The sequence below is a fragment of the Pseudomonas sp. TSO6 genome, assembly GCF_056098905.1.
This window is the reverse complement of the sequence record NZ_JBLZWV010000068.1, coordinates 1-57,466: the sequence shown is the minus strand read 5'-3', so window position 1 is coordinate 57,466 and position 57,466 is coordinate 1. Positions and strand designations below refer to the sequence as shown.

Sequence of the window (57,466 nt, the reverse complement as noted above, 5' to 3'; positions counted from 1 at the left end):
TCCCCAAGCAGCTTGAACATTGGGACATCGACCGCATCATTGGCGACTACGCTGATGCCGCCGAACGCATGAAGGCCGCCGGCCTGGATGGCATCGAGCTGCAAGCCTACGGCCACTTGATGGACCAGTTCTGGTCGCCCCTGACCAACGAACTGGAAGGGCCGTACGGCGGCTCGCTGCAAAACCGCCTGCGTTTCACCTTCGATGTGCTCACGGCCATTCGCAAACGTGTGGGCCCCGAATTTATTGTCGGCATCCGCTACACCGGGGACGAAGTGCTTGCCGGTGGCCTGCAAAAAGAGGAGGGCTTGCATATCTCTCAACTGTTGAAAGACAGTGGCATGATCGACTTCCTCAATGTGATCCGCGGCAATATCGCCACCGACGCCGGGCTGACCGACATCATCCCGATCCAGGGCATGCGCAATGCGCCACACCTGGACTTTGCCGGTGAAATCAGGGCGCTGACCGGCTTCCCTACCTTCCATGCAGCGAAGATTCCCGACGTGGCCACAGCGCGTCATGCCATTGCCTCGGGGTTGGTGGACATGGTCGGCATGACCCGCGCGCACATGACCGACCCGCACATCGTGCGCAAGATCATCGAAGGCCGTGAAGACGATATCCGCCCATGCGTGGGCGCCAACTATTGCCTGGACCGCATTTACAACGCTGGCGCTGCGTACTGCATTCACAACGCCGCGACCGGGCGTGAAACCACCATGCCCCACGAAATACCCAAGGCGGTGCACAAGCGCAAAGTGGTAATTGTGGGCGCCGGCCCTGGTGGCCTGGAGGCGGCACGTGTGGCAGGGGAGCGCGGCCACGAGGTGGTGGTGTACGAGCTGGCGGACAAACCCGGCGGGCAGATTCGCCTGACCGCGCAGTCCGAGCGGCGCAAAGAAATGATCAGCATCATCGATTGGCGCATGGCGCAATGCGAGCGCCTTGGCGTGACGTTCCACTTCAACACCTGGGCAGACACCGCGGTTGTGCTTGATGAAAATGCCGACGTGGTGATTGTGGCCACCGGGGGCATGCCGCACACCGAAGTGCTGGCACACGGCAACCAGTTTCTGGTTTCAAGCTGGGACATCATTTCTGGCGACGTGAAGCCTGGGCGCAATGTGCTGGTGTATGACGATGCGGGCGACCACGCCGGCCTGCAAGCTGCCGAATTCATAGCCCGCAGTGGTGCCAAGACCGAAATCATGACCCCCGACCGCTCGTTCGCGCCAGAAGTCATGGGCATGAACCTGGTGCCCTACATGCGCTCGTTACAGCAATTGGACACCACCTTCACCGTCACCTACCGGCTCAAGGCTGTTGAGAAACAAGGCGACCAGTTGCTGGCCACGATCGGCACCGATTACAGCGACCTGACCAAAACGCGCCTGGTGGACCAGGTGGTGGTCAACCACGGCACCCGGCCGCTGGACGAGCTGTATTTCGAACTCAAACCCTTGGCCAGCAACGAAGGCGCCGTGGAGTACATGGACCTGATTGTCGGCAAGCCGCAAACCGTTGTCAGCAACCCCGAAGGGCGCTTCCAGTTGTTCCGCATTGGTGATGCAGTGGCGTCGCGCAATACCCATGCGGCCATTTACGATGCCCTGCGGCTGGTCAAGGACCTGTAGCTACCGTGTGTTGCCCACAACAATAAAGACAGCCGTCACCCGATTTAGAAGCCTTTAGTTACTGCCCCGAAAGTTGGTCTGACTGAATTTGATGAACATCAAACTCTTCCCAGCGGAGGTTGTTGCATGCAAACGGGTTCTGATTCCATTGAGCTGCTCACTGCGTTAACCGAAAGCGACCTGCGCTTTCGCAGCGATGCCAAGGTCACTGAACATGCCATCGCGCCGGTCGACACGGCGTTACTCGATGCGTATGCCGCCATCGACCGCAAAGCCTTGCGCCATTACCGCCTGGAGCGCATTCGCGAGCAACTGCGCGCCCAGGATTACGCCGGCATTCTGTTGGCCGACCCGATCAATATTCGCTATGCCACCGACACCAATAACCTTGGTTTGTGGGTGATGCACTCGCCCAGCCGCTATGTATTCGTGGCCACCGACGGCCCGGTGGTGCTGTTCGAGTTCACCAGCAGCCGACACAACAGCGAGCATGTAGAAACCATCGATGAAATTCGCCCGGCGATTCCCTGGCTGTATTTTCTTGCCGGCCCCCGCGTGCAGGAAAAAGCCGAGCGCTGGGCACAGGAGGTGGCAGACCTGATGGCCCGCCACGGTGGCGGCAACCGCCGCTTGGCGGTGGACCGCTGCGACCCTTGGGGCGCGCAGCGCCTGACGCAACGGGGTATTGAACTGTTCGATGCGCAGCCCTTGATGGAGCAGGCACGCCTGATCAAATCGGCCGAAGAAGTGGCCAGCCACCGGGTGTCCATGGGCGTGTGCGACCTGGCCATTGCCCGCATGCGCACAAGCCTGGTGCCGGGGGTTACCGAAAACCAGCTGTGGAGCATCATGCACGGCACCAACGTCGCGCACGGCGGCGAGTGGGCCGAAAGCCGCTTGCTCAGCTCCGGGCCGCGCACCAATCCGTGGTTTCAGGACGCCACCGACAAGGTCATCAAGGCAGGTGAAATGGTCTGCTTCGACACCGACATGGTCGGCCCCGGCGGTTACCTTTCAGACATCTCGCGCAGCTTCATCTGCCCCGGCAAGCCGCCGACCCTGGCCCAACGCGACTTGCTCGACATCGCCTCGCAGCAGATCAACCACAACGTCGAATTGCTGCGCCCGGGCCTGTCCTTTCGCGAGTTTGCCGAACACTGCTGGCCGGTGCCCAAGCGCTTTGAGCACAACCGCTACATGATGATGCTGCACGGCGTCGGGCTGGTGGACGAGTACCCCAGCGTCGCCTACGCCGTGGATTTCGCCGAGTGGGGCTATGACGGCCTGTTCCAGGAAAACATGGTGGTGTCGGTGGAAAGTTACATTGGTGAGCAAGGCGGTGGGGAAGGGGTGAAGCTCGAGGAACAGGTGCTGATCAGCGCCAACGGGCCGATCAAACTCTCGCGCACGCCCTTAGTCGACGGCGATCGATAGCTGGAGCAAAACCATGAGCAGCATGACCGTGATTGAAACCGCACCGACCTTGGCGCCGCGGCCGGTGGCCAGCGCCGAACCGTTCTTGCGCCTGGAGGGCATTCATAAACAGTTTGGCCCTTACCCCGTGTTGCACGACGTGTGTTTTGAAATGAACAAGGGCGAGGTAGTGGCCATTATCGGCCCCAGCGGGTCGGGCAAAAGTACCTTGCTGCGCTGCATCAACCAACTGGAGCCGCCGACCAAGGGGCGGGTCAGCATGGATGGCGTGCACATCGAAGCGGGCAAGGCGTTGCCCCGTAGCGAGCTGCTCAAGTTGCGCCGGCGCATTGGCATGGTGTTCCAGTCGTTCAATCTGTTCCCGCACCTGACGGTGCTGCGCAACGTTAGCCTGGCGCAAATCCGCACCCTGGGCCGCAGCGCCAAAGACGCCGACGCCCGCTCCTTGCAACTGCTCGAACGCGTCGGGCTGGCTGACAAGGCCCAGCATTATCCGGCGCGCTGCTCCGGTGGCCAGCAGCAACGCATCGCTATCGCCCGCGCCCTGGCATTGGACCCTGAGCTGATGCTGTTCGATGAGCCGACCTCGGCGCTGGACCCCGAGCTGGGCCTGGAGGTGCTGGCGGTGATGAAAGAGCTGGCCGGCGAAGGCATGTCGATGATTGTGGTAACCCACGAGATGCACTTCGCCGAAACCGTGTCTGACCGGGTGGTGGTGATGGCTGACGGGCGCATCATCGAGCACGGGCCAAGCCAGCAGGTGATGCGCGAGCCCCAGCATGAACGGGTGGTGCAGTTTCTCCAGGCTGTGAGGAATCGCTGATGCAAGACATCCTGATGATGCTGTTGAACGGCGTACCCTGGACCATTGCCGTTACCGTGCTGGCATTCTGTGTGGGCGTAGTGTTGGGGTTTCCGATCTGTGCCCTGCGCATGTCCAGGGTCAAGGTGCTGAGTATGCTGGCTGCCATGCTGGTACTGACCCTGCGCTCGATCCCCCCGATTGTCTGGCTGTTTTTCATCTTCTTCGGCATCGGCGGCGGCTATGTCAGCCTGTCGCCGTTTACCGCAGCGGTGGTTGGTTTGGGGCTGATTACGGCGGCGCACATGTCCGAGGTATACCGTGGTGCGTTCGCGGCAATTCCCGCCGGCCAGTTCGAAGCCGCCTACGCGCTTAACCTGTCGGCGCCGCAACGGTTTTTCGATGTGGTGTTGCCGCAGTTGGTGCGTATCGCCATTCCCACCTCAGCCACCTACGCCATTGGCCTGCTGAAGGATTCGGCCGTGGCCTCGACCATTGGCGTGGGGGATATCAGCTTTCAGGCTTACCAGGTTTCACAGCAAACCTTTCAGGGCCTGAGCGTCTACAGCGCGGCGGCGGTGGTGTACCTGGTGCTCAGCGTGCCAGTGGCCCTGTGCTCACGTTGGCTGTCGGCCACGTTGAAACAGAGGATTGCCCGATGAGCGAACTGCTGACGATGTGGGCGCAATGGTTGCCGGAGTTGTGGAAGGGCTTTGTGCTGTCTATGCAGGTGACAGCGGTGAGCCTGGGCCTGGGCGTTGTGCTGGGGCTGTTGCTGGCACTGGGCGTTTCGGCGCCGAACCGCTGGTTGCGTTACCCCTCCCTGGTTGTGGTGGAACTGGGGCGTGGTGCACCGGCGCTGATCCTGCTGCAGTACTTCTACTTTGGCCTGCCCAGCGTCAACCTGACCCTGACCTCGTTCTGGGCCGCTGCGCTGGCCATGGCGTACTGCACGGCGGCCTACACCAGTGAAATTATTCGTGGTGGCATCGAGTCGGTGGCCGCAGGGCAAACCGAGGCCGCCGAAGTGATCGGCCTCAACCGGTTCGACGCGCTGCGCTTTGTGATTCTGCCTCAGGCCTTGCGGGTGGCGCTGCCATCGCTGCTGGGGTTCTCGATCATGATGTTCCAGGCCTCGTCGCTGTGTTTCACCATCGCCCTGCCAGAAATTGTCAGCCGGGCATCGTCCATTGGCTCCTCCACGTTCGAGTACATGCCGGTGCTGATACTGGCCGGTTTGATGTATGCCGCTGTCTGTGCCCCGGCGACCCTGGGTGTGGCAGCGCTGGAAAAAAGACTGGCACCCAGCCAGCCATAACAACAAATGCCACTCGCGCCGATTTCGGCTGCTGCTCTCTTATTGCAAAGGTGACGTCATGACTCGTTCATTCAAACGTTTTACCCGTTGGATGTTGTTGTGCTCGACCTTGGCCGGCGCCCCGTACGCCCTGGCCGAATGCACCCCCGCGAACCAGTTTGAAACCATCACCCCAGGTGTACTCACCGTGGCGGCGTACGTGTTCCCGCCCTACTCGATACCGGGGCCCAACAACCAGTTGAGCGGCGTGGATGGCGAGATCATCAAGCGCATCGCCGAGCGCGAATGCCTGAAAGTCAAAACCATGGTGGTGGACACTGCCGCCGTCGTGCAGGCGGTGGTGGCCAAGCGCGCCGATGTCGGCATTGGCGATTGGTACCGCACGGCAGAGCGCAGCAAGGCGTTGGGCTTGTCGGCACCGTTGTACCTGGACGTGATGGGCATTATTTCGGATGAGGGTTACACCAAGATCTCCGAACTGGATGGCAAGCGTATCGGCACCGTGCAGGGCTACCTGTGGGTGGACGATTTGAAGAAGGCTTTTGGCGATAACCTGGTGCTTTACCCAAACCCCGTGGCCATGGCCCAGGACTTGGCGTCCAGGCGCATCCAGGTTGGCGCGGATAGCTTCGCGGTGGCCGTTTCTTCGCAGCAAAAGGGCGGCTACCCCGGCAAGAGCATCAAGGTGTCCGAGCCCGATCAACGGGTCAAGGCCACGCTTGAGCCCGGGCAGAGCGCCTTCCCATACACCAAGGCCAACGCAGCCTTGGGCGAGGCGCTGGGCAAGAACATCCAGGCCTTGCACGCCTCGGGCGAAATCGCAGAAATCCTCGCCACGTTTGGCCTGGACCGCGAGGCTGCAAAAGTGGGTGAGCCAAGGATGATTCAGTAAAGGTCATCAAATCCTGCAGGAGCGGCTAACGCCGCCCCCTGCAGGTTCTCAGGCTGCGGCACACCGACAAACCGAGAGCACCGAAGCCACCATGGACGACGACAAACCCGAAAAGCGCCTGTCTCTGACCGAGGCCACCGCCTTTGCACACCGGCTCTGCCTGGCCCACGGCGCCAGCCACGCCGTGGCCTCGGCGCTTGCCGACGCCACGGTATCAGCCCAGGCCCATGGCCAACACGAACTCGGTTTCGGCCATTTGCCGGACTACCTCAGCGGCTTTGCAACCGGCCGAATCGCCCCGGCTGCCGAGCCCATCGTGACCCAGGTCGCGCCGGCCATGATCCGCTGCGACGCGGGCCGAGGGATCGCGCAACTGGGGTTTGATCGCGCTTTCCCAGCGCTGTGCAGCAATGCGCATCAACTGGGTATTGCCCTGTTTGCGCAGTTCAACGCTTTTACCTGTGGCGAGTTGGGTTATTACACCCGTCGCCTGGCGCGCGAGGGGCTGGTCGCGTTGGCGTTTACCAATGGCCCTCCGCTGCTCACCGTGGCGGGCCAGAGTCGGCCGCTGTATTCCACCAACCCCATCGCATTTGCCGCCGCCAGTGCAGCGGGGCGGTTATTGGCGATTGACCAAGCTAGCAGCGCCACGGCCTACGTGAACCTGTTGCGGGCGGCTGAGGCGGGGGAGGCGATACCGGCAAGCTGGGCGGTTGATGCACAAGGCAATGAAACGTGTAGTGCGCGGGAGGCATTGCGTGGGACGTTGCTGGCGTTTGGGGGCGGTCGGGGGGCTAACATTGCGTTGATGGTTGAGGTGCTTGCGGCGGGGGTGACGGGGGCCAATTGGTCGTTGGATGCAGCGGATTTCCGTGCTGGTAGCGAATCCCCTGGGGCTGGGATGCTGGTGCTTGGTATTGCCCCCAGGTTGCTGGATGAGTGCTTTGCTTTAAGGCTGGGCGAGCAGATGGCTCGGCTTGAGGCCTTGGGGGTTTACTTGCCGGGGAAGGGTAAAGAGCAAGCTTATGCTCGTGCGGTTCGTGAGGGGATTAGCTTGCCGTTAGCGGCGTACGATGCGTTTGAGGTGCAGGTGGGATAAAAAACCGAAATGGAGATCAACCATTGAGTGTTTGAAAGAACACTTTCCGCATTTTGATGATGTGGCCGCTACCTAGGTCGTGTGGTTGCGGCCACGTAACATGAGAGTTAGGCCTCAACGCATCATGCCGAGTTCGGCATCATCCAACAGGGCTTTGCCCAACGCACAGAGGTAATGCGCCGCCCAGATCAGTTTGGGCTTGTCTTCCATCAGGCCATCGATGGTCAGGTCCCGCGCGTAGCCCATCAGTTCCGAGGCCTGTTCGCGAGCGTTCTGGCAAGGGATGCCGGGTTCGATGCGGAACAGGGGGTGGGTCTGGTTTTCGCCTTGAAAGAAGATGGTTTTGCCGACTGTGCAGTTCGTGTCTTCGGTGGTCATTGATCAATCTCCCTGGTCTGGTGGTTGCCTGGGCTGGCCCTATCGCCGGCAAGCCGGGCTCCCACAGGTTTTTCGCTCGGTATGCGAATCAGTGCATCGGTTGCGGGTTCGCTGGCTGCTGTATTTGCACCAGCGCTGATTCGAGTAATCGGCGCAGCGCTTCGAGCTCGTGCATCGAGGCCATGATCAATACCGATGCGGGCGACCTGGGCTGCATCAGCATCGCCTGCTGGGCTACGGCTTCTGCACAGAGTGCGTAGTCCGAGGCCATCATGATCGTGTCTTCCAGGGAGTGGGGATGGTGAGGTGGGTCGGGGACTATCTTCAGCATGGCGTGGCTCCTGTCGTAGTGAAGCGACCACCCACCGCGGCTAAACAGTAAGGTGGCAGCTGTACGCGGGTTAGCCGACCGGGACGTCAGGCACCCGGCGCACCCGAAGGTGCCCCACGCACAGCCGCCATAAAGCATCAATGCCGATTGCTCGGAATTGCACGGCTGTGTTGTCTGACGATATCGGGCGGCTAAACCCGGTCGTTGAATGCCAACGACACGTCGAGACTAGAGACCGCATTTCCCGTGTGCAACGGAAAACAGGCGCTGGGAGTATCTTTGGGAAACGCCCTACAAGAAAGGGGTTAAATCCGATTTTTCGCCCGCAGCTCCCAAAATTCAGATACTAAGAAGATGCCCGAGGGCGTCTTCTTCTTTGGATTAGGTGGGCCGGGGTAATTTGAATTGGCTACGTAAGATTCTGATTTTAAATATATAACTTTCTATCGAATGCTTGCTTGGATACCACCTGGAGTACTCCCTTGCGCTGCGTCCTCCTTCACAATCGCGGATCGGGATTTTTGCGCTGGCTGGTATTGTGACGGTTACTGCGTGTACGGCGCCAAGTACATGTGTTCCGCGTCCTGTGTTAGTCGGCTCGGCGCTTAGTTTGGCTTAGATATAAATATTATCAGAGATCGTCAAGTAGTGTATTTCTGTTTTGGATATGTTAGAGGCGTTTTGCTGGATGTGCTCCTTTATCGAGATGTATTAATATGATCGGTAAGTCTAATTGTTTTGGATGTGGCGAGGGCGTTGATTGAGATGCGCGTGATGATTTATGTGAGTGATTGTGTTTAGTGTGTCCTTAACTGCTTTTGGGCTTTTAACTGAGGCTGGCTTGGTGTATATTGATCACTAATTTTAAATATTTGCTAGGCAGTTTTGCGGGGTGGTGAATGAAAAAACTTCTTATCACGGATGTTGACAATACCCTGTTCGATTGGCAGCGGCTCTGGTACGAATGTTTTTCCTCAATGAGCCAAAAAGCTATTGAGATCTCAGGGATTGATGCTGATCAGTTTTATAAGGAATGCAGTGCCCTTCATCAGTTGCATGGCACCAGCGAGTATTCCTTTGTTCTGACGGAGCTTCCGACATTCCAGAAAATGTACGGTGGCCACGTAAGAGAAGTGATGGAGCCTGCTATCGCAGAATTCAGAAAGGCTCGCGTTAGTAATCTTAAGCTTTATGATGGGGTCATCGACACTCTTGAAGAATTGAAGGGCTGCGGGGTTACCGTTGCGGCGTTTACTGAATCAAAAGCATATTATACTAATAGTAGATTTAGAAAGCTTGGGCTTGATGGGAAGATCGACTTTTTGTATTCTCCGAGGGATCATGATCTCCCGCGGGATAAAAAGTCTGAGTACAGTGAGTTGGAGAGGACGCAGCATCGGTTCACGCCGGAAGGCGAGTTCAAGCCAAACCCTCATATTTTGCTTAGCATTATTGAGGAGCTCGGGTTCGAGGTCGATGATGCTGTCTATATCGGTGATAATTTGCTAAAAGATGTGCATATGGCACAGCAAGCTAATGTTTTGGATGTTCATGCAAAGTATGGGGCTGCACAGCATCGAGCTGAGGAGTACGATCTACTCAAAAAAGTAACGCACTGGACTCCCGAGATGGTTGAGCGGGAAAGGCAGGCGTTGCGTCCAGGCGTAGTTATGCCAAATTACACTGCTGGGCAATCTTTCAAAGAAGTTGTGGCTGTTATGGAATGCGATAATGGATAAGCTTGAAGCCCAAACTGAAGTGTGGAAGAAAATTGTTGATGTTCAGCAGCATTTCAACGATTTAGAGCTTAGGATTCGAAATTTTGCTTTGATTGTTACCGGCGCTTTTTTGGGCTTGGGTGGTTATGCGATAAAAGACGGAGGCTTCGTCAATGTTGTGGGGCGAGATATATCGAGCGCAGCTCTGATAGTCGGTGCCTCTCTCCTGCCTCTGGTCGCATTTTACCTGATGGACCGGCTTTGGTATCACCGTTTGTTAGATGGTTCCGTGGCGGCGGGAATCAGCGCTGAAAGTGAGCTGAAGACTCTTGGGGTTGTAGTGGACCTAGGAGTGAAAATTTCTCAATCTAGCCCATTTACAGTTCCTCTTATTAATCGCAAGGTGCACTCGCGTCATAAGATGGATTGGTTTTATGGTTTGCTTGCCTTGGCTTTGGCTATTTTAACTATTACTTTGGCCGTTGGTGTCAAACCGGCTAATAGCTCTTCCTCAGCTGTGGGTGCAATCTCCGTTTCAGCCGAGGATAAAGAGGCGGGCCTCGCGGTCTGTAAATCGTACGCTCAAAACCTTCTTGCACAGGCTTCAGGGAAGCCTGGATCTTCCGCCACAGATCCACTAACGAATAAGCAGGCTGTGAAAATTGGCGATGAATGGCGCTTGGTGCCGACCTGCAAGGCACCTGCCCCCTAGCTGGAAACGGTATGTGGCCCAGGGTTAGGCCAGCGTTAGCTTGCTTAGCCTTGTGTGACCCCCTCCTCTCCTTATGGTGGGACGATGAATACCTCGCCGCTTATCCATCAGAAGCGGCTGATCCTCGCTCTCGGGCTCCCGTGTGCTGGTAAATCCTGTAGAATTCACCTCGCTGAAATCGGGGGGAATCGTGATCGAACAGCATAAATTACGGGTGGAGTACCAAGAGTTGGCCGGGAATATATCCCCTCTTCTTGAGCTGAAGTCTGCTGTAGCAATGGCCAGGGCGCTCACTCAGAACTTTCCCGCTGAAGAACAATTGGAAGTGGCTCGTGAATTCGGCCGCCAACTAGTAGCTGGCTGGTGGCGAGCATTAACAATTCAAGAAATTGTTCCGCAGGAATTGCGTGAGCCATTAGAGTCAACCGGTTCTGTGGAACTTCCTGAGGCAGCTGTTGAACTCGCTGTGCGCTTAGGCGGGTTGGCTTCAAAAGTTGACATTGAAGTGGCGGCTTATAATATTGGGCTGGCTTATACTGGCATGCTCCCGGATGAGCATCGTAGTAATTACGGTATATACTATACGCCTCCTCAATTAACAGCGCGTCTTCTTGATCAGATTTCAGAAGCTGGTATTGATTGGTCTAAGTGCAGAGTGCTTGACCCGGCCTGTGGTGGTGGTGCCTTCCTTGCGCCTTTGGCAAGAAGAATTGTTCAAGAGCTTGACGGGTGTAGCCCAAAGTTGCTGATGCAAAGTATTGGGAATCGACTGCGAGGTTTCGAGATCGATCCATTCGCTGCATGGTTGAGCCAAGTAACTTTGGATGCAGTTATGTTACCCGTAAGCCGTTTAGCTAAGAAAAAATTACCGGTGATGGTCACTGTATGTGACTCGCTCAGAAGAGCCCCGCCCAAAGACCGGTTTGATTTAGTCATAGGTAATCCTCCATATGGGCGAGCAAAGCTTGACGCTGAAGCCCGTGAGCGTTACAAGCGTTCGCTGTATGGTCATGCAAATCTTTACGGGATCTTCACGGATCTGGCTCTCAGATATACCAAAGTCGGGGGGCTAATCTCATACGTAACTCCGACTTCGTTTTTGGCCGGCGTTTATTTCAAAAATTTGAGAGCTCTATTGGGGCGTTATGCAAACCCTATTAGTATAGATTTTGTTGAGGGTCGGAAAGGCGTTTTTGATGACGTCCTCCAAGAGACCGCACTCACCACTTATCGTAAAGGTGATCGGAAGGGTAAAACTTTAGTGTGCCGAATTGAGCCGTCGGCTGAGGGCGTCAAAGTTTGCAAGGCAGGAGAAATTTCTCTGCCGGACGACCCGTCTCTACCATGGCTTCTTCCAAGGGCACCGGAGCAGGCTGCTTTAGTGCAGCGATTAACGAGTTTGCCCTTTCGGTTGCAAGACTGGGGGTATTCTGTTAGTACCGGTCAATTGGTGTGGAATAGACACAAACCACAGCTGTCGCATCGGCCAAGCGCTAAAAGGCTTCCATTAATCTGGGCGGAAGCTATCACCTCGGATGGTAAGTTTGTATTTAGGGCGGATAAGAAGAATCACGCGCCTTATTTTGAGCTGAAGCCAGGAGATGATTGGCTGATAACGAGAAAGTCGTGTGTGCTACTTCAACGAACGACTGCTAAAGAGCAAAGTCGTCGGTTAATAGCAGCAGTGCTGCCTGGGGATTTCATAACAAAACATGGGGGGGTGGTGGTTGAGAATCATATCAATATGCTTCGCCCAATCGTTGACTCCCCGCTGGTGAGTGCCGATGTATTGAGTGCCTTTATCAATAGCGATGCAGCTGATCGTGCCTTCAGATGCGTGAGTGGCTCTGTCGCGGTTTCTGCTTACGAGTTAGAGTCCTTACCATTGCCTGACCCTGCAAGCCTTGGGGGTCTCGTAGATTTGGTAATGACCAACGCTGGAAGAGAAGCTATCAATACAGCTTGTGCTAAACTTTTTAGTGAGGATTAGTAGTGTTTCCACCATATGTGCCAAGGGACTTGGTCGCTGAACGTCTTTCTATGATTTTTCCGGAAGGAACCCCTCAGCGTAACTACTGTACGAGACAGTTGGCTGCAAGCACAGTTTTCACCATGCTGTATATAGGGGCGGTAGAGGGGGGAGATGTGAAGCTTGGTCCGGTTCACGTCTACCGTATGACGGATCAGGTCGCAGCGGATAGTAGTGAGGAAAGCCGTAGTGACTATGGTGCGAATATCTTGAAGCGTGGTTATGAAGCATCTGGTAAAAGATGGTATCGAGATAATACTAGAGAATCGATACGTGATGAGACCCTTCGAGAGGGGCTGATAGAGATAGGGGCAGTTTACGAGGATAAGTCGGTATCTACTACATCGGGTGTGCCGAGGTATGCTCTAAAAAGCCATATCGTTGGACTCTTTGATCCGGCGCTACAAGGCGATGAGTTAATGTCAGCCATATATGACTGGCAAGAAACGCATCTGAATAAAGGCGCCTTGGCGCGAATCAAACTTCTTCGTCTAGGGGCCGGGGGAGGTGATGGTGTCCTCGTTCAGTTTCCAAATGGCGAGGCCCGCTCTCTTGCATCTGGTCCAAGCTCTGAAATCTCCAAGGCTGTAATCGAGGTTTTCGCTACGCAGTATTTGGAAGCGCCAGCCGTGCTTTGGTTGAGTGAATCGAGCAAGAAGGTCGCCATGCAAGACCTTCATATGGCTACTAGCATCGGGCTAAATATACAGGCGAATAAAGATCTCCCAGACATCATTCTTGTTGATCTTGGTTCGCCTCAGCCTTTAATCGTTTTTGTAGAGGTCGTGGCTACCGACGGCGCAGTTACGCAACGGCGTCAGGATGCACTGTTTAAGATAACAGATGAAGGCGGTTTTGATCGAAGCAGGGTTGCGTTCGTTACAGCCTACAAAGATCGGCAGTCTGCCGGGTTCAAAAAAACTGTATCCTCGCTGGCTTGGGGATCATTGGCTTGGTTTCTCAGCGAGCCAGATAAGATTTTTGCACTTGGTAATGGGGTTGGACTTTTGGCTGATCTAAACTCTAAAATAGTAAAGCCTAGTTTAAATGACTAGCCTTTCTTGAAAAGCGGTGCCCTGGTGCGTAGTGTGTGGTCTCAGGGCTTCGCTTGATTTAATAGGTTAGATAAATCCTTTAAGCCTAGTTTTTTGCATATGGAAAGCGCTGTCAGGCGATAAGAGTATCGACTGGCAATAGCGTGATTTTTCAGGTGCTCATTTAGGAACCAAAGAAAATGTTTGGTCTGCCATGTCCAAGGGTTGTCGCGCTTCCAGCGGTTTTGAATAGCAGATTGCATAATATGAGCTTGCCTTAGGTGTCGTTGTTGCGTTGCCCTTGATCCAGTCAGAGCTCCACCCAAAAATAATGTCATGTCATAGGTTTCACGCATGCCCGACCTCCAATATATGCTGAGACCACGTCAACCCTGTTATGCCCAAGCTCCTGGCTGATTTTCTGGCGCGCATTTAAATCAAGTTTGCGGTCTGTGGTGTAGAGTTGTCCCCCATTGACTGGCGCTTTGAGGCCAGTGAGTTGCTGGTAACGTTCGCAAGCGAAGGCCGCGCGCAATTCATGAAACCCCTTTATCCCGTGACTATGCAATATCCCGCGGGAGGGAAGCACGATATATTTCAGGAATGCAATATAGCTTTCGGTCTGATGCAATAAGTTCCGGCTGCCGGCTGGCGACACTTCACAAGCCAATTTGAGCGCCGCTTTGACCTCTTCATTAACGGTGATCCAGCGCGGAGCTGATGCTCCCGAGCGGCCGCCTTTCGTGCCGTCCTGAATGTTGATGCGACCTAGGTGTTCGGCTTCGCGGCGCAGACGTGGTAGGTCCGCTAGAATCGCTTCACGAAGCCGCATACCTGTGGCTCGGGCCAACATGACAATCGCAGCTACCCGCTCATGCTGCTGATCAGCCAGCGCTTGCAGCACTAGCAGGATTTGTGAACGGTCTTGACCGTCTGGCGCAAGGACACGTACTGAGCTGCGCTGCTGTCCTAGCGCCTTGCTCGGACTGACGATTCTAACGTCTTGGTTACCGCGCAGCGCTGCGAGGGTGCGGTTGACGCTGCTCAGGCGGTTTTGTGCGGTGGCGGTGCACAATTTGCCTTGCTGGATCTGCTGGCGAAGATAAGCGGCGTAGTCTTTTAGGGTCTGTTGATCTATCTGGCGAGCATCGTTGTAGCCAGGCCCATTCTCTGAACGGCACCAGCGGACGAAGGCTTGCCAGCGATCGCCATGCGCTTTGACCGTAGCGAAGTGGCCGCCGGCAAACAGATCTTCCAAAGCCTGCCGACCGGCATAGCTGAGTTGGCGGCCGTATCCAAAGTTGCGACCGTCACGCCGACCGACCAGCGCCATTGTCTTCACCTTGATCGTTGGTCAGTAGGTGCAGCAGCAGGGCTTTCCAATGGGGGCTAATGCTGTCGAGCTGCCCCCAGTGTGTTGGACGAATGGAAAGGGCATTTTCGCTGTGTTGCAGTAGAGCCCCTTCTTCTTGCAACTTCTCGATGAGCTGAGCGAGGTCGATGGGTTCAGGGGTGATACTGGCGACAGCGGCGACACTGGCGACAGCCCTTGCTGCATCTGGCTTGGCACGTGGTGACAAAGTGGTGACAGTGGCGGCGACACACCGCAACTCGGTCGACGAGCGATGTTGCGCCTGGTAGCGGCGCACGGCGTCATTGAGGCGGAACATGGCGCACCTCGAATATGTCCCCGGCATTGTTCAGCCAGTTATGGGTAACCAGCTGCAGCAACAACTCGAAGGTGTGCCGTGTGCTTTTACGGGCAAAGCGAGGGCCGTTGCGCGTGAGATCGCGGAGGCGAAACGGTGGCCAGTTCTTCTTAATCAACCAGCGCAGAAGGCAATCCGCCTCCGCGCGAAGCTTATTCAGTGGCTCCTGTTCGGTCAGGCGCTGGTTCTCGGCCAGGTAGTAATCCATCAGCGTAGAGGCGCGCTGAATGTGCAGTTCTTCCAGGACAGTCGATTCCTCAACCACCGCCATCACACCAGCCATGCGTAGAACGTTCGCAGCGGCTTTACTCGCAGCAGCTTGCACGTTGACCAGCTCGCCGAACTCCCCTGACTCGAATTCAATGGTGTCGTGAATAGCAATCCAGGCCTCCCGGGCGTGGGGGCTTAACTCTAAGATTGCAGGGTTGAGGCCGCCGTCTTTATGCCGTGACCAAGGCTTTTGCATCAGCGCTGCAATGCGCTGGTGGTACAGGTGCACTTTTGGATCTCGGGTCAGGTCGATGGCTTTGTACAGCCGTTGTCCAACCAGACGCTCTGGCCAACTGATCAGGCAGCGTCCCAAGATGCCTTGGTCTTTGATATCAGCGTCCTGCAGCAAGCGGTCTGCCAGGCGGGGTTGAAGCATCAGGTGCATGCTGAGGCGGCGATCATAGGCCCGCAGACTTTCTCCAGTCATCGCGCGCGACCGATCAATCGGGCTACCGTCCCACAGCGTCGACAAGTGAGTGATCGCCTTGATCATGTTGTCCTTGCTCATGGTGCTGCCGCCCAAAAACTGCCCCCCTTCATCGCTGAACAGCCCCATGCTCGGCAAACCATGGCACAGGCTTTTCACCAGTCCTTCAATGGTTGGCTCGGCAGTGAGCAGTCGTGGCTGGACAGGCTCAGGTTGGGTGTCCAGCGCTGCCTGGGCTGACTTTTTCGAGGCCGGTGACTTCGCGGTGTGGCTCATTGCCGCTCGGTGCGCCTTGAGCTGTTCGCCATAAGCGATCCACTGCTGTCTTTCCCAATCGCGTACGGCCTGCAACGCAACATGATCTACTGCGCTTTTGCGATCTCCCGAGCAAGCCACTGTCAGCAAGTACAGCGACAACGGATAGATTCGGCCGTCAAGCTGAACATTGGCGTGCGCCTGGCTCGCCAAAGCTGCCGTGGCCAGAACGGATTGCGCGGCCATGGCACAGGGCACGCCGATTACATCGGCCATGCGTTCCACGGCAGGCCCCATTAGATCGCCCAGCGCCGAAGCCGGGTAGGGTAGGGGCGTAATCTGCTGTTCCAGTAAGGGACGTGGTGGCCCTTGAACTTCGCGCAGTTGCATAGCCTTCCTCCAAAAATAACCGATCTCTCCCTCACGTCATCCCGCCAAGAATGCTGAGTGTTATCAGGGATCAAGGCCCCTGCGACCTGTGAGGGTGTCCACTGACGCGGGACTGACGGCTCCTTACGACCAGGAGCAAGTGCATCTCATGATCTGGCCTCCTGAGCACCGTTACCGGTGGGCGGGTGGAGGCTGCACTGGCTGACGAGACCAGCGCCGCGAGATCCTGAGCCGGCTGCAAGCAGCACTGTGATGACAGGGGCATGCCTGACTGTCAGTCAGGTGCAGTCCATTCCCTGGTCTGCGGCACCATCATCTACAGCGCTGTTGCTGGTGACATCGGCGTTTGTCACGCCGATTGTCACGAGGGGGAATGCCGCAAAGCCATGTGCGATGAGGGCTGCAGCAGTGGTAGGAGCGCCCGTCTCTTTTCTGGAAAAAGAGACGGGCGAACGGTTGGCGCAAAACGTTGGCCGGGCAGGTTCGTTGCTGCTGGGCTAAAGGGTTGGCGGGCAGCCGCACTAGGCGGATTGTTTAGAGGGCGTCCATCATTCTGGCGAATGACCGTGCGAGCCTCCGGGCGCGAATCGCACTTTGGGATGAACCACCGGGTTAGCGGCATGACCTTGAAGGCTCTGGTCATCTGGGGTGCTGCCTAAGGCAGCGCTTTGAACCTTCGTTCTATCGGTCATCGCGGCACGGGTCAATTGGTGAAGGGCGCATGGAAATGCGCCAGATTCCTCCTCTGGCGTGCTTTGGAAGTTGGTGGGTGTCAGTGGCAAAGTGGCCGTTTGTCGCTTTTCTAGTGTTAGCCCGTGAGCATGGGGATGCGAAGCCTCCCCATGCTCACGGGCTTAGCCGGAGAAGCCAAAATTGAGGCGAGTTGGCGACTTTCGCCATCCGCTCAGACGGCAAGGATGTAGATGGCACGCGGTCTGTCGCCAGTGTCGCCGTTGTCGCCGCCCTATCGGATGGGAACTACGTTCCGATCCCTGGCCACATTCATCGCGCTGGCCGAGAGATTGCCCGTCGACGCCTTCAGAATGTACTCGCTCCACCATGCCATCATTGGCCGCCGTCGCTCGATGTAGTCGGCTCGGTTGTAGGCACTCCGCACCTCATCCTTGTCGACGTGCGCCAACGCCACTTCGATGAGCTCTGGGTCCCACCCGTGTTCATTCAATATGGTGCTGGCCATTGAGCGCATGCCGTGGCTGACCAAGCGGTCCTGGAATCCCATGCGTTTCAACGCCATGTTGGCGGTCTGGCTATTGGCATGAGTACGAGGGTTTCGATCTGCCGGGAAGACGTATTCCCGATGACCACTGTGGGACTTCAGTATCTCCAGCAATGACATGGCTTGATCGCTCAACGGGATGCTGTGCGGGCGGCGCTTCTTCATCCGCTCCGGCGGGATGGTCCAGATACGCCTTTCAAAGTCGATGTCTGCCCAGCGAGTAGTCGCCGCTTCGGCGGGGCGAGTCATCGTGTGCAACTGCCACTCGATCAGGCAGCGGGTAGTGCGTTTGATGCTGGCGTTCGCGATTTCCAGCATGAGCTCGGGGAGCTCTTCGGGTGGAAGTGCAGCCATGTTTTCTTTTTTCGGTTTCTTGAACACCGCACGAATTCCATTGAGCGGATTCGCATGTATCAGGCCGGAGTTCACCCCATAGGTCATGATCTCGTTGAGCCGTTGGCTCAATCGCTTCACCGTTTCGAGGCTGCCTTTAGCCTCGATTGGGCGGAGGATTTTGATCACCATTGGGGCGGTGATTTCTGAGAGCGGGGTTGTTTTCATGCTCGGGAAAACGTGCAGGGTGAGCGAACGCCAAATGTCTTCGGCGTAGGCCGGGGTGACCGAGTCTTTCTTCAGCTCGAACCAGGCGGTGGCCACCTTTTCGAAGGTGTGCTCAGTCTCAGCAAGCTTGGCTTGCCTAACCTCATCACGTTGGACTTTGGGATCAATGCCTAGGGCGAGCTGCTCGCGCGCCTCGACGGCTTTTTTTCGAGCGTTGGCTAGCGAGAGGTCGGGGTATGGACCGAGGGCCATGTTGATACGGCTTCGGGTCAATGGTTCGCGGTAGTTAAAATTCCACATCATTGAGCCGCTGGCTCTGACACGAAGCTGAAGGCCGTCACCGTCGCTGAGGACGAAATCCTTCCCGGTTGGCTTGACCGCTTTGAGCTGGCGGTCGGAGAGGCGGGTTGCTTGAGTAGGCATGGGAGTTACCTCCGGCACCGTTTTGGTATCCTAAAAATAGCACCGGGTAGCCTGGGATACCACCTGGGATACCAACCCGACTGGAACTCAAAAAACCTCTATGGCCCTCTATAACGCTGTAACTCATTGATTTCACAGGGTAACAGGCACAAAAAAAGACGTCCGTGGACGTCTTTGTTTGATCATTTGGTGGAGCCGGGGGGATTTGAACCCCCGTCCGCCAGTACTCCGCTGTCGGTACTACATGCGTAGCCGTGTCTATTGATTTAATCCGCAGCCGCCCGACGGGCAGGGTGCTTTGGATGAGTTGTGTAAGTTTTAGTCACTTCGCCCACAACGTGCTACGCGACGATCCTGTTCTGTATGACAATCAGTTCGGGTTTACAGGCATCCCCTAGTGATTGCTGGAGCCGAAGCTACCAGAAGCAACGGGTCAAGAGGACTGCTTACGCAGCCAGCTTGTACTCCGCGCCGTAGTTTTCGTCATTGGCAACTATAAAAGTTGCAACAGTGGATTTACGAGTTCTGTTACCAACTCGGCATGCACCTAGAGTTTCGCTACCGGCGTCGAATCCTAATCGGCCCCACACTAGCGTTACGCTAACGCACCTTACGGCACGTGGGATGGAGTATACGCCATTGCGCGGGCGACGTCGACAGCCGGTCCTGTCGCCCGCTTCATGGCTCACGCGCCGCCGCTGCCGGAGCCGCTGCCTTTCTCGGTTTTCTCCAGGCGCTCCAGCACTTTGCTGGTGATGGCGATGCATTCCTTGGTGTCGCCCGAGGCCTGGGCGGCTTTGGCTTTGTCCACCTGCTCGGTCAGGGCCTTGTCCAGGCCTTCGGAGGTGGCGCCGGCGGTGGCCATGCTGTCGTCGATCTTTTGCAGGTTGGTGTTGCAGAGGTCATCGGCGGCGAACACCGGCGAAGCCAGCAGGGTGGCGGCCGCGAACAGGGCCGAAAGCGCGGTACCTTTCATGGGTGTCTCCTCTGGGGCCTCTGGAAGGTGGGCCTGTAGGGTGGACTGTGGCGGATTGGCGGGGGTTCAATCGGGATGGTGGCGGGGTGATGTTGGGGTGGGGGATGGCACCGGCTTTGCCGGTGTTCGCGGCTGAAGCCGCTCCTACGGGGATCGTGCTTGGCTCGGGGGTGCGCTGTACCTGTGGGGGCGGCCTTGTGTCGCGAAAGGGCTGCAGAGCAGCCCCGGGGATCTATGCATCGCTGCTGAGAACCTGGGGCCGCTTTGCGGCCCGATCGCGACACAAGGCCGCTCCTACAAGGTGAGGGTGTCTGCCTTTAGATGCTGCGTGGGCGGGTGACGCGGTCTACCAGGTAGACCAGGCCGTGGTAGTCGATGCCGCTGTGGCTCGACAGGCCTATCTCGCAGGTGCGGCTGGTGGAGATGCCTTCGCTGCAATACTGCACGGCATCCTTCAGGCTGCGCAGCGAGTGGGCGTTGAGCTCGGGGGTGGTGAAGCCTTTGTCACCGGCAAACCCGCAGCAATGGATGCCTTCGGGGATTACCACCTGTTTGCTGCAACGCCGCGCCAGGTCGATCAAGGCCTGGCTTTCGCCCAGGTGTTGGGTGCTGCAGGTCACGTGCACGGCTACCGGCTCGTCCTGGGGGGTGAACTCCAGGCGGTCGAGCAGGTGGGTGCGGATGAAGCGCACGGGGTCGTAGAGGTCCAGCCGGGTTTCGCCCAGGTCTTGCACCAGGCGCAGGGTGCAGGGGCTGGTGTCGCAGTAGATCGGGTCAAGGCCGCCGCGGCTGGCGTGCAGCAGGGCAGCGATCAGCTCCTGGCGCTTGTGCTCGGCCTGTTCGGGGTAACCCTTGGAGGCGAAGGGCTGGCCGCAGCACAGGCTGTCGGCGTTGTCGGGGAACACCACCTGGTAACCGGCCTTTTTCAGCAGGGCGCGGGTTTTGTCCAGCAGCGAGCTTTGCTCGCGGTCGGCATAGGCCGGGCCCATCACCCGTGAAACGCAGGCGGCCAGGTACACCACGCGGGGGCGGGCGTCGTGGCTGGCCGGGCCGAAGCTGATCGGGCGCAGGGGTTGTGGCATGGCCGGGGTCCACTGGGGCAGGCGGCCTTTGCTGGCTTTGCTCAGCGAGGCGCTCAGGCGGCCCAGGCGCGGGGCGCCGAGCAGCTTGCGTGCAGTGTTGGCGGCTGTGAGGGTAAGGCGGGCGCCACCCAATACGGTGTGGAAGTGCTCGGCCAGCCAGTCGGCGGTCTTGTTGTGCTCGGCGGCCTGGCTGCGCAGCTTTTTCACCAGCTCGCCGGTGTTGATACCGACCGGGCAGCGCTGGGCGCACAGACCGGTGGCTGCGCAGGTGTCGAGGCCTTGGTACTGGTAGGTGCGGCGCAGTTCGCGGGTATCGATGCCGGCGCGTTGCTTGGCCTGGATATCACGCCACATGACGATGCGCTGGCGCGGGCTGAGGGTAAGCCCCTTGGACGGGCACACCGGTTCGCAGAAGCCGCATTCGATGCACTTGTCGACGATTTCGTCGGCGGCTGGCAGCGGCTTGAGGTTTTTCAGGTGGATGTCGGGGTCTTCGCTCAGCACCACGTCGGGGTTGAGGATGCCGTTGGGGTCGAGCAGGCGCTTGAGCTTCCACATCAGTTGGTAGGCGTCATGGCCCCATTCCAGTTCCACGAACGGTGCCATGTTGCGCCCGGTGCCGTGCTCGGCTTTCAACGAGCCGCCGAACTCCACCGCCACCAGTTGCGCCACGTCGTCCATGAACGCCTGGTAACGGGCGACTTCCGCGGCGCTGTTGAAGCCTTGGGTGAAGACGAAATGCAGGTTGCCTTCCAGCGCATGGCCAAAAATGATCGCTTCGTCGTAGCGGTGCTTGTCGAACAGCAGGATCAGGCGGTTGACGCCTTCGGCCAGTTGCTCGACGGGGAAGGTCACGTCTTCGATGATCACCGTGGTGCCGGTCTGGCGCACGGCGCCGACGGCGGGGAAGGTGTCCTTGCGGATTTTCCACAGCTGGTTGTACACGGCTGGGTCTTCGCTGAAGTCCACTTGCTGTTCCAGCGGGAAGTCGGCAATCGAGGCCATCACCTGGCGCAGTTGCTCGTGCAGCAGGCTCTGGCTGGCAGCGCGGGACTCGATCAGCAGGGCGCAGGCATTGTCCGACAGGCCTTTTACCCACAGCGGCATGCCGGGCATGTTCTGCACCGAGCGCAGGCTGCGGCGGTCGAGCAGTTCCACGGCCGAGACTGGCTGCTGCTTGAGCACGGGCACCGCGCGGCAGCAGCTTTCGACGCTGGGGAACACCAGCAAGGCGCTGGCCTTGTGCGGGTGGTCGGGCACGGTGTCGTAGGTGACGGCGCTGATGAAGCCCAGCGTGCCTTCGGAACCGACCAGCAGGTGCTGCAGGATGTCCAGCGGCTGGTCGTAGTCCATCAGTGCGTTCAGCGACAGGCCGGTGGTGTTCTTCAGCCGGTATTTGTGCCGGATGCGCTCGGCCAGCGCGGTGTTGGCGCGGGTCTCGCTGGCCAGGCGGGCCAGCGATTCCAGCAGCTCGGCGTGGCTGCTTTCAAAGGCGGCGACGCTGGCCGGGTCTTCGCTGTCGAGGCGGGTGCCGTCGGCCAGCACCAGGCGCAGGCCGGCCAAGGTGTGGTAGGTGTTCTGCGCGGTGCCGCAGCACATGCCGCTGGCGTTGTTGGCAACGATGCCGCCAATCTTGCAGGCGTTGATCGACGCCGGGTCGGGGCCGATCTTGCGCCCGAAGGGGGCCAGCCAGGCGTTGGCCTGGGCGCCGATCACGCCCGGTTGCAGGCGGATCTGCTCGCCCTGGCCACGGATTTCGCGGCCGTTCCAGTTATCGCCGAGCACTATCAGCACCGAGTCGGTGATGGCCTGGCCAGACAGGCTGGTGCCGGCTGCGCGGAAGGTGACCGGCACCCGCTCGCGCTGGGCCAGTTTGATCAGGCCGACCACTTCGTCCTCGGACTCGACGCGCACCACCAGCTTTGGGATCAGCCGGTAGAAGCTGGCGTCGGTGCCGAAGGCCAGGGTGGACGTGGGGTCGTCGAAGCGGCGTTCGGCGGGTATCAGGCGCTCGGCATCACGCAGGAACGCGGCGGGCAAGCTCATGCAGTCTCCTCGCGGGGCCGTGGCGTCTGTGCGCCACATGCCCCGGGTCAATCAGGCAGTGTTTCTGGCAGGCGGTCAGGCGCCCAGTTCGCGTACCAGCGAGTCGCGGGTGATCTCGCTGATCGACTTGGCGCCGGTCAGCACCATCGCCACGCGCATTTCCTTCTCGAACAGCTCCAGCAGGTTCTTCACCCCGGCCTCGCCGTGCACGGCAAGGGCGTAGAGGAAGGCGCGGCCGATCAGTACGGTGTCGGCGCCCAGGGCGATCATGCGCACCACGTCGAGGCCACTGCGTATGCCGGAGTCGGCCAGAATTTTCAGGTCGCCTTTGACGGCGTCGGCAATGGCCGGCAGGGCGCGGGCGCTGGACAGCACGCCATCGAGCTGGCGGCCGCCGTGGTTGGACACCACGATGCCGTCGGCGCCGAACTTGACCGCATCGCGGGCGTCATCGGCATCCAGAATGCCCTTGATGATCATCGGGCCGTCCCAGTACTCACGGATCCACTCCAGGTCTTTCCAGGAGATGGACGGGTCGAAGTTGTTGCCCAGCCAGCCGATGTAGTCGGCCAGGCCCGTGGGGTTGCCGCGGTACTTGGAGATGTTGCCCAGGTCGTGCGGGCGGCCCATCACGCCGACATCCCACGCCCACTCGGGGTGGGTCATGGCTTGCAGCACACGGCGCAGCGGGCCGTTGCGGCCGCTCATGCCCGAGTGGGCATCGCGGTAGCGGGCGCCGGGTACGGGCATGTCGACGGTGAACACCAGGGTTTTGACCCCGGCGGCCTTGGCCCGCTCCAGGGCGTTGCGCATGAAGCCGCGGTCCTTGAGCACGTACAGCTGGAACCACATCGGCCGGTTGATCGCCGGGGCCACTTCTTCGATCGGGCACACCGACACGGTAGACATGGTGAACGGGATGCCATGGGCCGCGGCTGCACGCGCCGCCTGCACTTCGCCGCGGCGCGCGTACATGCCGGTGAGGCCGACCGGGGCCAAGGCCACCGGCATGCTCAGGGTTTCGTCGAACAGCTTTGTTTCCAGGCTGAGTTCGGACATGTTGTTCAGCACGCGCTGGCGCAGGGCAATGCCGGCCAGGTCCGACACGTTGTGGCGCAGGGTGTGCTCGGCGTAGGCGCCGCCGTCGGCGTAGTGGAACAGGAAGGGAGGCAGCTTGCGTTGGGCCGCGGCGCGATAGTCGGTAGAGGCAGAAATGATCATGGATTCTCGCAGCGTTGCTTGTGGGGAGTGCCGGGCGCGCAATGGCGCCCGGCCCCTTTCACTTTAGTGATGAACCAGCATGCCGGTCAGCCAGTAAGCCTGCACCAAGGTGATCAGGCCGACGATGGTGGCAAAGAACAGGCTGTGCTTGACGGTGAAGCGGAACAGGTCGGATTCCTTGCCCACCAGGCCGGTGGCGGCGCAGGCCACGGCGATGGACTGTGGCGAGATCATCTTGCCGGTCACGCCGCCACTGGTGTTGGCTGCTACCAGCAGGGTGTCGTTGACGCCGATCTGGTGTGCGGTAGTGGCCTGCAGCGAGCTGAACAGGGCGTTGGACGAGGTGTCCGAGCCGGTCAGGAACACGCCCAGCCAGCCAAGGAACGGCGAGAAGAACGGGAACGCGGCGCCGGTGCCGGCCAGTACCAGGGCCATGGTCGAGGACATGCCCGAGTAGTTGGTGACGAAGGCGAAGGCCAGCACCATGCCGATCGACAGGATGGGCCAGCGAAGCTCCCAGAAGGTCTCCTTGAAAGTGGTCAGACCAGTTTTGAAGTTGATCTTCAGCACTGCCATGGAGATCAGCGCCGAGAGGAAGATTGCGGTGCCGGTGGCAGAGATCGGGTCGAGCTTGAACACCGCTGGCATGGCGGTTGGCGCGGCTACGATCGGTGCGGTCTTGATCACCAACTGGTCGAGGTGCGGGATGGCGAAGTTGAACACGAAGTTGTACATCGCACCGCCCGGGGCGAACGCTGCCTTGAACGGCTTCAGGGTCCAGATGGTGACCAGTACGGTCAGGATCAGGAACGGCGACCAGGCCTTGAAGATTTCACCAAAGCTGTAAGGGCTAGGCTGGCTGCCACTTGGCTGCACAACGGCTGCGCCGACGCTGCCTTTGGCTTCGCTGAACGAACGCTTTGGCTGCCAGACTTTCAGGAACAGGGTAAGGCAGATCAGGCTGGCCAGCGCCGAGGTGATGTCGGGCAGCTCAGGGCCGATGAAGTTCGAAGTGAAGTACTGGGTGACGGCGAAGCTCAGGCCTGCGACCAGGGCGGCAGGCCAGGTTTCTTTCACGCCGCGCAGGCCGTCCATCATGAACACCAGCCAGAACGGCACGAACAACGACAGCAGCGGCAGCTGGCGGCCGGTCATGGCGCCGATGTGGAAGGCGTCGATGCCGGTGACCTGGCCGGCCACGATGATCGGGATGCCCAGGGCGCCGAAGGCCACGGGTGCGGTGTTGGCGATCAGGCACAGGCCGGCGGCGTACAGCGGGTTGAAGCCCAGGCCCACCAGCAGTGCGGCAGTGATTGCCACGGGGGCGCCGAAGCCCGCCGCGCCTTCCAGGAAGGCACCGAAGCAGAAGCCGATCAGCAGCACTTGCAGGCGCTGGTCGTCGGTAATCGACAGCACCGAGCTGCGGATCACTTCGAACTGGCCGCTTTTGACCGTAAGTTTGTACAGGAACACCGCGGCAACGATGATCCAGGCAATCGGCCAGAGGCCGTAGAGGAACCCATAACCCGCGGCAGCGAGGGCCATGTCGACAGGCATCTGGAAGGCAAAGATCGCCACCAGGATCGACAGCGCGAGGGTGATGCTGCCCGCTACGTGGCCTTTCAGGCGGAACACGGCGAGGGCAAGGAAGAAGAACACGATAGGGATGACTGCCGCCAGTGCGGACAGGCCAAGACTACCAAGCGGGCTATAGAGTTGTTGCCAGGTTTGCATATGGGGTGGCCCCTAATTGTTGTTGGTCAGCACTGGCATTGGATAATTGGTAAGACCAATTTACAATGGCTGGTCGCTAGGTTAAAAGCGCTGTCGTGGGTGTGTCAATTTGTCCTGTGCAAAACTTTGGTCGCGTGCCGATGAGCGGGCGCCTGATGCGCTGGCAAAATCGCGGCTTGATGGGTGTTTGCGCGGCCTGGATCGGCGAGAATAGGCGCCCCCTGAAATCTGCCGGGGGTTTGTGGAGAGCATGTGATGGTTTTTGATCAGGTCCGCCAACGGCGCCTGTCCGACGACATTGTCGATCGGTTGGAAGGGATGATTCTGGAAGGCACGCTGACCTCAGGGCAGCGGCTGCCGGCCGAGCGCGCCCTCGCCGAGCAGTTCGGCGTGTCCCGCCCGTCACTGCGTGAGGCGATCCAGAAACTGGTGGCCAAGGGGCTGCTGGTCAGCCGCCAGGGTGGGGGCAACTTTGTTGCAGAGTCACTGGGTTCTACGTTTAGCGACCCGCTGCTGCAGTTGCTCGAGCACAGTGCCGAGGCGCAGCGCGACCTGCTTGAATTTCGCCATACCCTGGAGGCGTCGTGTGCCTATTACGCCGCCCAGCGTGCCACCGAGCCGGACCGGGCACGCCTGAAGGCGGCCTTCGATGCGTTGCAGGACTGCTACACCCGGGTCGATGAAGTCACTCGGGCGGAGGAGGGTGTGGCCGATGCGCGTTTCCACCTGGCGATTGCCGAGGCCAGCCATAACGCGGTGCTGCTGCACACCATTCGTGGTTTGTTCGACCTGCTCAAGCGCAACGTTGTGACCAATATTGGTGGCATGTACCAGCAACGCACCGAAACCCGGGACATGCTGATCAGTCAGCACCGGGAGCTGTACCTGGCGATTGTCGAGGGCAGGGCGGAGGATGCGCGGGAGGTGTCCAGCCGGCACATTCTGTATGTGCAGGAGGTGCTGCAAGAGGCACACGAAGAGGCGCAGCGGGTGGCGCGGGCAGAGCGGCGCAGCGGGCGCTGAGATCGGTGCTGGATTATTCGCGGGCACGCCCGCTCCCACAGGATGGGCGCCGGGCTTGAACCTGGCCTGATACCTGTGGGGGCGGGCGTGCCCGCGAAGAGGCCGGAACAGGCTAAAGACCGATTAGTCTTCCTTGCCCTTGTTCCGCACAACCCGCTGCAGCTCGCGGTTGGAATCGCGTTCGCGCACGGTGTCGCGCTTGTCGAATTCCTTCTTGCCCTTGCCCAGTGCAATTTCGCACTTGATCAGGTGCTTGCTCCAGTACAGCGACAACGCCACGCAGGTGTAGCCCTTTTGCGCTACAGCCGCTTCCAGCCGCTCGAGCTCGCGCTTGTTCAGCAGCAGCTTGCGGGTGCGGATAGGGTCGGCGATGACGTGGGTGCTGGCGGTGGTCAGCGGGGTGATGTGGCTGCCGAACAGCCAGGCCTCACCGTCCTTGAGCAGCACGTAACTGTCAACGAGGTGCGCCTTGCCAGCTCGCAGGCTTTTTACTTCCCAGCCGGACAGGACCAGCCCGGCCTCGAACTTGTGTTCGATGAAGTAATCGTGTCGCGCTTTTTTATTTTGCGCGATGGTCCCGGTCGGATGTTTTTTTTGCTTAGCCATAGGGGCGGCATTATAGGCAAGTCCGCGCGTCGTCCGCTATGGGATTTCGGTGTGCTTGAGCCACCGGAATGAATACCGGACAATACCAACCCTGTCATACGCACAGAACCTGTTTTCGGCACGCTGCGAAGCGCCGCCACCCAGCCTTGGAAGTGACGCCTGGATGACTACCCATATTCAACGCTCCGCCCTGCTGCCATACCCCGCCCAGGCGCTCTATGATCTGGTCAACGATGTGGCCAGCTACCCAGAGTTTCTGCCGTGGTGCTCGGCCTCGACGGTGATCGACGCCAGCGACACGCACATGCACGCCAAGCTCGAGGTGGCCAAGGGCGGCATGAGCCAGTACTTCGTCACGCGTAACGTGCTGGTGCCGGGCCAGTCTATCGAGATGAACCTTGAGGAAGGGCCGTTCACGCAGCTGCATGGCGTGTGGGTGTTCAAGCCACTGGGTGAAAAGGCCTGCAAGATCAGCCTGGACCTGTCCTTCGATTATGCCGGGCCGATTGTGCGTGCCACGCTGGGCCCGCTGTTCAATCAGGCGGCCAACACGCTGGTCGATGCGTTCTGCCAGCGTGCCAAGCAATTGCATGCCTGACGGATAAGGCGCAAACAAAAAGCCCGGACCAGGTCCGGGCTTTTTTGCGACTGCTGTTCCCGCTTAGCGGGTTTCCAGCGGAGCCGGCGTCGGGACCGGGGTGGTCTCGATGGTGTCGATTTCGCGCTGGATGGATTCTTCCACCGAGCCTGGCTTGGCTGGTTTTTCTTCAGGCTGAGCTGCTGGCTGCGCTGTCTGGCCTGGCTCGGTGGCCGGGCTGACTGTGGTGTCGCTGCTGCCCCCCAGGATTTCCTGGTCGCGGCTCACGCCTGGCATGAAGTCGCCCGACAAGCTGACCAGTTGGTCGCTCTCGTTGAAGAAGATGCTCATGCGCTCTTGCTGGCGTTTACCACCACCAGGCTGCAGGCTGTACAGGTAATCCCAACGGTTGGTGTGGAAGGTATCCTGAATCAGCGGGTTGCCCATGATAAACCTTACTTGCCGGCGGGTCATTCCCGGGCGTAATTGGTCTATCATGTCCTGCGTGACGACATTGCCCTGCTGGATGTCGATTTTGTAAACCCCGGGAAACGAGCAACCGGCGAGTGCGAGCAGTCCCACTAGGGTGAGGCTGGTTAGCAAGAGCTTGGTGTTTTGCATCGGTGGGCGACTTCCACTATCTTGGCTGGACAACGTAAACCCCGATCATACCCGTATTAAGAGAAGCTGCGAAGCAGCATCGGCGAGAAAGCTGACCATGGTTGAAAATAGCGAATTACGCAAAGCCGGTCTCAAGGTGACCCTGCCTCGAGTCAAGATCCTTCAGATGCTCGATTCCACCGAGCAGCGTCACATGAGTGCCGAGGATGTTTACAAGGCACTGATGGAAGCAGGCGAGGACGTAGGCCTGGCCACCGTCTATCGCGTACTGACCCAGTTCGAAGCAGCGGGTCTGGTGGTTCGCCACAACTTCGACGGCGGCCACGCAGTGTTCGAGCTGGCCGATGGCGGTCACCACGACCATATGGTGAACGTGGATACCAGTGAAGTTATCGAATTCATGGATGCCGAAATCGAGAAGCGCCAGCGCGAAATCGTAGCCGAGCATGGCTTCGAGCTGGTGGACCACAATCTGGTCCTGTATGTGCGTAAGAAGAAGTAACGATTTTTTATCGTTATGAATGACAAAGGCGACCTTCGGGTCGCCTTTGTGCTTTCTGCTTCGGGCAGATTAATTGCGTTGCCTGCACTGGCCCTATCGCCGGCAAGCCAGCTCCCACAGGTACAGCACATATTTCAGGTCCTGTGATCACCCTGTGGGAGCTGGCTTGCCGGCGATAGGGCCAGTCCAGATAACATCAAGCCTTGCCAGAAACCACCATCTTGCGCGCATGCGCCAAGGACTCCTTGGTCAGATCAATGCCGCCGAGCATCCGCGCCACTTCTTCTACCCGCTCACGCTTGCCCAGGCTGGCCACGGCGGTGTGGGTGGTGTCGCTGTTGCGCACCTTGTGCACAAACAGGTGGTGATGCCCTTGCGCCGCAACCTGTGGCAGGTGAGTCACGGTCAGCACCTGGCCGCGCTCGCCCAGGCGGCGCAACAACTGGCCGACAATTTCGGCAGTAGGGCCGCCGATACCCACATCGACTTCGTCGAACACCAGGGTAGGAATGCGCGATGTCTGCGCGGTAATCACCTGGATCGCCAGGCTGATACGTGACAGTTCGCCACCCGAAGCTACCTTGGCCAGGCCCTTGAGCGGTTGGCCGGGGTTGGCGCTGACCAGCAGTTCGATCTGCTCCAGGCCATGCGGTGACAGGTCTGCGCCCTCGGTGGGCGTCAGCTCGATGCGGAAGCGCCCGCCGGGCATGCCCAGGCGCTGGATTTCCTGCTCGACGGCGCCCGCCAGTTGCTGGGCGGCTTGCTGGCGCAGGGCGCTGAGTTCACGGGCCCGCTCTTTATAATGCTGTGCGAAAGCAGCCAGTTCTTCGCCCAGCCGCTCGATCGACTCGTCACTGGCGTTCAGGCCTTCGATTTCTTCCATCAATTGTTGCTGCAGGTGGGGCAGTTCGGTGGGGTGCACCCGGTGTTTGCGCGCCAACGTATAGATGGTGTCCAGGCGTTCTTCCAAAGCCTGCAGGCGCATCGGGTCGGCGTCGAAGTTGTCGAGGAAGCGGTTGAGCTCGCCCACGGCTTCTTCTACCTGGATCTGCGCGCTGGCAATCAGGTTGGCGGCCTCGCCCAGGGCCTTGGGCGAGTGGGTGGCAGCGCCCAGCCGGTTGAGGCTGGTGGTGAGGGCGCTAAGCACGTTGCCCGAATCGCTTTCGCTGCACTGGTCGATCACCTGGCGGCAGATGCCGAACAGCGCTTCGGCGCTGGTCAGGTTCTTGTGTTCCTGCTCCAACTGCTCTAGTTCGTTTTCACCCAGGCCCAGGTTGTCCAGCTCTTCCAGTTGATAGCTGAGCAACTGATGGCGGGCACGCTGCTCGTCACCTGAATTGGACAGCCGCTCGCGCTCCAGGCGGGTCTGGTTCCAGCGTTTGGCCGCCAGATGCACCTGGCGGGCCAGGTCGACGGCGCCGGCGTACTCGTCGAGCAGGCGGCGGTGGGTGTCGGTTTTCAGCAGCGACTGGTGTTCGTGCTGGCTGTGGATATCGATCAGCAGCTCGCCCAGCGCCTTGAGGTCGCCCAGCGGGCACGGCGTGCCGTTGATGTAGCCGCGGCTACGGCCTTCGGCGGTGATGCCCCGACGCAGTATGCACAGCCCATCGTTGGCCAGGTCGCGTTCGGCCAGCCAGGCGTGGGCCTCGGGGATGTCTACCAGGTCGAAGGTGGCGAGGATGTCTGCCTTGTCGGTGCCAGGGCGCACCACGCCACTGTCGGCCCGGTCGCCCAGGGCCAGGCCGAGGGCGTCGAGCATGATCGATTTGCCGGCACCGGTCTCGCCCGTGATGACGGACATGCCGCGGGCAATTTCGAGGTCGAGGTGCTCGACGATGGCGTAGTTGTGAATGGACAGGTGCACCAGCATGAGGGGCGGCTCCCGAAAGTCAGGTCTGGTTATTTATACAGTACTTTTTTCAGGCCTGCCAATGCCCCTTGGCAGATTCTGTTGCAACCCGGAAAACCACCTTGCCCCTTGAAGCTGGTTTTTCCGGCCCCATATAGCCGACATCACAGGCGAGCCTGGCTCGCAGTCCACAAAATTGCGCAGGAGAGACCCCATGGCTGATGAACAGCTGAACGAGAAAGACCTTAACGTGGAAGAAACCGGTGCAGGCACTGCAGCTGACACCCGTGTTCTGGAGCTCGAGGAACAGCTGGCCGCAGCCAAGGACCAGGCGCTGCGCGCCGTTGCCGACGTGCAGAACGTGCGCCGTCGTGCCGAGCAGGATGTCGAGAAAGCCCACAAGTTCGCCCTGGAAAAGTTCTCCAACGACTTGCTGCCGGTGATCGACAGCCTGGAACTGGCCCTGGCGCACTCCAATGACGAAGATGAGCAGGTCAAGGCCATCCGCGAAGGCGTCAAACTGACCCTCAAGATGTTCCAGGACACCCTCAAGCGCTACAACCTCGAAGTCGTCGATCCGCACGGTGAACCGTTCAACCCTGAGCATCACCAGGCGATGGCCATGCAGGAAAGCGCCGATGTCGAGCCGAATAGCGTGCTGAATGTGTTCCAGAAGGGTTACCTGCTGAACGGCCGTCTGCTGCGCCCCGCCATGGTGGTGGTCAGCAAGGCGCCGAGCGCGGCGCAACCCTCGATCAATGAAAAGGCTTGAAATCCGTCGGGGCAACCCCATCTAGGTGTCAAGCCTTCAAGTATTACCGCAGTTGGCCAAAGTAGTCGCTGCTACCAAATTCAAGTTTCGGGAGAGTTAACATGGGCAAAATCATCGGTATCGACCTGGGGACCACCAACTCGTGTGTCTCCATCCTGGAAAACGGTAACGTCAAAGTCATCGAAAACGCCGAAGGTGCGCGTACCACCCCTTCGATCGTGGCCTACGCCAACGATGGCGAAATCCTGGTAGGTCAGTCGGCCAAGCGCCAGGCTGTTACCAACCCGCACAACACCCTGTTCGCGGTAAAACGCCTGATCGGCCGCCGCTTTGAAGAGCCGGTCGTGCAGAAAGACATCGAACTGGTTCCGTACAAAATCGCCAAGGCTGACAACGGTGACGCCTGGGTTGAAGTGAACGGCCAGAAAATGGCACCGCCGCAAATCAGCGCCGAAGTGCTGAAAAAGATGAAGAAAACTGCCGAAGACTACCTCGGCGAGCCAGTTACCGAAGCGGTCATCACCGTTCCGGCCTACTTCAACGACAGCCAGCGTCAGGCGACCAAAGACGCCGGCCGCATCGCCGGTCTGGACGTGAAGCGCATCATCAACGAACCGACCGCTGCTGCGCTGGCCTACGGCATGGACAAGGCCAAGGGCGACCACACTGTCATCGTTTATGACCTGGGTGGCGGTACCTTCGACGTATCGGTCATCGAAATCGCCGAAGTCGACGGTGAGCACCAGTTCGAAGTACTGGCTACCAACGGCGACACCTTCCTGGGTGGCGAAGACTTCGACATGCTGCTGATCGACTACCTGGTCGAAGAGTTCAAGAAAGAGTCCGGCATGAACCTGAAGGGCGACCCTCTGGCCATGCAGCGCCTGAAGGAAGCGGCCGAGAAGGCCAAGATCGAGCTGTCGTCTGCTCAGTCGACCGACGTCAACCTGCCGTACATCACTGCAGATGCCACCGGTCCTAAGCACCTGAACGTGAAAATCTCCCGCGCCAAGCTGGAGTCGCTGGTTGAAGAGCTGGTAAAGCGCACCATCGAGCCTTGCCGTATCGCCCTGAAAGATGCCGGCATCGACGCCAGCAAGATCGACGACGTGATCCTGGTCGGTGGCCAGACCCGTATGCCGCTGGTGCAGAAAACTGTTGCCGATTTCTTCGGTAAAGAAGCGCGCAAGGACGTCAACCCGGACGAAGCCGTTGCCATGGGCGCCGCCATCCAGGCTGCTGTTCTGGCCGGCGACGTGAAAGACGTGCTGCTGCTGGACGTCAGCCCGCTGACCCTGGGTATTGAAACCATGGGCGGCGTGATGACTGCGCTGATCGAGAAGAACACCACCATTCCGACCAAGAAGTCGCAGGTGTTCTCGACTGCCGACGATAACCAGGGCGCCGTGACCATTCACGTGCTGCAAGGTGAGCGTAAGCAGGCCGCGCAGAACAAATCGCTGGGCAAGTTCGATCTGGCTGACATTCCGCCAGCACCACGTGGCGTTCCACAGATCGAAGTAACCTTCGACATCGACGCCAACGGCATCCTGCACGTAGGCGCGAAAGACAAGGCTACTGGCAAGACTCAGTCGATCGTGATCAAGGCCAACTCCGGCCTGTCGGACGAAGAGATCGAGCGCATGGTGCGTGACGCCGAGGCCAACGCCGAGGAAGACCGCAAGTTCGAAGAGCTGGCCGCTGCCCGTAACCAGGGTGACGCGCTGGTGCACTCGACCCGCAAGATGGTCGCTGACGCAGGTGACAAGGTCACCGCTGAAGAGAAGACTGCCATCGAAGCGGCCGTGGTTGCCCTGGAAGCCGCCGTCAAAGGCGACGACAAGGCTGCCATCGATGCCAAGGTCGAAGAGCTGTCCAAGGTCTCTGCCCCGGTTGCCCAGAAGATGTACGCCGAGCAGTCGGCCGAACAGCCTCAGGGTGGCGCGCAGCAGGCCGAGCCGGAAGCCAAGCACGATGACGTGGTTGACGCCGAGTTCGAAGAAGTAAAAGGCGACGACAAGAAGTAATCGTTGCATGTTGTCGGCCAGTTCACCGCCGTTTGGCGGTGAACTGGTAGGATGTCGCCGCGCGGGGGCTTGCTCCCGCGTTGGCGTATCTGGAATTCGAGAATTTTTACAGCATCTGTCAGCCACCTTGGGTGGCGCAGGTAGGTGCTGACGGCGCGGCGCAGATGCCAGACGCCCAACAAGGTGCAAATGACCTATGTCCAAGCGTGATTACTATGAGGTTCTGGGTGTCGAGCGCGGCGCCAGTGAAGCTGACCTCAAAAAGGCTTACCGCCGTCTGGCGATGAAGTACCACCCGGACCGCAACCCGGGTGACAAAGAGTCGGAAGACATGTTCAAGGAGGCCAACGAGGCCTACGAAGTGCTGTCTGATGCCAGCAAGCGCGCGGCGTTCGACCAGTACGGCCATGCGGGTGTCGACCCGAGCATGGGTGGTGGTGGTGCCGGCTTCGGTGGCGCCAACTTCTCCGACATCTTCGGTGATGTATTCAGCGACTTCTTTGGTGGCGGCGGCCGCGGCGGCGGACGTGGCGGTGCCCAGCGCGGTAGCGACCTGCGCTACACCCTGGAGCTGAACCTGGAAGAAGCGGTGCGCGGCACCACGGTCAGCATCCGTGTGCCTACCTTGGTCAATTGCCAGCCTTGCGATGGTTCTGGCGCCAAGAAGGGTTCGACCCCGTCCACCTGCCCGACCTGTGGCGGTATCGGCCAGGTGCGCATGCAGCAAGGCTTCTTCTCGGTGCAGCAAACCTGCCCGCGCTGCCATGGCCAGGGCAAGATCATTACCGACCCGTGCGGCTCGTGCCACGGCGAGGGCCGTGTCGAAGAATACAAGACGTTGTCGGTCAAGGTGCCGGCAGGTGTCGATACCGGCGACCGCATCCGCCTGTCGGGCGAGGGCGAGGCCGGTACCCATGGTGGCCCGACTGGCGACCTGTACGTGGTGATCAGTGTGCGTGAGCACGAGATCTTCCAGCGCGATGGCAAGCACCTGTACTGCGAAGTACCCATCAGCTACACCGATGCTGCCCTGGGTGGCGAGCTGGAAGTGCCGACCCTCGATGGACGCGTGAAGCTGAAGATTCCGGAAGGCACCCAGACTGGCAAGCAGTTCCGCCTGCGTGGCAAGGGTGTGGCGCCGGTACGCGGTGGTGGTGCGGGCGACCTGCTGTGCCGTGTGGCGGTGGAAACCCCGGTCAACCTCAGCCGCCGTCAGCGTGAGCTGCTTGAAGAACTGCGTGACTCGCTGGAAGGTGACAGTTCCCACTCGCCCAAGGCCAGTGGCTGGTTCGATGGCGTGAAGCGCTTCTTCGGCGATCTCTGACAAGGAAAAGGCTATGCGACGTATTGCAGTGATGGGCGCGGCAGGGCGGATGGGCAAGACCCTGATCGAGGCCGTGCAGCAAACCCCGGGTGCCGGCCTGACAGCGGCGATTGATCGCCCTGACAGCTCGCTGGTAGGGGCGGACGCCGGTGAGTTGGCGGCCCTCGGCCGGATCGGTGTACTGCTGTCCGATGACCTGGCCAAGGTTGCCGACGAGTTCGACGTGCTGATCGATTTCACGCACCCTTCGGTCACCCTCAAGAACCTGGCGTTCTGCCGCAAGCACGGCAAGGCGATGATCATCGGTACTACGGGCTTCTCTGTTGAAGAGAAGCAGCTGCTGGCCGAGGCGGGCAAGGACATTCCAATCGTGTTTGCCGCCAACTTCAGTGTCGGCGTCAACCTCAGCCTCAAGCTGCTGGATATGGCGGCGCGGGTGCTGGGTGATGATGTTGATATCGAGATCATCGAGGCGCACCACCGGCACAAGGTCGATGCGCCGTCGGGCACTGCGCTGCGCATGGGTGAAGTGGTTGCCAATGCGCTGGGCCGCGACCTGCAGGAAGTGGCCGTGTATGGCCGCGAAGGGCAGACCGGTGCGCGTGATCGCAAGACCATTGGTTTCGCGACTGTGCGTGCCGGTGATGTGGTGGGTGATCACACTGTATTGTTCGCTGCCGAAGGCGAGCGTCTGGAAATCACTCACAAGGCCTCCAGCCGCATGACCTTCGCCAAGGGCGCCGTGCGTGCGGCGCTGTGGCTGGATGGGCGCGAGCCTGGCCTGTACGACATGCAGGATGTGCTCGAGCTGCGCTAAGCCGTTCGAGTGGTGTTGGCTTCTTCGCGGGCTTGCCCGCTCCCACAGGTATTGCGCCGGTCTCGGGGCCTCCAGTGGTCCTGTGGGGGCGGGCGAGCCCGCGAAGAAGCCACCGCCGATGTCAATCTGTCGCATTGATGTGTTTTAGAGACACATATGCGGTAGACCGAAAACGCACTTTTCTGTAAGCTACAGCTTTAGTGTGTCCACTAAAAGCGCGCAGCGAATTGAATTCAGCACATGAAAGCGGGGTGACGTGTCCATACGTCACTCCGCTTTTTTGCAACCTGCGATCGCCCTTTCATGCTTGATTTACGGGAGGTCTTCTTGACAAAGCCAGCCATACTCGCCCTTGCCGACGGCAGTATTTTTCGCGGTGAAGCCATTGGTGCCGACGGTCAGACCGTTGGTGAGGTGGTATTCAACACCGCTATGACCGGCTACCAGGAAATCCTTACAGACCCTTCCTATGCGCAGCAAATCGTTACCCTGACCTACCCGCACATCGGCAACACCGGTACTACGCCGGAAGATGCCGAGTCGAACCGCGTCTGGTCCGCTGGCCTGGTCATCCGTGACCTGCCGCTGCTGGCCAGCAACTGGCGTAACACCCAGTCGCTGCCTGAATACCTCAAGGCCAACAACGTCGTTGCCATCGCTGGCATCGACACCCGTCGCCTGACCCGTATCCTGCGTGAAAAGGGCGCCCAGAACGGTTGCATCCTCGCCGGTGACAACATCAGCGAAGAAGCCGCCATCGCTGCTGCCCGTGGTTTCCCGGGCCTGAAGGGCATGGACCTGGCCAAGGTCGTTTCCACCAAAGAGCGCTACGAGTGGCGCTCCAGCGTGTGGGAGCTGAAAACCGATAGCCACCCGACCATCGAAGCTGCCGACCTGCCTTACCACGTGGTCGCCTTCGACTACGGCGTCAAGCTGAACATCCTGCGCATGCTGGTTGCCCGTGGCTGCCGCGTGACCGTGGTGCCGGCCCAGACCCCGGCCAGCGAAGTGCTGGCCCTCAACCCGGACGGCGTGTTCCTGTCCAACGGCCCTGGTGACCCTGAGCCGTGCGACTACGCCATCCAGGCGATCAAGGAAATCCTCGAAACCGAGATTCCGGTATTCGGCATCTGCCTCGGCCACCAGCTGCTGGCCCTGGCCTCCGGCGCCAAGACCGTGAAAATGGGCCACGGTCACCACGGTGCCAACCACCCGGTCCAGGACCTGGACAGCGGTGTGGTCATGATCACCAGCCAGAACCACGGTTTTGCTGTTGATGAAGCTACCCTGCCGGGCAACGTTCGCGCCATCCACAAGTCGCTGTTCGACGGCACCCTGCAGGGTATCGAGCGCACCGACAAGAGCGCGTTCAGCTTCCAGGGCCACCCTGAAGCGAGCCCTGGCCCGACCGACGTCGCGCCACTGTTCGATCGTTTCACCGATGCCATGGCCAAGCGCCGCTGAGCATCCTGCTTCAAGGCCCCGGGCCGGCTCGCGCCGCGCCCGGAAGCGCCTGACCCAGATTGTTCAAAGCGGCTTGCCGACTGACCCCGGATTTGAGTGACCACCATGCCAAAACGTACAGACATCAAAAGCATCCTGATTCTCGGTGCCGGCCCGATCGTGATCGGCCAGGCCTGTGAATTCGACTACTCCGGCGCCCAGGCCTGCAAGGCCCTGCGCGAGGAAGGTTTCCGCGTCATCCTGGTGAACTCCAACCCAGCCACCATCATGACCGACCCCTCCATGGCCGACGCCACCTACATCGAGCCGATCAAGTGGCAGTCGGTGGCCAAGATCATCGAGAAAGAGCGCCCGGACGCCGTTCTGCCGACCATGGGTGGCCAGACCGCACTGAACTGCGCCCTGGACCTGGAGCGCCACGGCGTTCTGGAGAAGTTCGGCGTAGAAATGATCGGTGCCAACGCCGACACCATCGACAAGGCTGAAGACCGTTCGCGCTTCGACAAGGCCATGAAAGACATCGGCCTGGAATGCCCGCGCTCGGGTATCGCCCACAGCATGGAAGAGGCCAATGCGGTCCTCGAAAAGCTCGGCTTCCCGTGCATCATCCGCCCATCGTTCACCATGGGTGGCACCGGCGGTGGTATCGCTTACAACCGTGAAGAATTCGAAGAAATCTGCACCCGTGGTCTGGACCTGTCGCCGACCAAAGAGCTGCTGATCGACGAATCGCTGATCGGCTGGAAAGAGTACGAGATGGAAGTGGTCCGCGACAAAAAGGACAACTGCATCATCGTCTGCTCGATCGAAAACTTCGACCCGATGGGCGTGCACACCGGTGACTCGATCACCGTTGCTCCCGCGCAGACCCTGACCGACAAGGAATACCAGATCATGCGCAACGCCTCGCTGGCGGTGCTGCGTGAAATCGGTGTTGAAACTGGCGGTTCCAACGTGCAGTTCGGTATCTGCCCGGACACCGGCCGCATGGTCGTCATCGAGATGAACCCGCGTGTATCGCGTTCGTCCGCCCTGGCTTCCAAGGCTACCGGCTTCCCGATCGCCAAGATCGCCGCCAAGCTGGCCATTGGTTACACCCTGGACGAGCTGCAGAACGACATCACCGGCGGCCGCACCCCAGCGTCCTTCGAGCCGTCGATCGACTACGTCGTCACCAAGCTGCCGCGCTTTGCCTTCGAGAAATTCCCGAAAGCCGACGCCCGCCTGACCACCCAGATGAAGTCTGTGGGTGAAGTCATGGCCATCGGCCGTACCTTCCAGGAGTCCCTGCAGAAAGCCCTGCGCGGCCTGGAAGTCGGCGCCTGCGGTCTGGACCCGAAAGTCGACCTGGCCAGCCCTGATGCCGCCGGCATCCTCAAGCGCGAACTGACCGTGCCGGGTGCGGAGCGTATCTGGTACGTGGCCGACGCCATGCGTTCGGGCATGACCTGCGAAGAAATCTTCGCCCTGACCGGCATCGACATGTGGTTCCTGGTGCAGATGGAAGATCTGATCAAGGAAGAAGAGAAGGTCAAGACCCTGGCCCTGTCGGCCATCGACAAGGACTACATGCTGCGCCTCAAGCGCAAGGGCTTCTCGGACCAGCGCCTGGCCAAACTTCTCGGCATCACCGACAAGAACCTGCGCCGTCACCGTCACAAGCTGGAAGTGTTCCCGGTGTACAAGCGCGTCGACACCTGCGCCGCCGAGTTCGCCACCGACACCGCCTACCTGTACTCCACCTACGAGGAAGAGTGCGAGGCGAATCCGTCGACCCGCGACAAGATCATGATCCTGGGTGGCGGCCCGAACCGTATCGGCCAAGGTATCGAGTTCGACTACTGCTGCGTACACGCCGCCCTGGCGCTGCGTGAAGACGGTTACGAGACCATCATGGTCAACTGCAACCCGGAAACCGTCTCCACCGACTACGACACCTCCGACCGCCTGTACTTCGAGCCGCTGACCCTGGAAGACGTGCTGGAAGTGTGCCGTGTCGAGAAGCCGAAAGGCGTGATCGTCCACTACGGCGGCCAGACCCCGCTGAAACTGGCTCGCGCGCTGGAAGAAGCTGGCGTACCGATCATCGGTACCAGCCCGGACGCCATCGACCGTGCCGAAGATCGTGAGCGCTTCCAGCAGATGGTTCAGCGCCTGAACCTGCTGCAGCCGCCAAACGCGACCGTGCGCAGCGAAGAAGAGGCCATCCGTGCCGCTGGCAGCATCGGTTACCCGCTGGTGGTGCGCCCGTCCTACGTACTGGGCGGCCGCGCGATGGAAATCGTCTACGAACTGGACGAGCTCAAGCGCTACCTGCGTGAAGCGGTACAGGTGTCCAATGACAGCCCGGTATTGCTCGACCACTTCCTCAACTGCGCCATCGAGATGGACGTTGATGCGGTCTGCGACGGTACCGACGTGGTCATCGGCGCAATCATGCAGCACATCGAACAGGCCGGCGTTCACTCCGGTGACTCGGCGTGCTCGCTGCCACCTTACTCGCTGAGCAAGGAAGTGCAGGACGAAGTTCGCGTACAAGTGTCGAAAATGGCCCTGGAGCTGGGTGTCGTCGGCCTGATGAACGTGCAGCTGGCCCTGCAGGGCGACAAGATCTACGTGATCGAAGTCAACCCGCGCGCTTCGCGTACCGTACCATTCGTTTCCAAGTGCATCGGCACTTCCCTGGCGATGATCGCTGCCCGCGTCATGGCTGGCAAAACCCTGAAAGAACTGGGCTTCACCAAGGAAATCATCCCGAACTTCTACAGCGTCAAGGAAGCCGTCTTCCCGTTCGCCAAGTTCCCAGGGGTTGACCCGATCCTCGGCCCTGAGATGAAATCGACCGGTGAAGTCATGGGTGTCGGTGACAGCTTCGGTGAAGCGTTCGCCAAGGCCCAGATGGGGGCCAGCGAAGTGCTGCCGACCGGCGGTACCGCGTTCATCAGCGTGCGTGACGACGACAAGCCACAAGTGGCTGGCGTTGCCCGTGACCTGATCGCCCTGGGCTTCGAAGTGGTTGCTACTGCAGGTACCGCCAAGGTTATCGAAGCGGCCGGCCTGAAAGTGCGCCGCGTGAACAAAGTGACCGAAGGCCGTCCGCACGTGGTAGACATGATCAAGAACGACGAAGTGTCGCTGATCATCAACACCACCGAAGGGCGCCAGTCGATCGCCGATTCCTACTCGATTCGTCGCAATGCGCTGCAGCACAAGATTTACTGCACCACTACCATTGCGGCTGGTGAAGCCATCTGCGAGGCGCTGAAATTTGGTCCTGAAAAGACCGTTCGTCGCCTGCAAGATCTGCATGCAGGACTGAAAGCATGAGCATTACCAAGTACCCGATGACCGTCCAGGGCGCTCGCGCCCTGGAAGAGGAGCACCTGTTCCTGAGCAAGACCGAGCGCCCGCGCCTGAGCCAGGCGATCGGTGAAGCGCGCGAACTGGGCGACCTCAAGGAAAACGCCGAATACCATGCCGCCCGCGAAGAGCAGGGCATGGTCGAGGCGCGTATCCGCGATATCGAAGGCCGTCTGCAGAACTCGGTCGTGATCGACGTGACCACCATTGCCCATACCGGCAAGGTCATCTTCGGCACCACCGTAGAGCTGGCCAACACCGAAACCGACGAGCGGGTGAAATACCAGATCGTTGGCGAGGATGAAGCCAACATCAAGCTCGGCAAGCTTTCGGCAAGCGCGCCGATTGCCCGTGCCATTATCGGCAAGGAAGAAGGCGATATCGTCGTCATCAAGACGCCAAGCGGCACGGTCGAGTACGAGATTGTCGAAGTCCAGCACATCTGACCGGCGCCTGCGGGCGCCATCCCTTGAGGGGATCCTCTGGCAACTGGCCCAGGTTTTCTGGGTTGGTGGCCTGTGGGTGTTCCATGTGGGGCTGGTGCCTGCGCTCAAGGTCAGTGGTCTGGCACCCTTGCTGGTGCAAGACATTGCCGGGCAGATCGACCGCTGGTTGATTGGCGTGGCGCTGCTTGGGCTGTTGACTCAGCTGGCGGTACTGGCGAGGGTGGACGGCCTGGCGGCCTGGTGGCGGCAATTTCGCGGCCAGATGCTGTTGCTGGGGTTTTCAGCCTGCGTGGGGTACTACACCTTGCGCTACGGCATTTCGGTCGGCGAGCGCTGGCAGATGTTCTGTTTCCTGGTGCTGGGTTTTTCCGGCATCGTGCTGGTGGCCCAGCCGGTACCGGTCAGGGCGCGCAAACCGCGCCACTGATCGGAGCCACCGTTACTTGTAGCGGTGGATATTGGACAGCTGCTTGTTGGGCTGTGGGTTCTTACGGTAGATCAGCGCTTTCTTGCCGATGGTCTGCACCAGCTCGGCACGGCCGGCCTTGCACAGTTCTGCAATGGTTGCGGCACGTTCTTCGCGGTCTTCAGAGCGAATCTCGACCTTGATCAGCTCATGGTCGACCAAGGCGCGTTCCAGTTCGGCGACTACGCCTTCATTCAAACCGTTGCCAGCAACGATCAAAACCGGCTTCAGGTCATGACCAATGGACTTGTACTGCTTCTTCTGCTCGTTATTGAGCGGCATAATCTGACCCTTTCCGTCTGATTCTGTAAAATTGACCGGCATTTTACCCGAGGGCCACCGGCTCCGCCCAGTCAATCACGACGCATATCATCGAGGTGCCCCGTGGTACAACGTTCCAAAAGCAGCGCAAACTGGCTGCGAGAGCATTTTAACGACCCTTTTGTGAAACAAGCGCAGAAGGATGGCTACCGCTCGCGTGCGAGCTACAAATTGCTGGAGATCCAGGAAAAGGACCGCCTGATCCGTCCTGGCATGAGTGTAATCGACCTCGGCGCGGCCCCTGGCGGCTGGTCGCAGGTGACCAGTCGTCTGATTGGTGGCCAGGGCCGGTTGATCGCTTCCGATATCCTGGAAATGGACTCGATCCCCGACGTGACCTTCATCCAGGGTGACTTCACCGAGGATGCAGTGCTGCAGCAGATCCTCGCGGCGGTCGGTGATTCGCACGTAGACCTTGTGATTTCGGACATGGCCCCCAATATGAGTGGTACGCCCGAGGTGGACATGCCGCGCGCCATGTTCCTCTGCGAGCTGGCTCTGGATCTGGCAACCCGCGTGTTGAAGCCTGGCGGTGACTTCCTGATCAAGATTTTCCAGGGTGAAGGCTTCGATATGTACCTGAAGGATGTGCGCACCAAGTTCGACAAGGTGCAAATGCGCAAGCCGTCCTCTTCGCGGGACCGTTCCCGTGAGCAGTACTTGTTGGGCAAAGGTTTCAAAGGTGTTTGAAAAGCGTGCTGCGGGTGGTCGATAGTTATTTCCAATCGGCCCTCCCGTCTGGATCGTCCGAACTTCGTGTAGTCTAGCTTTCACAAAGGGTTACAGACGGTGCCTGCGGCTGCGTAGGTAATGTAGTAAGTTAGGGCGATGAATATCATGCGAGGCACGGCTGCGTCGTGCGCCGGCCTCAGAGGGTAGCGAATTGAACGACATGGCAAAGAATCTGATCCTGTGGTTGATCATCGCAGCTGTCCTGGTGACAGTGATGAACAACTTCTCCAGCCCTAACGAGCCGCAGACCCTCAACTATTCCGACTTCATCCAGCAGGTCAAGGATGGCAAGGTCGAGCGTGTGACCGTCGACGGCTACATCATTACCGGCAAGCGCGCCGACGGCGACAGCTTCAAGACCGTGCGCCCGGCCATTACCGACAATGGCCTGATCGGTGACCTGGTCGACAACCACGTGGTTGTAGAAGGCAAACAGCCTGAACAGCAGAGCATCTGGACGCAGTTGCTGGTCGCCAGCTTCCCGATCCTGGTGATCATTGCCGTGTTCATGTTCTTCATGCGCCAGATGCAAGGCGGTGCGGGTGGCAAGGGCGGGCCGATGAGTTTCGGCAAGAGCAAGGCGCGCCTGCTGTCCGAAGACCAGGTCAAAACCACATTGGCCGACGTTGCAGGTTGTGACGAAGCCAAGGAAGAAGTGGGCGAGCTGGTCGAGTTCCTGCGCGATCCGGGCAAGTTCCAGCGCCTGGGTGGCCGTATCCCGCGCGGTGTGCTGATGGTAGGCCCGCCCGGTACCGGTAAGACCCTGCTGGCCAAGGCCATTGCGGGGGAAGCAAAAGTACCGTTCTTCACCATTTCCGGTTCGGACTTCGTGGAAATGTTCGTCGGTGTCGGTGCCAGCCGTGTGCGCGACATGTTCGAGCAGGCCAAGAAGCACGCCCCGTGCATCATCTTCATCGACGAAATCGACGCCGTTGGTCGCCACCGTGGCGCCGGCATGGGCGGCGGTCACGACGAGCGTGAGCAAACCCTCAACCAGTTGCTGGTAGAGATGGACGGCTTCGAAATGAACGATGGCATCATCGTCATCGCCGCCACCAACCGCCCTGACGTACTCGACCCGGCACTGCTGCGTCCTGGCCGTTTCGACCGCCAGGTGGTGGTGGGCCTGCCAGACATCCGCGGTCGCGAACAGATCCTCAAGGTGCACATGCGCAAGGTGCCGGTCGGCGAAAACGTCAACCCGGCGGTCATTGCCCGTGGTACTCCTGGCTTCTCCGGCGCCGACCTGGCCAACCTGGTCAACGAGGCTTCGCTGTTTGCTGCGCGTTCCAACAAGCGCCTGGTCGAAATGAAAGAGTTCGAACTGGCCAAGGACAAGATCATGATGGGCGCCGAGCGCAAGTCCATGGTCATGTCCGAGAAAGAAAAGCGCAACACGGCCTACCACGAGGCGGGTCATGCCATCGTTGGTCGCCTGGTGCCTGAGCACGACCCGGTCTACAAGGTTTCGATCATTCCGCGCGGTCGCGCCCTGGGCGTGACCATGTTCCTGCCGGAAGAAGACCGCTACAGCCTGTCCAAGCGTGCACTGATCAGCCAGATCTGCTCGTTGTACGGCGGCCGTATCGCCGAAGAGATGACCCTGGGCTTCGACGGCGTCACCACGGGTGCCTCCAACGACATCATGCGGGCCAGCCAGATCGCTCGCAACATGGTCACCAAGTGGGGCCTGTCGGAAAAACTCGGCCCGCTGATGTACGCAGAAGAAGAGGGTGAAGTGTTCCTCGGCCGCAGCGCGGGCAGCCAGCACGCCAGTGTGTCCGGCGAGACTGCCAAGCTGATCGACTCCGAAGTACGCAGCATCATCGACCAGTGCTACGCCACTGCCAAGCAGCTGTTGATCGAGAATCGCGACAAGCTCGAAGCGATGACCGAAGCGCTGATGAAGTATGAGACCATTGATGCCGATCAGATCGATGACATCATGGCTGGCCGTACGCCACGCGAACCGCGTGATTGGGACGACGACAAGCATTCGGGCACCCCTGCTGCCCAGGATGATCGCCCTGAATCGCCAATTGGCGGTCCGGCAGCTCAACTCTAAGGGCGTCTATGAGCTCAGTGCAGTACCCGACCCGGTTGCCTTGCGGCAACCGGGTTCTTGATTTGTCGCGTACCCATGTCATGGGTATTCTCAATATCACCCCCGATTCCTTCTCCGATGGCGGGCGCTTCAGTCAGCGCGACGAGGCCCTGCGCCATGCCGAAGCGATGGCTGCCGCCGGCGCCACGCTGATCGACATCGGTGGTGAGTCCACGCGCCCCGGTGCGCGTGCGGTATCCGTGACCGAGGAGCTGGAGCGTGTGGCGCCTATGGTCGAGGCCATCAACAGCCGCCTGGACGTCGTCATTTCGGTCGATACTTCGACGCCTGCCGTCATGCGTGAATCGGCGCGTCTCGGTGCCGGGTTGATCAATGACGTCCGTGCCCTGGAGCGTGATGGCGCCCTGGACGCCGCTGCCGATACCGGGCTACCGGTGTGCCTCATGCACATGCGCGGCGAGCCGGGTAACATGCAGGACGACCCGTATTACGATGATGTAACCGCTGACGTCACGCGTTATCTGGAGCAGCGGATGGCCGCCTGCGCTGCAGCGGGCATCGACGCGAACAGAGTAATCCTTGACCCTGGCTTTGGTTTCGCCAAGACCCTGGCGCACAACCTGAGCCTGTTCAAACACATGGAAGCGCTCTATCGCCTTGGGCGCCCGCTACTGGTGGGCGTATCACGAAAGAGCATGATCGGCCTGACGCTGGAACGTCCGGTCGGCGAGCGCTTGTACGGCAGCCTTGCGCTGGCGGCGTTGGCCATGACCAAGGGGGCGAGCATCCTTCGTGTCCATGACGTGGCCGAAACCGTCGATGTGGTACGCATGATTGCTGCGGTACAAAACGCCGAATAAGTACATTGGAGTCCCTATGAGCAGAAAATACTTTGGTACCGACGGCATTCGTGGCCGCGTCGGCGAATACCCGATCACGCCTGACTTCATGCTGAAGCTTGGCTGGGCGGCCGGCATGGCCTTCCGCAAGCAGGGCAATTGCCGGGTGCTGGTGGGCAAGGACACACGTATCTCCGGCTACATGTTCGAGTCCGCACTCGAAGCCGGTTTGGCCGCCGCAGGTGCCGATGTCATGCTGCTGGGGCCAATGCCTACCCCAGCCATCGCCTACCTGACTCGCACCTTCCATGCCCAGGCGGGTATTGTCATCAGTGCCTCGCACAACCCGCATGAAGACAACGGCATCAAGTTTTTCTCGGGCCAGGGCACCAAGCTGCCGGACGAAGTCGAGCTGATGATCGAAGAGTTGCTCGACCAACCGATGACCGTTGTCGACTCGGGCAAGCTGGGCAAGGTCTCGCGCATCAACGATGCTGCTGGCCGCTACATCGAATTCTGCAAGAGCAGCGTGCCTAGCAGCACCAGTTTCGATGGCCTGAAGCTTGTGGTCGATTGTGCCCACGGTGCCACCTACAAGGTCGCGCCAAGCGTGTTCCGCGAGCTGGGTGCTGACGTGACCGTGCTGCATGCCCAGCCGGACGGCCTGAACATCAACGAAGGTTGCGGCTCGACCCACATCGAATCGCTGCAGGCCGCCGTGCTGGTTGGTCATGCCGACCTCGGCATTGCCTTCGACGGTGATGGCGATCGCGTGCTGATGGTCGACCATACGGGCGCCATCGTCGACGGTGATGAGCTGCTGTTCATCATTGCCCGCGACCTGCATGACCGTGGCAAGCTGCAGGGCGGGGTAGTGGGTACGCTGATGAGCAACCTGGGCCTGGAGCTTGCGCTGAAGGACCTGGATATCCCGTTCGTGCGGGCCAAGGTCGGCGACCGTTACGTCATGGCCGAACTGCTGGAGCGCGAGTGGCTGGTCGGGGGTGAAAACTCTGGCCACGTCGTGTGCTGCAACCACACCACCACCGGTGACGCGATCATTGCCGCGCTGCAGGTGCTGATGGCGCTCAAGCGCCGTGGTGAAACCCTGGCGCAGGCCCGTCAGGCCCTGCGCAAGTGCCCGCAGGTGCTGATCAACGTGCGCTTTGGCGCCAGCAAGGTCGACCCGCTGGAGCACCCGGCAGTCAAGGAAGCCAGCGCCAAGGTGACCGAGGCCCTGGCAGGGCGTGGTCGTGTCCTGTTGCGCAAGTCGGGTACCGAGCCGTTGGTGCGGGTCATGGTCGAGGGCGAAGACGAAAGCCAGGTGCGCACGCACGCTGAAGCGCTGGCCAGACTGGTCGGCGAAGTTTGTGTCTGAAGGCGCTTGCCAGCGCAGATCTGGTTGGGTAAGATCTGCGCCCACTTTGACCGACGAGGTAAAGCATGCGTCGCCCTATGGTAGCTGGTAACTGGAAGATGCACGGTACCCGCGCTAGCGTCGCTGAGCTGACCGAAGGCTTGAGCAGTCTCGCCTTGCCGAGCGGAGTGGAAGTCGCGGTGTTTCCGCCGGCTTTGTTCATCAATCAGGTGATTGATGGCCTGGCAGGTAAAGAAATAACTGTCGGCGCACAGAATTCTGCTGTACAACCCGAACAGGGTGCGCTGACCGGGGAAGTTGCTCCGGAACAGCTGGTTGAAGCAGGTTGCAAGTTGGTGTTGGTGGGGCACTCGGAACGTCGCCAGATCATTGGTGAAACCGACGAAGTGCTCAATCGCAAGTTTGCAGCGGCCCAGGCCAAAGGTTTGAAGCCAGTGCTTTGCATCGGGGAAACCCTTGAAGAGCGCGAGGCAGGCAAAACGCTTGAAGTTGTCGGGCGTCAACTAAGCAGTATCATCGAAGCATTCGGTGTTAAGGCTTTTGCCAATGCAGTAATTGCCTATGAGCCTGTATGGGCCATCGGCACCGGCCTGACGGCCACGCCACAGCAGGCCCAGGATGTGCACGCCGCCATCCGCGGCCAGCTGGCGGCAAAAGATGCTGAAGTAGCTGCGAAGGTGCAGCTGCTCTACGGCGGCAGCGTGAAGGCGGCCAATGCGGCCGAACTGTTCGGCATGCCGGATATCGATGGGGGTCTCATTGGTGGGGCTTCCCTGAACGCAGACGAATTCGGTGCAATTTGTCGCGCCGCAGGAAACTGAACAAATGCTGGAAACAGTCATCGTTGTTTTTCATCTGTTGGCAGCGCTGTCGCTTGTAGTGCTGGTACTGTTGCAACAGGGTAAGGGTGCCGAAGCAGGTGCATCTTTCGGCGCGGGTGCTTCAAATACCGTGTTCGGGAGCCAGGGCTCTGCAACGTTCCTAAGTAAATTCACTGCTATACTCGCTGCCACTTTCTTTTTGACAGCACTTGGGTTAGGATACTTCGCGAAGCAACAAGCTCACCAGCTTAGCCAAGCAGGTCTTCCAGATCCAGCAGTGCTAGAAGTGAAAGAGCAGCAGAAGCCGGCAGTTAATGATGATGTACCGGTGCTCCAACAGCAGAAGAGCGAAACCACCAATAATACGGGTGATGTACCTCCTCCGGCTCAAGAGCAGAAGTAACGGGTTTCAAGTAGTAGTATTGCCGAGGTGGTGGAATTGGTAGACACGCAACCTTGAGGTGGTTGTGCCCATAGGGTGTAGGGGTTCGAGTCCCCTTCTCGGTACCATATTGAAGCTTGAGAGCCCGCTTTAGCGGGCTTTCTTGTAGGTGAAGGTTTGGATTTGACCCTCAATGGGGTTCGGTCTTATACTTTCGCCCCAGCTTTGTCGCGGGGTGGAGCAGCTTGGTAGCTCGTCGGGCTCATAACCCGAAGGTCGTTGGTTCAAATCCAGCCCCCGCAACCAGCTTCAGCGGAGCCCCTTTTCAGGGGCTTTTTGCTAACCGAACAGTTTTCGGCGTCGTTGTCCAACGGCGCTTTCAGGGATGGGCGCTTCGCCCATTTTTCATTTGCACAGCATGCACGAGGGGGTTCAGGTGTCGAGCAAGCTAGAACAGTTGCAGGCCTTGTTGGCCCCGGTGGTCACGGGGCTGGGCTTCGAATGCTGGGGGATTGAATTCGTCTCCCAAGGCAAGCATTCGGTACTACGTGTCTACATCGACAAGGAAGGCGGGATTCTGGTGGACGACTGCGCAGAAGTCAGCCGTCAGGTCAGCAGCGTTCTCGATGTGGAAGATCCGATCAGCTCTGAATATACCCTAGAGGTTTCTTCTCCTGGCATGGAACGCCCGCTGTTCACGCTTGAACAGTTTGCCTCGCATGCCGGCGAACAAGTGAAGATCAAGCTGCGCTCACCCTTCGAGGGTCGTCGTAACTTCCAGGGCCTTCTCCGCGGTGTGGAGGAGCAGGATGTGGTGGTCCAGGTGGACGACCAAGAGTTCCTGTTGCCGATCGACTCGATCGACAAGGCCAATATTATTCCCAGTTTTGACTGAGACGTGCCGGGCCCGGCGGACTATCCGGGCCCAATGGCTTGCGCAAGGCGAGGCGTACGATGAGCAAAGAAGTACTGCTGGTTGTTGAATCGGTATCCAACGAAAAAGGTGTACCGCCCGGCGTCATTTTCGAAGCGCTGGAAGTGGCCCTGGCCACTGCGACCAAAAAACGTTTTGAAGATGAAGTTGATCTGCGTGTGGAAATCAACCGTCACACCGGTAGCTACGAGACCTTCCGTCGCTGGACCGTGGTCGATGAAGCCGATCTTGATGATCCGGCGATCGAAACCTGGCTGGACAAGATCAAGGACACTCATCCGGAAGCCAAGATTGGTGACGTGATCGAGGAGAAGATCGAGTCCATCGAGTTCGGTCGTATCGCCGCCCAGACCGCCAAGCAGGTCATCGTACAGAAGGTCCGTGAGGCCGAGCGTGCCCAGGTGGTCGATGCTTACCGCGAACGCGTAGGCGAGATCATTTCCGGTACCGTTAAAAAGGTTACCCGCGACAACGTCATCGTTGACCTGGGTAACAACGCCGAGGCCTTGCTGGCCCGCGAAGATATCATTCCGCGCGAAACCTTCCGTGTGGGTGTGCGCCTGCGTGCACTGCTCAAGGAAATTCGCACTGAAAACCGTGGTCCTCAGCTGATCCTGTCGCGCACCGCGCCACAGATGCTGATCGAGCTTTTCCGCATTGAAGTGCCGGAAATTGCCGAGGGCCTCATTGAAGTCATGGCTGCCTCCCGTGATCCGGGTTCGCGAGCCAAGATCGCCGTCCGCTCCAAGGACAAGCGCATCGACCCGCAAGGCGCCTGTATCGGCATGCGTGGTTCGCGCGTCCAAGCTGTATCCGGGGAGTTGGGTGGTGAGCGTGTGGATATCGTCCTTTGGGACGATAACCCGGCGCAGTTCGTCATCAACGCCATGTCGCCGGCTGAAGTCGCGGCGATCATCGTTGATGAAGATGCCCATGCCATGGACATCGCCGTCGCCGAGGATAACCTGGCCCAGGCCATTGGCCGTGGCGGTCAGAACGTTCGTCTTGCCAGTCAGTTGACCGGCTGGACCCTGAACGTGATGACCGAGAAGGACATTCAGGCCAAGCAGCAGGCCGAAACAGGTGACATCCTGCGCAATTTCATCGATGAACTGGAAGTCGACGAGGAGCTGGCCCAAGTGCTGGTCGACGAAGGCTTCACCAGCCTCGAAGAAATTGCCTACGTACCGTTGGAAGAAATGCTCAACATCGATGGCTTTGACGAAGATATCGTCAATGAGCTCCGCGCTCGAGCCAAGGACCGTTTGTTGACCAAGGCCATCGCTACCGAAGAAAAACTGGCAGACGCCCACCCGGCCGAAGACCTGCTCTCTCTTGAGGGTATGGACAAGGACCTGGCGGCTGAACTGGCGGTGCGCGGCGTGGTTAACCGCGAAGACCTGGCCGAGCAGTCGATCGACGATCTGCTCGACATCGACGGCATCGACGAAGAGCGTGCCGGCAAGTTGATCATGGCCGCCCGAGCCCATTGGTTCGAGTAATTAGGCGCGGCCTGAGGAGAGAAGTGCATGACGCAAGTCACGGTGAAAGAACTGGCCCAAGAGGTCGAGGCACCGGTAGAGCGCCTGCTGCAGCAGATGCGTGAGGCAGGTCTGCCGCACACCGACGCCGGTCAGGTAGTGACCGACAATGAGAAGCAGACCCTGCTGACTCATTTGAAAAGCAGCCACAAGAGCAAGGCGGAAGAACCGCGCAAGATTACCTTGCAGCGCAAAACCACCAGCACCCTGCGTGTCGCCGGTAGCAAGAGCATCAGCGTAGAAGTACGCAAGAAGAAAGTATTCGTGCAGCGCAGCCCGGAAGAAGTCCAGGCTGAGCAGAAGCGTGAAGTGGAAGAGCGCCGCGCGGCTGAAAACGCCGCTCGCGACAAGGTTGACGCCGATGTTCGCCAGCGCAACGAAGATCAGGCGCGCCGTCAGGCAGCCAACTCAGCTGTAGCCGCTCCTGCGCCTGCCGCCAAGCCAGAGCCGGCACCTGCCGCTGCCCCGGCTCCGGTAGTCGCCGACGCCCCGGCCTCCGAAGACGCTGCAGCCCGTGCTGCCGAGCGCAAGAAGGACGAGACCCGTCGCAACGAAAGCCGTACTCGCGATGACGATCGTCGTCGTGGCGAGGCGCCTCGTGTGTCGATCAAGGTCAAGGTCAAGGAAAAGGAAAAGGCGCCGACTCCGCGTGCTGCTCCGCGTACCACCGACGAAGAGAGCGATGGCGCTCGTCGTGGTCGTGGTGGCAAGGGCAAGCTGAAGAAGCGTAACCAGCATGGCTTCCAGAACCCGACCGGCCCCGTCATCCGTGACGTGACCATCGGCGAGACCATCACGGTCTCCGAACTGGCCAACCAGATGTCCGTCAAGGGCGCTGAAGTTGTCAAGTTCATGTTCAAGATGGGCACCCCGGTTACCATCAACCAGGTACTCGACCAGGAAACCGCTCAGCTGATCGCAGAAGAGCTGGGCCACAAGGTCACCCTGGTCAGCGATAGCGCCCTGGAAGACTCCCTGGCCGAATCGCTGAAATTCGAAGGCCAGTCCGAGTCGCGTGCGCCGGTGGTAACTGTCATGGGTCACGTTGACCATGGTAAGACCTCGCTGCTCGACTACATCCGTCGTGCCAAGGTTGCCGCTGGCGAAGCTGGTGGTATCACCCAGCACATCGGTGCCTACCACGTCGAAACCGACCGCGGCATGGTCACCTTCCTCGACACCCCGGGCCACGCAGCTTTCACTCAGATGCGTGCACGTGGTGCCAAGGCGACCGACATCGTCATCCTGGTGGTGGCGGCGGACGACGGCGTGATGCCGCAAACCCGCGAGGCCGTTCAGCATGCCAAGGCAGCTGGCGTTCCGCTGGTGGTCGCGGTGAACAAGATCGACAAGCCAGGTGCTGACCTCGATCGCATCCGCAACGAACTGTCCGTCGAAGGCGTGACCTCTGAGGAATGGGGTGGTGACACGCCGTTCGTCAAGGTTTCGGCGAAGATGGGTACCGGTGTCGACGAACTGCTCGAAGCCGTGCTGCTGCAAGCCGAGGTTCTCGAACTGACCGCTACGCCTACCGCCCCAGGCCGTGGTGTCGTGGTTGAATCGCGCCTCGACAAGGGCCGTGGTCCGGTTGCTACCATCCTGGTCCAGGACGGTACGCTCCGTCAGGGCGACATGGTCCTGTGTGGCTCCAACTATGGCCGTGTTCGCGCCATGCTCGACGAGAACGGCAAGCCTGTGAAGGAAGCTGGCCCGTCGATCCCGGTCGAGATCCTCGGCCTGGATGGCACGCCGGAAGCTGGTGACGAGCTGTCGGTAGTGGCCGACGAGAAGAAAGCCCGCGAAGTTGCCCTGTTCCGTCAAGGCAAGTACCGCGAGGTCAAGCTGGCCCGTGCTCACGCCGGCAAGCTGGAAAACATCTTCGAGAACATGGGCCAGGCCGAGAAGAAAACCCTCAACATCGTTCTCAAGACCGATGTTCGCGGTTCGCTCGAGGCGCTCAACGGTTCGCTCGGCGCTCTGGGCAACGACGAAGTACAGGTCCGTGTGATCGGTGGCGGCGTCGGTGGTATCACCGAGAGCGACGCCAACCTGGCGCTGGCTTCGAATGCAGTACTGTTCGGCTTCAACGTGCGTGCCGATGCCGGCGCGCGCAAGATCGTCGAGCAGGAAGGTCTGGATATGCGTTACTACAACGTGATCTACGACATCATCGAAGACGTCAAGAAGGCCCTGACCGGCATGCTCGGCAGCGATGTTCGCGAGAACATCCTGGGTGTCGCCGAAGTACGTGACGTGTTCCGTTCGCCGAAGTTCGGTGCCATCGCTGGCTGTATGGTCATCGAGGGTACCGTGTACCGTAACCGTCCGATCCGCGTACTGCGCGAAGACGTGGTTATCTTCGAAGGCGAGCTGGAATCGCTGCGTCGCTTCAAGGACGACGCCGCCGAAGTGCGTAACGGCATGGAGTGCGGTATTGGCGTCAAGAGCTACAACGACGTCAAGGTCGGTGACAAGATCGAAGTGTTCGAGAAAGTCCAGGTGGCTCGTACCCTCTAAGGGCGAGCTAGCCGCAAACGCCCGCTACAGGGCGGTTTGCGGCACCTCTTCAGGTAGCGCCCGGTCAGGCATTCGTCTGACCGGGCGTTTGCCGCTTTAAGTTACAGGTAGCAAGAATGGCCAAAGAATACAGCCGTACCCAACGTATCGGCGATCAGATGCAGCGCGAGCTGGCCGAGCTGATCCGTCGCGAAGTCAAGGATCCACGTGTCGGTCTGGTCACCATCACCGCCGTGGACGTCAGCCGTGACCTGGGCCATGCCAAGGTGTTCATCACCGTCATGGGCGAGGAAACGCCAGACGCCGTGAAGCAGTCGTTGAAGGCGCTCAACAGTGCTGCCAGCTTCCTGCGTCTGCACCTGGGCCGCTCGATGCAGCTGCGCAGCGTGCCGCAGTTGCACTTCCACTTCGATGAAAGCGTCAGCCGCGGTGTGCACCTGTCGGCGCTGATCGAGCGTGCAGTGGCCGAAGACCGCCTGCACAAGGATACCGACGAGTTGGACACCAAGGAGTAAGCGGTGGCCCAGGTCAAACGTATCCGCCGCAATGTCAGCGGCATCATCCTGCTCGACAAGCCTCTGGGCTTCACGTCCAACGCCGCCCTGCAAAAGGTGCGCTGGCTGCTCAACGCGGAAAAGGCCGGCCACACCGGTAGCCTCGACCCGTTGGCAACCGGCGTGCTGCCGCTGTGCTTCGGCGAGGCGACCAAGTTTTCGCAGTACCTGCTCGATTCCGACAAGGGCTACGAAACCGTCATGCAGATGGGGCAGACTACCAACACCGGCGATGCCGAAGGTGAGGTGCTGCAGACCCGCGAAGTGACCGTTGGTCGTGCCGACATCGAAGCGGTGCTGCCACGTTTTCGTGGCCCGATCAGCCAGATACCGCCGATGTACTCGGCGCTCAAGCGTGACGGCCAGCCGTTGTACAAGCTGGCACGTGCAGGAGAGGTAGTGGAGCGCGAGGCGCGTTCTGTTACTATTAACCGCTTGGAGTTGCTGGAGTGCGAAGGCACTCGTGCACGGTTGACCGTAGGATGCAGCAAAGGCACCTATATCCGCACCCTGGTGGAGGATATCGGCGAGGCCCTTGGTTGCGGTGCCTATGTCGCCGAGCTGCGCAGGACCCAGGCCGGGCCCTTCGCGCTGGCACAGACTGTCACGCTCGAAGCGCTTGAACAGGCCCATGCCGAAGGCGGTAACGAAGCGCTCGATCGCTTCCTGATGCCCTCGGACAGCGGTCTGCAGGACTGGCCCATGGTAAGCCTGTCCGAGCACAGTGCGTTTTACTGGCTGCATGGGCAGGCGGTACGCGCACCGGACGCGCCACAATTTGGCATGGTCCGGGTACAGGATCACAATGCGCGCTTCATCGGTATCGGTGAAGTGAGCGAAGACGGGCGTATTGCGCCGCGTCGGCTGATTCGGTCGGAATGACCGAAACCGCAGGGTGAGGCTTTGGCCGAACCCTACGGAATCAAGGGTGGCTGTCAGTAGGCACGGTCACACCTTTCTTATTAATACAGGGATTTGTCCCTGGCCTATTGGACCCCGCTTGCGGGATCCGTTATCAGGAGAAGCCAAATGGCCCTCAGCGTTGAAGAAAAAGCTCAAATCGTTACCGACTTCCAGCAAGCCGCTGGCGACACTGGTAGCCCGGAAGTTCAGGTTGCTCTGCTGACCGCGAACATCAACAAGCTGCAAGGCCACTTCAAGGCCAACGGTAAAGACCACCACTCGCGTCGTGGCCTGATCCGTATGGTAAACCAGCGTCGTAAGCTGCTGGACTACCTGAAGGGTAAAGACACCACTCGTTACAGCGCCCTGATCGGTCGCCTGGGCCTGCGTCGCTAATAGCGGCCTGGTCAGTGGTGTGCATGGCGTGTCTCATGCAGTGGCAGCGCTGCCTGGCAGCGTTGTCTATGGGCACGCCATGCGTATCTCCGAGGTTGGCAGCCTGGTGAAGTGGAGCGGTTTTCCGCTCTTCAACCAGGCTCCCAGCCTCGTGTTGTATCTGGACGGTCAATGGGGCCGATTCCCCGTTCTGCCCACAAATTCGCAAGAAACCAGTTCCCCCAGAGCCACTGAAAAAGGTAGGAAACCGTGAACCCGGTAATCAAGACATTCCAGTTCGGTCAGTCGACCGTTACTCTCGAAACGGGCCGTATTGCCCGTCAGGCAACCGGCGCCGTGCTGGTTACCGTCGACAACGACGTCACCGTGCTGGTGACTGTGGTAGGCGCCAAACAGGCTGATCCAGGCAAGGGTTTCTTCCCGCTGTCGGTTCACTACCAGGAAAAGACCTACGCCGCCGGCAAGATCCCAGGTGGTTTCTTCAAGCGTGAAGGCCGTCCTTCCGAGAAAGAGACCCTGACCTCGCGCCTGATCGACCGTCCGATCCGTCCGCTGTTCCCGGAAGGCTTCATGAACGAAGTGCAGGTCGTCTGCACCGTGGTTTCCACCAGCAAGAAGACCGACCCGGACATCGCTGCGATGATCGGTACCTCGGCTGCCCTGGCCATCTCGGGTATTCCGTTCGAAGGCCCGATCGGCGCCGCCCGCGTTGCCTTCCACGAAAGCACCGGCTACCTGCTGAACCCGACCTACGAGCAACTGGCTGCCTCGAGCCTGGACATGGTCGTTGCCGGTACCTCCGACGCCGTACTGATGGTTGAATCGGAAGCCCAAGAGCTGACCGAAGACCAGATGCTGGGTGCCGTACTGTTCGCCCACGACGAATTCCAGGCCGTTATCCAGGCTGTCAAAGAGCTGGCCGCCGAAGCTGCCAAGCCTACCTGGGACTGGAAACCAGCCGTTGCCAACACCGAGCTGTTCAACGCCATCCGCGCCGAATTCGGCGAGGGCGTTTCGCAGGGCTACACTATCACCGTCAAGGCTGATCGCTACGCGCGCCTGGGCGAGCTGCGTGATCAGGCCATCGCCAAGTTCTCCGGTGAAGAAGGCCAGCCATCGGCTGCCGAAGTCAAAGAAATCTTCGGCGAAATCGAATACCGCACCGTTCGCGAAAACATCGTAAACGGCAAGCCACGTATCGACGGTCGCGACACCAAGACCGTTCGCCCGCTGAACATCGAAGTAGGTGTTCTGCCGAAGACCCACGGTTCGGCGCTGTTCACCCGTGGCGAAACCCAGGCTCTGGTCGTTGCGACCCTGGGTACTGCCCGTGACGCCCAGCTGCTGGACACCCTCGAAGGCGAGAAGAAAGACCCCTTCATGCTGCACTACAACTTCCCGCCGTTCTCGGTGGGCGAGTGTGGTCGTATGGGCGGTGCTGGCCGTCGCGAAATCGGCCACGGCCGTCTGGCCCGTCGTTCGGTCCAGGCCATGCTGCCGGCCGCTGACGTGTTCCCGTACACCATCCGTGTGGTTTCGGAAATCACCGAGTCCAACGGTTCCAGCTCCATGGCTTCGGTCTGTGGCGCTTCCCTTGCGCTGATGGATGCCGGTGTGCCGATGAAGGCACCGGTTGCCGGTATCGCCATGGGCCTGGTCAAGGAAGGCGAGAAGTTTGCCGTTCTGACCGACATCCTGGGTGACGAAGACCACCTGGGCGACATGGACTTCAAGGTAGCCGGTACCGCCAAAGGTGTTACCGCTCTGCAGATGGACATCAAGATCAACGGCATCACCGAAGAGATCATGGAAATCGCCCTGGGCCAAGCCCTGGAAGCGCGCCTGAACATCCTCGGCCAGATGAACCAGATCATTGGTCAGTCGCGTACCGAACTGTCGGCCAACGCCCCGACCATGATCGCGATGAAGATCGACACCGACAAGATCCGTGACGTCATCGGTAAAGGCGGCGCCACCATCCGTGCCATCTGTGAAGAGACCAAGGCTTCGATCGATATCGAAGACGACGGCTCGATCAAGATCTTCGGCGAAACCAAGGAAGCGGCAGAGGCTGCCAAGCAGCGCATCCTGGGCATCACCGCCGAGGCCGAAATCGGCAAGATCTACGTGGGTAAGGTTGAGCGTATCGTCGACTTCGGCGCGTTCGTGAACATCCTGCCTGGTAAGGACGGCCTGGTGCACATTTCGATGCTGAGCGATGCTCGCGTCGAGAAAGTCACCGACATCCTGAAAGAAGGCCAGGAAGTTGAAGTGCTGGTACTGGACGTGGACAACCGCGGCCGTATCAAGCTGTCGATCAAAGATGTTGCCGCGGCCAAGGCCTCGGGCGTCTAAGCGACTGCACCGCAACAGAATAAGGGCCCTTCGCAGACTGTGTGAAAACACACTGACAGGCCCTAGACCAAACGCCCCGACTTGTTCGGGGCGTTTGTTTTTGTGCTGAAAAAGGCTCTTCAGCCCATCAGTTGCATCATTTGCTTGGCACCCAGGACG

General features: G+C 59.6%; 50 protein-coding genes, 2 tRNA genes and 1 other RNA gene (1 of these 53 cut by a window edge). 37 read left to right on the top strand and 16 right to left on the bottom strand.

All coding sequences use genetic code 11. From position 1 onward, the window contains the following. From ACN6NG_RS26385 to ACN6NG_RS26355, 7 genes are all read left to right on the top strand, one after another. Positions 1-1,637, top strand: partial view of an oxidoreductase gene (locus ACN6NG_RS26385; protein WP_474316973.1) — the 3' portion only. Its footprint begins 400 nt before the window's first position; only the last 1,637 of its 2,037 coding nucleotides appear in the window; the start codon falls outside the window, past its left edge; it ends in the stop codon at positions 1,635-1,637. Positions 1,638-1,763: 126 nt separating this feature from the next. Next, positions 1,764-3,071, top strand: coding sequence for a M24 family metallopeptidase (locus tag ACN6NG_RS26380; protein WP_474316968.1), 1,308 nt, complete (start codon positions 1,764-1,766; stop codon positions 3,069-3,071). Between the two features lie 13 nt (positions 3,072-3,084). Beyond that, positions 3,085-3,894 carry an amino acid ABC transporter ATP-binding protein gene (locus ACN6NG_RS26375; protein WP_474316966.1) on the top strand — a complete coding sequence of 270 codons (810 nt, stop codon included), beginning with the start codon at positions 3,085-3,087 and terminating at the stop codon, positions 3,892-3,894. Further along, positions 3,894-4,535 (top strand): amino acid ABC transporter permease, encoded by a 642-nt coding sequence (locus ACN6NG_RS26370; RefSeq protein ID WP_059395876.1) that lies wholly within the window; start codon positions 3,894-3,896, stop codon positions 4,533-4,535. Before ACN6NG_RS26375 ends, ACN6NG_RS26370 begins: the two co-directional genes overlap by 1 nt. Then, positions 4,532-5,191 carry an amino acid ABC transporter permease gene (locus ACN6NG_RS26365; protein WP_019470406.1) on the top strand — a complete coding sequence of 220 codons (660 nt, stop codon included), beginning with the start codon at positions 4,532-4,534 and terminating at the stop codon, positions 5,189-5,191. The genes ACN6NG_RS26370 and ACN6NG_RS26365 overlap by 4 nt, the downstream gene beginning before the upstream one ends. 58 nt (positions 5,192-5,249) lie before the next feature. After that, the gene (locus ACN6NG_RS26360; RefSeq protein ID WP_049275851.1) at positions 5,250-6,083 is read left to right on the top strand and encodes a substrate-binding periplasmic protein; all 834 of its coding nucleotides are present in this window, start codon (positions 5,250-5,252) and stop codon (positions 6,081-6,083) included. A gap of 91 nt (positions 6,084-6,174) precedes the next feature. Then, a complete protein-coding gene (locus ACN6NG_RS26355) occupies positions 6,175-7,182 on the top strand; it encodes an Ldh family oxidoreductase (RefSeq protein ID WP_474316961.1) in 1,008 nt (335 codons plus the stop codon). A gap of 114 nt (positions 7,183-7,296) precedes the next feature. Here ACN6NG_RS26355 and ACN6NG_RS26350 read toward each other — a convergent pair whose 3' ends face one another. Then, positions 7,297-7,560 carry a DUF3077 domain-containing protein gene (locus ACN6NG_RS26350; RefSeq protein ID WP_016489250.1) on the bottom strand — a complete coding sequence of 88 codons (264 nt, stop codon included), beginning with the start codon at positions 7,558-7,560 and terminating at the stop codon, positions 7,297-7,299. A gap of 88 nt (positions 7,561-7,648) precedes the next feature. Next, a complete protein-coding gene (locus ACN6NG_RS26345; protein WP_338745277.1) occupies positions 7,649-7,891 on the bottom strand; it encodes a hypothetical protein in 243 nt (80 codons plus the stop codon). An 899-nt stretch (positions 7,892-8,790) separates the two neighbouring features. On the opposite strand from ACN6NG_RS26345, the gene ACN6NG_RS26340 reads away from it, so the two are divergent. From ACN6NG_RS26340 to ACN6NG_RS26325, 4 genes are all read left to right on the top strand, one after another. Then, positions 8,791-9,630 carry an HAD family hydrolase gene (locus ACN6NG_RS26340; protein WP_474316958.1) on the top strand — a complete coding sequence of 280 codons (840 nt, stop codon included), beginning with the start codon at positions 8,791-8,793 and terminating at the stop codon, positions 9,628-9,630. Then, on the top strand, positions 9,623-10,321 hold the full coding sequence (locus tag ACN6NG_RS26335; protein ID WP_197854102.1) for a hypothetical protein: 699 nt from the start codon (positions 9,623-9,625) through the stop codon (positions 10,319-10,321). The genes ACN6NG_RS26340 and ACN6NG_RS26335 overlap by 8 nt, the downstream gene beginning before the upstream one ends. Before the next feature lie 190 nt (positions 10,322-10,511). Further along, positions 10,512-12,311 (top strand): HsdM family class I SAM-dependent methyltransferase, encoded by a 1,800-nt coding sequence (locus tag ACN6NG_RS26330; protein WP_474316956.1) that lies wholly within the window; start codon positions 10,512-10,514, stop codon positions 12,309-12,311. 2 nt (positions 12,312-12,313) lie between these two features. Beyond that, positions 12,314-13,405: a BsuBI/PstI family type II restriction endonuclease gene (locus ACN6NG_RS26325; protein ID WP_474316954.1), complete on the top strand. Its 1,092-nt coding sequence runs from the start codon at positions 12,314-12,316 to the stop codon at positions 13,403-13,405. Positions 13,406-13,446: 41 nt separating this feature from the next. Here ACN6NG_RS26325 and ACN6NG_RS26320 read toward each other — a convergent pair whose 3' ends face one another. From ACN6NG_RS26320 to ACN6NG_RS26275, 10 genes are all read right to left on the bottom strand, one after another. Continuing rightward, a complete protein-coding gene (locus ACN6NG_RS26320; RefSeq protein ID WP_474316952.1) occupies positions 13,447-13,740 on the bottom strand; it encodes a hypothetical protein in 294 nt (97 codons plus the stop codon). Continuing rightward, complete coding sequence (locus tag ACN6NG_RS26315) at positions 13,719-14,717, bottom strand: integrase domain-containing protein (RefSeq protein WP_474316950.1); 999 nt, start codon at positions 14,715-14,717, stop codon at positions 13,719-13,721. Before ACN6NG_RS26315 ends, ACN6NG_RS26320 begins: the two co-directional genes overlap by 22 nt. After that, positions 14,695-15,054, bottom strand: a complete 360-nt coding sequence (locus ACN6NG_RS26310) for a hypothetical protein (protein WP_474316947.1) — start codon at positions 15,052-15,054, stop codon at positions 14,695-14,697. The genes ACN6NG_RS26315 and ACN6NG_RS26310 overlap by 23 nt, the downstream gene beginning before the upstream one ends. Beyond that, positions 15,038-16,435 (bottom strand): YfjI family protein, encoded by a 1,398-nt coding sequence (locus tag ACN6NG_RS26305; RefSeq protein ID WP_474316945.1) that lies wholly within the window; start codon positions 16,433-16,435, stop codon positions 15,038-15,040. Before ACN6NG_RS26305 ends, ACN6NG_RS26310 begins: the two co-directional genes overlap by 17 nt. Positions 16,436-17,399: 964 nt before the next feature. Beyond that, positions 17,400-18,656 (bottom strand): integrase domain-containing protein, encoded by a 1,257-nt coding sequence (locus ACN6NG_RS26300; RefSeq protein WP_197854096.1) that lies wholly within the window; start codon positions 18,654-18,656, stop codon positions 17,400-17,402. Positions 18,657-18,843: 187 nt separating this feature from the next. Continuing rightward, positions 18,844-19,242, bottom strand: a transfer-messenger RNA (tmRNA) gene (gene ssrA / locus ACN6NG_RS26295). Positions 19,243-19,341: 99 nt separating this feature from the next. Beyond that, positions 19,342-19,632 (bottom strand): hypothetical protein, encoded by a 291-nt coding sequence (locus ACN6NG_RS26290; RefSeq protein WP_023047600.1) that lies wholly within the window; start codon positions 19,630-19,632, stop codon positions 19,342-19,344. Between the two features lie 317 nt (positions 19,633-19,949). Then, the gene (locus ACN6NG_RS26285) at positions 19,950-22,760 is read right to left on the bottom strand and encodes an FAD-binding and (Fe-S)-binding domain-containing protein (protein WP_474316942.1); all 2,811 of its coding nucleotides are present in this window, start codon (positions 22,758-22,760) and stop codon (positions 19,950-19,952) included. 75 nt (positions 22,761-22,835) lie between these two features. After that, on the bottom strand, positions 22,836-23,981 hold the full coding sequence (gene lldD, locus ACN6NG_RS26280; RefSeq protein WP_043202589.1) for an FMN-dependent L-lactate dehydrogenase LldD: 1,146 nt from the start codon (positions 23,979-23,981) through the stop codon (positions 22,836-22,838). 63 nt (positions 23,982-24,044) lie between these two features. Next, positions 24,045-25,715: a lactate permease LctP family transporter gene (locus ACN6NG_RS26275; protein WP_016489185.1), complete on the bottom strand. Its 1,671-nt coding sequence runs from the start codon at positions 25,713-25,715 to the stop codon at positions 24,045-24,047. A gap of 255 nt (positions 25,716-25,970) precedes the next feature. On the opposite strand from ACN6NG_RS26275, the gene ACN6NG_RS26270 reads away from it, so the two are divergent. Further along, entirely contained in the window at positions 25,971-26,738 is a 768-nt protein-coding gene (locus ACN6NG_RS26270) for an FCD domain-containing protein (protein WP_016501656.1), read from the top strand. Positions 26,739-26,861: 123 nt separating this feature from the next. Here the strand turns inward: ACN6NG_RS26270 and smpB are convergent, their stop codons facing one another. After that, positions 26,862-27,344, bottom strand: a complete 483-nt coding sequence (gene smpB / locus ACN6NG_RS26265; RefSeq protein ID WP_016489183.1) for an SsrA-binding protein SmpB — start codon at positions 27,342-27,344, stop codon at positions 26,862-26,864. A gap of 163 nt (positions 27,345-27,507) precedes the next feature. Between smpB and ACN6NG_RS26260 the strand changes: the two genes are divergently transcribed. Continuing rightward, positions 27,508-27,942 (top strand): type II toxin-antitoxin system RatA family toxin, encoded by a 435-nt coding sequence (locus ACN6NG_RS26260; protein WP_016501654.1) that lies wholly within the window; start codon positions 27,508-27,510, stop codon positions 27,940-27,942. Between the two features lie 63 nt (positions 27,943-28,005). On the opposite strand, the gene ACN6NG_RS26255 is transcribed toward ACN6NG_RS26260, so the two are convergent. Next, complete coding sequence (locus ACN6NG_RS26255) at positions 28,006-28,542, bottom strand: outer membrane protein assembly factor BamE (RefSeq protein WP_016501653.1); 537 nt, start codon at positions 28,540-28,542, stop codon at positions 28,006-28,008. Positions 28,543-28,639: 97 nt separating this feature from the next. On the opposite strand from ACN6NG_RS26255, the gene fur reads away from it, so the two are divergent. After that, a complete protein-coding gene (fur, locus tag ACN6NG_RS26250) occupies positions 28,640-29,044 on the top strand; it encodes a ferric iron uptake transcriptional regulator (RefSeq protein WP_003249922.1) in 405 nt (134 codons plus the stop codon). A gap of 196 nt (positions 29,045-29,240) precedes the next feature. On the opposite strand, the gene recN is transcribed toward fur, so the two are convergent. Continuing rightward, positions 29,241-30,914: a DNA repair protein RecN gene (recN, locus tag ACN6NG_RS26245; protein ID WP_474316938.1), complete on the bottom strand. Its 1,674-nt coding sequence runs from the start codon at positions 30,912-30,914 to the stop codon at positions 29,241-29,243. Between the two features lie 193 nt (positions 30,915-31,107). On the opposite strand from recN, the gene grpE reads away from it, so the two are divergent. From grpE to ACN6NG_RS26205, 8 genes are all read left to right on the top strand, one after another. After that, entirely contained in the window at positions 31,108-31,665 is a 558-nt protein-coding gene (grpE, locus tag ACN6NG_RS26240) for a nucleotide exchange factor GrpE (protein ID WP_063422832.1), read from the top strand. 101 nt (positions 31,666-31,766) lie between these two features. Beyond that, the gene (gene dnaK / locus ACN6NG_RS26235; RefSeq protein WP_063422833.1) at positions 31,767-33,692 is read left to right on the top strand and encodes a molecular chaperone DnaK; all 1,926 of its coding nucleotides are present in this window, start codon (positions 31,767-31,769) and stop codon (positions 33,690-33,692) included. A gap of 196 nt (positions 33,693-33,888) precedes the next feature. Next, complete coding sequence (gene dnaJ / locus ACN6NG_RS26230; RefSeq protein ID WP_063422834.1) at positions 33,889-35,016, top strand: molecular chaperone DnaJ; 1,128 nt, start codon at positions 33,889-33,891, stop codon at positions 35,014-35,016. A 13-nt stretch (positions 35,017-35,029) separates the two neighbouring features. After that, complete coding sequence (dapB, locus tag ACN6NG_RS26225) at positions 35,030-35,833, top strand: 4-hydroxy-tetrahydrodipicolinate reductase (protein WP_016501648.1); 804 nt, start codon at positions 35,030-35,032, stop codon at positions 35,831-35,833. A 327-nt stretch (positions 35,834-36,160) separates the two neighbouring features. Further along, the gene (gene carA, locus ACN6NG_RS26220; RefSeq protein ID WP_016501647.1) at positions 36,161-37,297 is read left to right on the top strand and encodes a glutamine-hydrolyzing carbamoyl-phosphate synthase small subunit; all 1,137 of its coding nucleotides are present in this window, start codon (positions 36,161-36,163) and stop codon (positions 37,295-37,297) included. Between the two features lie 105 nt (positions 37,298-37,402). Further along, positions 37,403-40,624, top strand: coding sequence for a carbamoyl-phosphate synthase large subunit (carB, locus tag ACN6NG_RS26215; protein ID WP_063422836.1), 3,222 nt, complete (start codon positions 37,403-37,405; stop codon positions 40,622-40,624). Beyond that, complete coding sequence (greA, locus tag ACN6NG_RS26210) at positions 40,621-41,103, top strand: transcription elongation factor GreA (RefSeq protein ID WP_016501645.1); 483 nt, start codon at positions 40,621-40,623, stop codon at positions 41,101-41,103. Before carB ends, greA begins: the two co-directional genes overlap by 4 nt. Continuing rightward, positions 41,081-41,530, top strand: coding sequence for a hypothetical protein (locus tag ACN6NG_RS26205; protein WP_016501644.1), 450 nt, complete (start codon positions 41,081-41,083; stop codon positions 41,528-41,530). The genes greA and ACN6NG_RS26205 overlap by 23 nt, the downstream gene beginning before the upstream one ends. 12 nt (positions 41,531-41,542) lie before the next feature. On the opposite strand, the gene ACN6NG_RS26200 is transcribed toward ACN6NG_RS26205, so the two are convergent. Next, on the bottom strand, positions 41,543-41,851 hold the full coding sequence (locus tag ACN6NG_RS26200) for a YhbY family RNA-binding protein (protein WP_016489174.1): 309 nt from the start codon (positions 41,849-41,851) through the stop codon (positions 41,543-41,545). 102 nt (positions 41,852-41,953) lie between these two features. Between ACN6NG_RS26200 and rlmE the strand changes: the two genes are divergently transcribed. From rlmE to pnp, 15 genes are all read left to right on the top strand, one after another. Beyond that, the gene (rlmE, locus tag ACN6NG_RS26195) at positions 41,954-42,580 is read left to right on the top strand and encodes a 23S rRNA (uridine(2552)-2'-O)-methyltransferase RlmE (protein ID WP_041167880.1); all 627 of its coding nucleotides are present in this window, start codon (positions 41,954-41,956) and stop codon (positions 42,578-42,580) included. A gap of 202 nt (positions 42,581-42,782) precedes the next feature. Then, entirely contained in the window at positions 42,783-44,687 is a 1,905-nt protein-coding gene (ftsH, locus tag ACN6NG_RS26190) for an ATP-dependent zinc metalloprotease FtsH (RefSeq protein WP_063422837.1), read from the top strand. An 8-nt stretch (positions 44,688-44,695) separates the two neighbouring features. Next, the gene (gene folP / locus ACN6NG_RS26185) at positions 44,696-45,547 is read left to right on the top strand and encodes a dihydropteroate synthase (protein ID WP_063422838.1); all 852 of its coding nucleotides are present in this window, start codon (positions 44,696-44,698) and stop codon (positions 45,545-45,547) included. A gap of 16 nt (positions 45,548-45,563) precedes the next feature. Further along, positions 45,564-46,904: a phosphoglucosamine mutase gene (gene glmM / locus ACN6NG_RS26180; RefSeq protein ID WP_063422839.1), complete on the top strand. Its 1,341-nt coding sequence runs from the start codon at positions 45,564-45,566 to the stop codon at positions 46,902-46,904. Between the two features lie 65 nt (positions 46,905-46,969). Next, positions 46,970-47,725, top strand: a complete 756-nt coding sequence (tpiA, locus tag ACN6NG_RS26175) for a triose-phosphate isomerase (RefSeq protein ID WP_474316930.1) — start codon at positions 46,970-46,972, stop codon at positions 47,723-47,725. Positions 47,726-47,729: 4 nt separating this feature from the next. Next, positions 47,730-48,128 carry a preprotein translocase subunit SecG gene (secG, locus tag ACN6NG_RS26170; protein WP_043202565.1) on the top strand — a complete coding sequence of 133 codons (399 nt, stop codon included), beginning with the start codon at positions 47,730-47,732 and terminating at the stop codon, positions 48,126-48,128. Between the two features lie 21 nt (positions 48,129-48,149). Next, positions 48,150-48,235: transfer RNA gene (locus tag ACN6NG_RS26165), tRNA-Leu, on the top strand. Between the two features lie 101 nt (positions 48,236-48,336). After that, positions 48,337-48,413 (top strand) — tRNA-Met (locus ACN6NG_RS26160). A gap of 130 nt (positions 48,414-48,543) precedes the next feature. Continuing rightward, on the top strand, positions 48,544-49,002 hold the full coding sequence (gene rimP, locus ACN6NG_RS26155; RefSeq protein WP_033702568.1) for a ribosome maturation factor RimP: 459 nt from the start codon (positions 48,544-48,546) through the stop codon (positions 49,000-49,002). A 59-nt stretch (positions 49,003-49,061) separates the two neighbouring features. Further along, a complete protein-coding gene (gene nusA / locus ACN6NG_RS26150; RefSeq protein WP_016489167.1) occupies positions 49,062-50,543 on the top strand; it encodes a transcription termination factor NusA in 1,482 nt (493 codons plus the stop codon). A 27-nt stretch (positions 50,544-50,570) separates the two neighbouring features. Next, positions 50,571-53,099 (top strand): translation initiation factor IF-2, encoded by a 2,529-nt coding sequence (gene infB / locus ACN6NG_RS26145; RefSeq protein WP_063422842.1) that lies wholly within the window; start codon positions 50,571-50,573, stop codon positions 53,097-53,099. Between the two features lie 116 nt (positions 53,100-53,215). Then, on the top strand, positions 53,216-53,614 hold the full coding sequence (rbfA, locus tag ACN6NG_RS26140) for a 30S ribosome-binding factor RbfA (RefSeq protein ID WP_016489165.1): 399 nt from the start codon (positions 53,216-53,218) through the stop codon (positions 53,612-53,614). 3 nt (positions 53,615-53,617) lie between these two features. After that, positions 53,618-54,535, top strand: a complete 918-nt coding sequence (gene truB, locus ACN6NG_RS26135) for a tRNA pseudouridine(55) synthase TruB (RefSeq protein ID WP_016501634.1) — start codon at positions 53,618-53,620, stop codon at positions 54,533-54,535. Positions 54,536-54,682: 147 nt separating this feature from the next. Further along, positions 54,683-54,952 (top strand): 30S ribosomal protein S15, encoded by a 270-nt coding sequence (gene rpsO, locus ACN6NG_RS26130; RefSeq protein WP_012274241.1) that lies wholly within the window; start codon positions 54,683-54,685, stop codon positions 54,950-54,952. 249 nt (positions 54,953-55,201) lie between these two features. Further along, the gene (gene pnp / locus ACN6NG_RS26125) at positions 55,202-57,307 is read left to right on the top strand and encodes a polyribonucleotide nucleotidyltransferase (RefSeq protein ID WP_016501633.1); all 2,106 of its coding nucleotides are present in this window, start codon (positions 55,202-55,204) and stop codon (positions 57,305-57,307) included. Positions 57,308-57,466: the final 159 nt, after the last annotated feature.

Excerpts from the sequence above, each read along its gene's own strand:
- ACN6NG_RS26380 (WP_474316968.1), top strand. The coding sequence starts at position 1,764 with ATGCAAACGGGTTCTGATTCCATTGAGCTGCTCACTGCGTTAACCGAA.
- ACN6NG_RS26375 (WP_474316966.1), top strand. The coding sequence starts at position 3,085 with ATGAGCAGCATGACCGTGATTGAAACCGCACCGACCTTGGCGCCGCGG.
- ACN6NG_RS26370 (WP_059395876.1), top strand. The coding sequence starts at position 3,894 with ATGCAAGACATCCTGATGATGCTGTTGAACGGCGTACCCTGGACCATT.
- ACN6NG_RS26365 (WP_019470406.1), top strand. The coding sequence starts at position 4,532 with ATGAGCGAACTGCTGACGATGTGGGCGCAATGGTTGCCGGAGTTGTGG.
- ACN6NG_RS26360 (WP_049275851.1), top strand. The coding sequence starts at position 5,250 with ATGACTCGTTCATTCAAACGTTTTACCCGTTGGATGTTGTTGTGCTCG.
- ACN6NG_RS26355 (WP_474316961.1), top strand. The coding sequence starts at position 6,175 with ATGGACGACGACAAACCCGAAAAGCGCCTGTCTCTGACCGAGGCCACC.
- ACN6NG_RS26350 (WP_016489250.1), bottom strand. The coding sequence starts at position 7,560 with ATGACCACCGAAGACACGAACTGCACAGTCGGCAAAACCATCTTCTTT.
- ACN6NG_RS26345 (WP_338745277.1), bottom strand. The coding sequence starts at position 7,891 with ATGCTGAAGATAGTCCCCGACCCACCTCACCATCCCCACTCCCTGGAA.
- ACN6NG_RS26340 (WP_474316958.1), top strand. The coding sequence starts at position 8,791 with ATGAAAAAACTTCTTATCACGGATGTTGACAATACCCTGTTCGATTGG.
- ACN6NG_RS26335 (WP_197854102.1), top strand. The coding sequence starts at position 9,623 with ATGGATAAGCTTGAAGCCCAAACTGAAGTGTGGAAGAAAATTGTTGAT.
- ACN6NG_RS26320 (WP_474316952.1), bottom strand. The coding sequence starts at position 13,740 with ATGCGTGAAACCTATGACATGACATTATTTTTGGGTGGAGCTCTGACT.
- ACN6NG_RS26315 (WP_474316950.1), bottom strand. The coding sequence starts at position 14,717 with ATGGCGCTGGTCGGTCGGCGTGACGGTCGCAACTTTGGATACGGCCGC.
- ACN6NG_RS26310 (WP_474316947.1), bottom strand. The coding sequence starts at position 15,054 with ATGTTCCGCCTCAATGACGCCGTGCGCCGCTACCAGGCGCAACATCGC.
- ACN6NG_RS26305 (WP_474316945.1), bottom strand. The coding sequence starts at position 16,435 with ATGCAACTGCGCGAAGTTCAAGGGCCACCACGTCCCTTACTGGAACAG.
- ACN6NG_RS26300 (WP_197854096.1), bottom strand. The coding sequence starts at position 18,656 with ATGCCTACTCAAGCAACCCGCCTCTCCGACCGCCAGCTCAAAGCGGTC.
- ACN6NG_RS26290 (WP_023047600.1), bottom strand. The coding sequence starts at position 19,632 with ATGAAAGGTACCGCGCTTTCGGCCCTGTTCGCGGCCGCCACCCTGCTG.
- ACN6NG_RS26285 (WP_474316942.1), bottom strand. The coding sequence starts at position 22,760 with ATGAGCTTGCCCGCCGCGTTCCTGCGTGATGCCGAGCGCCTGATACCC.
- lldD (WP_043202589.1), bottom strand. The coding sequence starts at position 23,981 with ATGATCATTTCTGCCTCTACCGACTATCGCGCCGCGGCCCAACGCAAG.
- ACN6NG_RS26275 (WP_016489185.1), bottom strand. The coding sequence starts at position 25,715 with ATGCAAACCTGGCAACAACTCTATAGCCCGCTTGGTAGTCTTGGCCTG.
- ACN6NG_RS26270 (WP_016501656.1), top strand. The coding sequence starts at position 25,971 with ATGGTTTTTGATCAGGTCCGCCAACGGCGCCTGTCCGACGACATTGTC.
- smpB (WP_016489183.1), bottom strand. The coding sequence starts at position 27,344 with ATGGCTAAGCAAAAAAAACATCCGACCGGGACCATCGCGCAAAATAAA.
- ACN6NG_RS26260 (WP_016501654.1), top strand. The coding sequence starts at position 27,508 with ATGACTACCCATATTCAACGCTCCGCCCTGCTGCCATACCCCGCCCAG.
- ACN6NG_RS26255 (WP_016501653.1), bottom strand. The coding sequence starts at position 28,542 with ATGCAAAACACCAAGCTCTTGCTAACCAGCCTCACCCTAGTGGGACTG.
- fur (WP_003249922.1), top strand. The coding sequence starts at position 28,640 with ATGGTTGAAAATAGCGAATTACGCAAAGCCGGTCTCAAGGTGACCCTG.
- recN (WP_474316938.1), bottom strand. The coding sequence starts at position 30,914 with ATGCTGGTGCACCTGTCCATTCACAACTACGCCATCGTCGAGCACCTC.
- grpE (WP_063422832.1), top strand. The coding sequence starts at position 31,108 with ATGGCTGATGAACAGCTGAACGAGAAAGACCTTAACGTGGAAGAAACC.
- dnaK (WP_063422833.1), top strand. The coding sequence starts at position 31,767 with ATGGGCAAAATCATCGGTATCGACCTGGGGACCACCAACTCGTGTGTC.
- dnaJ (WP_063422834.1), top strand. The coding sequence starts at position 33,889 with ATGTCCAAGCGTGATTACTATGAGGTTCTGGGTGTCGAGCGCGGCGCC.
- dapB (WP_016501648.1), top strand. The coding sequence starts at position 35,030 with ATGCGACGTATTGCAGTGATGGGCGCGGCAGGGCGGATGGGCAAGACC.
- carB (WP_063422836.1), top strand. The coding sequence starts at position 37,403 with ATGCCAAAACGTACAGACATCAAAAGCATCCTGATTCTCGGTGCCGGC.
- greA (WP_016501645.1), top strand. The coding sequence starts at position 40,621 with ATGAGCATTACCAAGTACCCGATGACCGTCCAGGGCGCTCGCGCCCTG.
- ACN6NG_RS26200 (WP_016489174.1), bottom strand. The coding sequence starts at position 41,851 with ATGCCGCTCAATAACGAGCAGAAGAAGCAGTACAAGTCCATTGGTCAT.
- ftsH (WP_063422837.1), top strand. The coding sequence starts at position 42,783 with ATGGCAAAGAATCTGATCCTGTGGTTGATCATCGCAGCTGTCCTGGTG.
- folP (WP_063422838.1), top strand. The coding sequence starts at position 44,696 with ATGAGCTCAGTGCAGTACCCGACCCGGTTGCCTTGCGGCAACCGGGTT.
- glmM (WP_063422839.1), top strand. The coding sequence starts at position 45,564 with ATGAGCAGAAAATACTTTGGTACCGACGGCATTCGTGGCCGCGTCGGC.
- tpiA (WP_474316930.1), top strand. The coding sequence starts at position 46,970 with ATGCGTCGCCCTATGGTAGCTGGTAACTGGAAGATGCACGGTACCCGC.
- secG (WP_043202565.1), top strand. The coding sequence starts at position 47,730 with ATGCTGGAAACAGTCATCGTTGTTTTTCATCTGTTGGCAGCGCTGTCG.
- nusA (WP_016489167.1), top strand. The coding sequence starts at position 49,062 with ATGAGCAAAGAAGTACTGCTGGTTGTTGAATCGGTATCCAACGAAAAA.
- infB (WP_063422842.1), top strand. The coding sequence starts at position 50,571 with ATGACGCAAGTCACGGTGAAAGAACTGGCCCAAGAGGTCGAGGCACCG.
- rbfA (WP_016489165.1), top strand. The coding sequence starts at position 53,216 with ATGGCCAAAGAATACAGCCGTACCCAACGTATCGGCGATCAGATGCAG.
- rpsO (WP_012274241.1), top strand. The coding sequence starts at position 54,683 with ATGGCCCTCAGCGTTGAAGAAAAAGCTCAAATCGTTACCGACTTCCAG.